Raw genomic sequence first — 55932 nt, 5'->3', positions numbered from 1 at the left:
AGCCCCCCCTCGTACGACGGACCGCCGGCGGGGCACCGTGGTCCCGTGACCCCCACCACACGCACTCGCACCCAGGTCGCCGTGGTCGGCGGCGGCCCCGCGGGGCTGCTGCTCACCCACCTCCTCGCCCGGGCCGGCATCGAGTCCGTCGTGCTCGAGGTGAGGACGCGGCGGGAGATCGAGGAGACCCACCGCGCCGGGATCCTCGAGCAGGAGTCCGTCGACGTCCTCGTCGAGTCCGGGGTCTCCGACCGCGTGCTGCGCGACGGCTACCGCCACGACGGCATCGAGCTGGCCTTCGGCGGGGTCAGCCACCGCGTCGACTTCCAGGGCCTCGTCGGCGCCTCGACGCAGCTCTACCCGCAGACCGACGTGTTCGTCGACCTCGCCGACGCCCGCGCCCGCGACGGCGGCGACGTCCGGTTCGGGGTCAGCGACGTGAGCGTCCACGACATCGAGAGCGACACGCCGCGGGTGCTGTTCACCGACGCCGACGGCACCGCGGTCGAGCTCGTCGCCGACGTCGTGGTCGGGGCGGACGGCTCCCGCAGCCACTGCCGTGCTCAGGTGCCGGAGGCGTCGCGGCAGCAGTACTTCCGCGAATATCCCTTCGCCTGGTTCGGGATCCTGACCGAGGCGCCGCCGTCCGCGCCCGAGCTGATCTACAACCACTCCCCGGCCGGGTTCGCGCTCATCAGCTCGCGCACCGAGACCCTGCAGCGCATGTACTTCCAGTGCGACCCCTCCGAGGACGTCGACGACTGGTCCGACGACCGCATCTGGTCGGAGCTCCAGGGCCGGCTCGGTGCCAACGGCTACACCCTGAAGGAGGGCCCCATCACCTCCCGCAGCGTGCTGCCGTTCCGCAGCTTCGTGCAGGAGCCGATGCACCACGGCCGCCTCGTGCTCGCCGGCGACGCCGCCCACACCGTGCCGCCCACCGGCGCCAAGGGCCTCAACCTCGCCCTCGCCGACGTCCGGGTGCTGGCCGAGGAGCTCGAGCGCGTCATCGCGAAGGGTGACCCCGCCCCGCTGGAGACCTACAGCGAGCGCGCGCTGGCCCGGGTCTGGAAGACCCAGCACTTCTCGTACTGGATGACGACCATGCTCCACACGCTCCCCGACGCCAGCCCCTTCGACGTACGGCGCCAGGAGGGCGAGCTGGCCCTGATCAGCTCCTCGACGGCCGGGTCGACGTACCTCGCCGAGGCCTACACCGGCTGGCCCGGCGCCCGCTGACCGACGGAGCCGCGACCAGCGGGGACGGAACAGGCGGTCGAGCAGCTGACTTGCGCCGGCGAGTCCGCGTCGGCTCCTCAGGTGGTCGAGCAGCAGACGAGCGCAGCGAGTCCGCGTCGTCGAGACCGCTGTGCCGCGGATCGATCCGTGATGGCGCGATGAATCCGCGGCACAAGCCGCGCTCAGCCGTGGCGGCTCGCCGGGTCTCGACGACGCGCGCTCGCCGGGGGCTCGCGTGCTGCTCGACCACCTCGCTGTCACAGCGACCGCCGACCGCCGCGCGGGGTCTCGTGGCCCCTCGCCAGGGCCCGGGGCACCTCGACCTCCGGAGCCTTGTGCTGCTCGACCAGCCGAGGCTCAGATGGCCCGCCGGCCCCCGCCCGGGGGCTGGCAGGACGGGCACCAGAACAACCTGCGCGCGGCGAGCTGCGCGGCGACGACTTCCGCGCCGCAGACCCGGCAGGGCAGGCCGTCGCGGCCGTACACGTAGTGGGCGTCCGTACGACGGGCGCGGCCGGCGTACCGCTCCCGGTGGTCCGGCTCGGTGGTGACGATCCGGCCCGACCGGACGCCGGCCCGCATGAGGTCGACGAGGTCGCTCCAGGCGGCCAGCAGCGTGAAGGGGTCGGCCTCGCGGCCGGGCAGGTGCGGGTCGAGGCCGTGGCGGAAGAGGATCTCGGCGCGGTAGACGTTGCCGATCCCGGCGACGACGGACTGGTCCATCAGCAGCGTCCCCAGCGGCGCCCGACTGCGCCCCAGCCGGTCGACGAAGGGCGTGGGGTCGGTGCCCCTCCGCAGCGGGTCCGGGCCGAGGCGGGCGAGGATCGCCTCCCGTTCCGGCGGCGTCAGCAGCTCGCACGCCGTCGGTCCGCGCAGGTCGAGCCAGCGGACGTCGTCGGCGTCGTCCGGGTCCCGGGAGAGCAGCCGCAGGCGCAGGGCGCCGCGCGGCTCGTCGGGCTCGCCCGTCCCCTCGCGGAACTTCCCGTACAGGCCGAGGTGCACGTGCAGCACGAGCGGCTCGGACCCGGCGTCGTCGGCGTAGTGGTGGAACAGGTGCTTGCCCCAGGCCTCGGTGGCGACCAGCCGGGCGCCGTCGATCAGCGCGGCCCCCTCGACGAACCGCCCCTGGGGGCTGGACGCGGCGACCGTGCGGTCGCGCAGGAGCCGGCGGTGGCGCCCGGCGAGGCGGTGGATGCTGTGGCCTTCGGGCACCCGCCGATCATCACGGGTCGGTCCAACGCGACCCGGCTCAGGGGACGACCCGGAACACCGGCCAGCCGACCTCGGTGCGCCACGCCGCCGGGTCGTCGGTGTCCGGTGGGCCCACGAGGTACGTCTCGCGCACCGGCCCGGCCACGGTCAGGGCGTTGTCGACGAGCCAGCGGCCGACCTCGCCGTAGGTGACGTCGGAGGCGTCGTGCGGCCCGACGTGGGTGGCCACGGCCAGCTCGACCGCGGGCAGGGTCAGCGGGTGGACCCGACCCCGCCGCGGCGGGTCCGGGCAGGGACGGTGGACGACGGCCCGGCCGCGGCCCTCCTCGAACAGCGCGTTGTCGTAGACCCCGCCCGCGGGTCCGCCGGGCCCGGCGTCCGCGCCGTCGGCGGTGAGTACCGCCGCGAGCTCGGCCATCGCGCCGGCGTACCAGGCCGGGACGTCGCCGGCGTCCACCTCGGCGGCGACCGCGGCCACGGTCTGCTCACCGACCGCGCGCAGCTCGACGGCGAGCGGGGCGGGCTCGGGGTCGAGCAGCCGACGCAGGGACGACACGGCGGCGCGGGTGCGGTCCAGCTCGGCCTCGAGGCGCCGCAGGTGACGCGCGACCAGGGCGGCCCGCTCCTCCGGGTCGGGGGACTCCACCACCCGTCGCACGTCGGGCAGCGGGACGTCCAGCTCCCGCAGCCGGTGGATAACCTGCGCGGTCGGGATCTGGTCGGGGTCGTAGGACCGGTAGCCGGTCGCGGCGTCCACGCGGGCGGGCACGAGCAGGCCGGCCTCGTGGTAGCGCCGCAGCGTCCGCACGCTGAGGTGGGTCAGACGGGAGAAGTCGCCGATCGCGAGCACGTCGGCGAGTGTGCACCCTCTCCCCGGGTGAGGGTCCACCGTGTTGACCCTCCCCGCGCGGGACGCCCCACCGTCGACGTCATGACCACACCGATCGACACCGACCAGCTGCCCGCCGTCGTCCGCGACTTCCTCCCGGCCCACGTCGCCCGGGACGAGCGCGCACTCCGCGCCTTCGCCCTGGACGCCATCGTCACCGACGAGGGCCGGACCCTGCGCGGCCACGACGAGATCCGGCCCTGGCTCCGCGACGCCGGGACCGAGTTCACCTACACGACCGACGTCGTCGGCGCCGAGCGCGTGGACGACCCCGACGGTGAGCGCTGGGTCGCCGTCCTCCACCTCGAGGGCGACTTCCCGGGCGGGGTCGCGGACCTGCGCTACCGGTTCGCGCTCGCCGACGGCCTCGTCACCGAGCTCGCGATCGCCCCCTGAGCGGGCCGGGCCTCAGGGCAGGACGACGATCCCGTCCTCGTCGCTGACCAGGGTGCGGCCGGGGGTGAAGACGGCGCCGCCGAACTCCACGACGACGTCCCGCTCACCGGTCGCGTCCTTCGAGGACTTCCGCGGGTTGGTGCCGAGCGCCTTCACGCCGAGGTCGAGCGCGTCGAGCTGGGCGGAGTCCCGGACGGCGCCGTGGATCACGAGCCCCTCCCAGCCGTTCTGCACGGCGAGGTCGCCGATCATGTCGCCGACCAGCGCGGTGTGCACCGAGCCGCCGCCGTCCACGACGAGCACCTTGCCGTGGCCCGGCTCGCCGAGGACCGCCTTGAGCAGCGCGTTGTCCTGGAAGCACCGCACGGTGACGATCTCGCCGGAGAAGCGGTCGCGACGGCCGAGGCGGCGCAGCTGGAGGTCGCAGGACTCCAGCGCCTCGCCGTGGGTGTCGACGAGGTCGGCGGTGGGGACGAGGTCGGTGGACGTCTCGGGGGCGCTCATGGCACCACTCCACCACGACTCGACAGGCCCGCCCTGCGCCTGCGTAGCCTGCGAGACGTGTACGCCGACCACCGCCCCTGCTCCGTCTGCGGCGCCGAGGTGCGTCTCGAGGCCCACCCGGGTGCGGTGACGGAGCCCGACGGGCCCGTGGGTCCGCAGGACGGCGTCGTCGGCACCGCCGACGACGGGCCCGACGTCCGGGTGTGCACGAACGCCGGCTGCCCGTCCCGCTCGGCCGAGGGTTGATCGAGCGCACAGGTCAGGTTGCTTGTGGCTCCGCTGTGCCGGGGTGAGAATCGCCACACCCCTCACCTCTCCGGAGCCCGTCATGACCGTGACCCACGACAGCACCCCTCGCAGCGCCGCCACCCCTGACGCGTCCAACGCGGACATGCAGGCCCTGGCACTCGACCTCACCGACACCGTCGTGGAGGTGCTCGGGTCGCCCGACGGCCAGCGGGTCACCCACCACAAGGGCGTCGTGATGGAGGGGACCTTCACCGCGACGCCCCGCGCGCGGGAGCTGAGCCGCGCGACGCACCTGCAGGGCGACCCGGTGCGCGTCACGGTCCGCTACTCCAACGGCTTCCCCAGCGCGGACCCGGGCAGCGACGGCCCGGACACCACCCAGGGCGACCCGCGCGGCATGGCCGTGAAGTTCTACCTGGACGACGGTCGTCGTACCGACCTGGTCTGCCAGGACTGGCCGGTCTTCCCGGCCGGCACCCCCGAGCACTTCCGCGACCTGCTGCGAGCCCAGCACGAGGGCCCGGAGGCGACCGAGCGCTTCCTCGCCGAGCACCCGGACGTCGCGGCCGCCGGCGCGATTGTCGACACCGTCGGCGCCCCGCCGCAGAGCTGGGCCACGATGGTCTTCCACTCCCTCAACGCGTTCCGGCTCGTCGACGCGGCCGGCGAGGGGCAGTGGGTCCGCTGGAAGCTCGTCCCCGACGCCGGCGAGCACAGCCTCCCGGAGGCCGAGTGGACCACCGCCGACCCCGACTACCTCATGGCCGGCGTCGTGGACGAGCTGCCGATCACCTACCGGGTGATGGCCCAGCTCGCCGCCGACGAGGACCAGACCACCGACGCCAGCAAGGCGTGGCCCGCCGACCGGGAGTGGGTCGACATGGGCGCGATCGAGATCACCGGCAAGGACGAGACCCGCGAGACCGGCGGCGACGTTCTGATGCACGACCCGATGCGCCTGATCGACGGCATCGAGCCCTCCGACGACCCGATCCTGCGTATCCGCTCCTTCGTGTACGCCGAGTCGGTGCGCCGACGCAGCGGTTCGGCGTGCCCGATGCACCTGCGCTGAGCCGTGTCGTACTCGACCGCGCTCCTGACGCCCGACACGTGGGCCGACTTCGCCGCGCTGGTCGACGCCCACCGCGGCGTGTGGGGCGGCTGCTGGTGCATCGGGTTCCACCCGGAGGGCTTCGGCGCCTCGCCGGAGGAGAACCGCGAGCGCAAGCGCGCCCGCACCGAGGCCGGCACCGTCCACCAGCTGCTCGTGTACGACCGGGTCGACGGGGTGGACGCCGCCGTCGGCTGGTGCCAGTGGGGACCTCCGGGCGAGGTGTCGCGGATCAAGAACGCGGCGGCGTACGAGAAGGGCGCGGGGGAGCCGCCCGACTGGCGGATCGGCTGCGTGTTCACCGCCGGCAAGCACCGGGGCCGTGGTGTCGCCCGCGCGGCGGTGCGTGGCGTGCTCGCCGAGATCCGTGCGGCCGGCGGGGGAGTGGTCGAGGCGTACCCGGAGCAGACCGAGGACCGGAAGCCCCAGCGTGGCGCCTACCTCCACACCGGCCCGGAGGAGCTGTACGCCGGCTTCGGCTTCACCCGCGACCGCCGCATCGCGAAGTGGCGCTGGGTGATGCGGCTGAGCGTCTGACTCTCACCCTGCCCGGCCCGGCCCGCGGGCGCCGATGAGATCGGACCCGTCGCGGGGTCGGTACTCCCATGGACGACGAGCAGCGGATCCGGGACCTGATCGAGCGGTGGGCCGTCGCGGTGCACGGTGGCGACCTCGAGGCGGTCGCGGCCGACCACGCCGACGACCTGGTGATGTACGACGTCCCGCCGCCGCGGGACGGGGTGCGCGGGATCGACGCCTACCGCGCGACGTGGCCGCCGTTCTTCGCCTGGCAGAGCGCGGGCGCGGTCTTCGAGATCACCCGCCTGGACGTCACCTGCGGCACCGACGTCGCGTTCGCCGTCGCGCTCCTGCGCTGCGGCGAGCCCGGCGAGCTCGCCGCGGATCCCGACCTCCGGCTGCGCCTCACCGTCGGCCTGGTGAAGCGGGGCGGCCGCTGGGTGGTCACCCACGAGCACCACTCGTTCCCGGACCTCACCCCCAACGCTGAGTAGCCGATCAGGTCGGGGGCGCCGTCCGCAGCCCCTCACGGTCGATCGCGCGCTTGAGGATCTTCCCCGACGGTCCCTTCGGCAGGGCAGGAAGCACCTGCACGAGGTGTGGGACCTTGTAGGCGCTGAGCCGCTCCTTGGCCCACCGGCGCAGCTCGTCGGCGTCCAGGGTGGCGCCGTCACGGAGCACGACCGCGGCGGCGACCTCCTCGCCGCGGGTCGGGTCGGGGACGCCGACGACGGCGGCCTCCACGATGTCGGGGTGGGCGTGGAGGACCTCCTCGACCTCGCGCGGGTACACGTTGTAGCCGCCGCGGATGATCATCTCCTTGAGGCGGTCGACGATCCGGAGCTCGCCGTCGGCGTCCAGCGTGCCGAGGTCGCCGGTGCGCAGCCAGCCGTCGCGGAGCACCTCGGCGGTCGCCTCGGGGCGGTTCCAGTAGCCCTTCATCACGATGGGGCCCTTGACCCACACCTCGCCGACCTCGCCGGTGGGCACCGCCCGGCCCCCGGCGTCCCGCACCTCGAGCTGCATGCCGTGGACGGCGCGCCCGACGGTGCCCGGTTTCGCGTCGGCGTCCGAGGGTGTGGACGTCGCCCAGCCCGAGGTCTCGGACAGGCCGTAGCCCTCCCGGATCCGGACGCCGAAACGTCGCTCGAAGGCGTCGATGACCTCGGCGGGCAGCGGGGCGCCGCCGGAGGACGCCGCCCGGAGGGTGGCCAGGTCCTTGCGGCCGGCGTCACCGGGGACGTGCAGCATCGCGATCCACATGGCCGGCACGCCCGCGACGAACGTCAGGCGGTGGTCGCGGATCATCGCGATCATCCCGGCCGCGTCGAAGGGGTGCAGCAGCGAGACCGGGGTGCCGAGCGAGACAGCGATGTGCATGACCATCAGCTGCCCGTAGACGTGGAACAGCGGCAGCGCGGTGCCGTTGCGGTCGACGGCCGGGTCGAAGCGCAGCTGGTGGCGCGCCGCGTCGACGAGCGCCGCGATGCCCCCGACCGCGAGCTCGGCGCCCTTCGGGACCCCGGTCGTCCCGGAGGTGTAGATGATGATCGCGGTCTCGTCGTCGGCGCGGTCCACGGGCTCGGCCAGCGGGGTCGCGCCGGTCCACTCCTCGCCCCACTGCGGGAGCGGCGTCAGGGTCCACACCGGCAGCCCCCGCTCGCCCGCCGCCGACCTCGCGGCGTCGGCGGCGGCGTGCCAGGCCACGACCAGGCGGGCGCCGGAGTCGGCCAGCACGTGGTCGACCTCGGGCGCGGTCGCCATGACGTTCATCGTGATCACGACGGCGCCGGCGGCGTGCAGGCCGTAGTAGGCCGCGACGAACTCCGCGCCCGTCGGCGCGACGAGCACGACCCGGTCGCCGGGGGAGACCCCGGCGCCGGCGACCCGCCCGGCGACCGTGGCGACCAGGTCCCGCAGCTCGCCGTACGACACGTCGTGCTGCCCGACGCGGACGGCGACCCGGGTGGGGTCGTCCGCGGCGTGGGCGAGGACGGCGTCGGCCAGGTTGCTCATGACGGTGCTCCGTTCGCGGGGGGCTGCGTGCCCCTCAGGTCTACCCCCTCCCGTCTACCCGCCCGTGGACCCCAGCTGCTTCTTGATCTCCGTCTTCAGCACCTTGCCGACCTTCGAGCGCGGCAGGTCGGCCCACACCTCGACCTGCTTCGGGGTCTTCACGCTCCCGATCCGGGCCCTCACGAACGCCTGCACCTCGGCGACGTCGACCGCGGAGCCCAGAGAGCCCTCGGCGCCGGCCCGCAGCTGCAGGACGGCGGTCAGGCGCTCGCCCCACTTCTCGTCGGGCAGCCCCACGACGGCGCAGTCCGCGACGGCCGGGTGCGCCATCAGCGCCTGCTCGACCTCGGTGGAGTACACGTTGAAGCCGCCGGTGATGACCATGTCCTTCGCCCGGTCGACGATGTGCAGGAAGCCCTCCTCGTCGAGGAAGCCGATGTCGCCCGTGTGGTGCCAGCCGTACGCCGACGCCTCGGCCGTCGCGGCCTCGTCGCGGTAGTAGCCGCGCATCACCAGCGAGCCCCGGACGACGATCTCGCCGCGCTCGCCGGGCGCGAGCAGGCGGCCGCCGTCGTCCATCAGCCCCACGGTGACCAGGGGCGTGGGGCGCCCGGCCGACGACAGCCGCGCGGTCGCGATGGCGCCGTCGGCGTCGTAGTGGTCGGCCGGCGGCATCACCGAGATCATCATCGGCGCCTCGGTCTGGCCGAACAGCTGCGCCATCGGCCACCCCCGCTCGAGGGCGTCGGTGAGGCGGCGGGTCGACATCGGGGCGGCGCCGTACCAGAAGCACTCGAGGCTCGACAGGTCCGTCGCGGCGGCGTCGGGGTGGTCGAGCACCATGTAGACCAGCGTCGGCGGCAGGAACGTGTGGGTCACCCGGTGCTCGGCGATCCGGGCGAGGAACCCGCCCACGTCGGGCGCGCGCATCACCACGATCGACCCGCCCGAGGCCAGCACCGGGAAGCACAGCACCCCGGCGGCGTGGGTGAGCGGCGCGAGCGCGAGGTACGTCGGCCGCGCCGGCAGGGTCGGCCACGGATAGCTCATCAGGGTGAGCGCCGTCATCGTCTCGAGGTTGGTCCGGGTGAGCATCACGCCCTTCGGGCGACCCGTCGTCCCGCCCGTGCCGACGAGCATCGCGAGGTCGTCGTCCGGCACGACGTCCACGACCTCGTTCGGGCCGGCGGCCGGACCCGTGGCGAGGAACGCCTCCCACGTCAGCGCCCACCCCACCTCGCCGTCGAGGCACACCAGGGTCGTGATCGCCGGCAGGTCGCCGCGGATCGCGTCGACGAGGTCGGCGTACGCCGCCGTGAAGACCAGCGCCGAGCAGTCGAAGAGGTCGAGCAGCTCGCGGTTCTCCGCGGCCTCGTTGCGCGGGTTGACCGGGCACCAGACGGCACCGGCGCGGCTGATCCCGAGGACGGTCGCGAAGGCGACGGGGTCGTTGGCCGACAGCACCGCCACCTTCGCTCCCGGTCCGACGCCGTGGGCGTGCAGGGCCCCGGCGACGCGGTGGGTGATCCCGACGACCTCGTCGTAGGTCCACGTCTCGCCGTCGCAGACCAGGCAGGGTGCGTCGCCGCCGAGCGAGGCCCCCTTGTCGAGGTGGTCGACCAGCCGGGCCGAGCCGCTGCTCAAGCCCGGATCACATCCCCATGCCGCCGTCGACCGGCAGGCCGATGCCGTTGACGAACTTCGCCGCGTCCGAGGCCAGGAACACCACGGCGTCCGCCATGTCCTCGACGGTGCCGAGCCGTCCCGACGGGGTGAGCTCGACAACGGCGCCGACGGCCTCCTCGGCGGAGCCGAACAGCCCGAGGCGCGCCATGTCGTTCGCGAGGCCGGCGCCCATCTCGGTGGGCACGAGCCCGGGGTAGACGCAGTTCACGCGGATGCCGAGCCCGAGCTTGCCGGACTCCATCGCCGCGACCCGGGTGAGGCGGTCGACGGCCGACTTCGTGGCCGAGTACGCCGAGATGGCCGGGAAGGCGATGGTCGCGGCGACCGACGAGACGTTGATGACGACGCCGCCGGCCCCGGCCGCGCCGCCCGGCCCCATGGTGCGGAAGGCGTGCTTGATGCCGAGCGTCGTGCCCAGCACGTTGACCTCGAGCATCCTCCGGACGTCGTCGGGGTCGACGTTCATGATCAGGTCGCTGATCTCGACGCCGGCGTTGTTGACGAGGACGTCGAGGCCCCCGGCCTGCTCGACGGCCGAGCCCACCGCGGCCTCCCAGGAGGACTCGTCGGTCACGTCGAGGTGCACGAAGTGCCCGCCGACCGACTCGGCGACCTTGCCGCCGAGCTCGTCCTGCACGTCGGCGACGACGACGGTCGCGCCCGCGGCGGCCAGCGCGCGGGCCATGCCCTCGCCGAGGCCCTGCGCGGCCCCTGTCACGAGCGCGCGTCGTCCGGTCAGGTCGAGTGAGGTCATGGGGGCTCCTTGGCGTCCGCGGGTGGGTCCGATCCCTGTGTGGTGCGCCTCACACAAGCCGAGCGCCGCGGCGGGTGTCAACGGTCCTCTGGACAGTTGTCAAGACGTTGATCCGGCGGACGGCGGGGCGCGGGTACCGTCCGACGCATGACGACCGCGGCCACCCGTCGTACGCCGGCGGAGAAGCACGAGGAGCGCCGCCGCGCGCTGGCCGCGTCGGCCCTGACGACGCTCGGCGAGCTCGGCTACGCCCGGGCGAGCCTGCGCGAGATCGCGAAGAGCTCGGAGTTCTCGCACGGCGTCGTCCACTACTACTTCCACGACAAGCTCGACCTGATCGTCTCCTGCGTGCGGCAGTACAAGGCGACCTGCGTGCACCGCTACGACGGGGTGGTCGACGACGCCGCGAGCGCCGACGGGCTGGCGGCGGCCTTCGCGGACGCCCTGGTGCGGACGATCCTCGACGAGGCCCCGATGCACCGGCTCTGGTACGACCTGCGCGCCCAGACGATGTTCACCGCCGAGCTGCGGGAGGCGGTCCTCGCGATCGACGCGACGCTGGAGGAGATGGTGTGGCGCGTCGTCGCGCGGTACGCCGACCTCGCCGGCGCGGCGCCGGCGCTCGGCCCCCGGGCGGCGTACGGGCTGCTGGACGGGGTCTTCCAGCAGGCCCTGCTGGGCCACCTGGTGGGCCGCGACGACGCCCTGGTCGACCTCGACGCCGAGGTCCGCCGCGTCCTGCCGACCCTGCTGGTCTGACGGCGCCTGAGCCTGGGCGCTGGGGCATGTCTCCCCATGTCGTGGCCTGCTACGCGACCCCTGGCGCGTCGCCTCGCTGCGTTCTCGTCAGTCGGCGGCCAAACCCGGGCCGCCTCCCTCCTCCGCCTTGCGACGCGAGGCGCCAGGCGCCGCTCGCGACGGGCCAGACATGGAGAGACACGCCCTAGGTCGGCCGCCGGACGGCGGAGAGCTCGCCGAGCGCGGCGCGCAGCAGGTCTTCCACCGCGCCGGGGGAGAGGTCGAGCAGGATCGCGATCTGCAGCGCGGTCAGGTGGCCGTGGAGGTGGAGCGCGACCGCGCAGCGTTGCTGGTCGCTGGTGCGGGCGAGCCGGTCGACGGGGTGCGGCGACGGCGGGAGGTCGGCGGCCCCCGCGCTCCCCGACGCCACCTCGACGACGGCGCGGCAGCCGTGGAACGTCGCCGTGGCCAGCGCCCCCCGGGTGCGAGCGCGGGACGGCGCCCCCTCGACGGACGCCGAGTGGAGCACGTCGGCGACGACGACGCGGGCGACCTCGATGTCCCCGGCCACGAGCCGTGCGAGGGCGAGGAGGTCGTCGCCGTGGGCGTCGAGCAGCCCGAGCGCGTGGAGCGGGTCGAACGCGGACGGCACGAGCCGGAGCGAGCGGGGAGCGGGTGCGAGCATCGGGACCCCTCGAGGACGAGTGGGCTCACGTCGGGGTCCGGGACGACGGGAGGGATCACCGTAGGTCAGTGCCGTGACCGGCGTCGACCCCCGTCCGGTGCTCGGTCCGCGGACCGGCGGCGGGGGTCGGGCGCAGGGTGGCCAGCAGCCCGCTGAGCACCGCCTCGGCGCCGTGGACCGGGCTCCACCCGAGCTCGGCCTCGGCGCGCCCGGTGTCGAGCAGCGGGACCTGCATCGCGAGGTCCACCCATCCCGGGTCGATCGGGTGCACCCGGCTCCACCACGAGGCGGCGGCGACCGCACGCACGATCCCGGCCGGCACGTGGACGGCCCGACCGCCCAGCGCCGCGGCGATGATCGGCGGTGTCACGGGGAGCGGGGCGGCGAGGTTGAACGAGCCCGCCGCGCGCCGTACCAGCGCACGGACGACGGCGTCGGCGACGTCGTCCGGGTGGACCACCGGCAGGACCAGGAGGCGGTCCAGCGGCAGCAGGGGCAGCCAGCCGACCGCTCGCCGCCCGGGCGCCCGGTCGCCGGAGGACGGGTGGTGGCCGGCGAACCCCGGCCGCATCCGGGTCACGGCGGGCGGGCCGCTGCCGCCCGCGGGGCCCCGGAGACCCGGGTGCTCGTCGTCGAGCAGCCGCTCGACGGCGACCTTGTGCCGGCTGTACGCCGACCCGTCGATGCCGCCGGTGGGGTAGGCCTCCCCGACGGGGCGGTCGTCGACCTTGGGGGAGTAGGCGGCGGCCGAGGACAGGTGGACGACGTGCGGCACCCGCTGGCTCGTCGCGGCGGCCATGACGCGCCCGGTGCCGCCGACACCGACCCGCTCGAGGCGCGACGTCCGGTCCGCGGGGCTGTGTCCCCACGCCAGGTGGACCACGGCATCGACGTCGTAGAACGCTGCCCGCAGCCGGGGGACACAGGTCTCGTCCCCGAGGTCGACGGTCGTCCACCGCAGCCGCCCCTGCCCGGCACTCCGGGCGGTGGTGCCGACGGGCAGACGCCGCGCCAGCCCCATGATCTCGGTGCGGGCGTCGGCGGCGAGGAGCCGACGGACGAGAGCCGTGCCCAGGGTCCCGGTGGCGCCGGTGATCGCGATCCTCATGGCGGATCCTTCCGAGCGGACGTGCCCGGCCGCCCCCCCAGGACACGGCCGGGCGCGCACTGCGCGCCGCAGGTCGCCGGGTCCGGGGCAACACCACGAAGAACGTCCAGGCTAGCCGACCACGAATGGCGGGGACAGGGGTCCGGCGGACTAGGGTGGCCGGGACGCGGTCGTACGGCCGGGTGGCCCGACCCACGACCAGGAGGGGTCCGGATGACGATGTCCCTGGACGCGATCAGGTCGGAGCTCAACGCGTCGCTGTCGAGCGCCGCCCCCGGCCTGTCCACCGCCGACGCCCTGTGCGCCACCTGCGTGGGCGTGCTGGACGTCGACGGCGCTGCGATGTCGGTGATCCTCGACGGAGCGTCGTCGGGGACCTTCGGCTCCAGCAACGAGACCAGCCGCCGGCTCGACGAGTACCAGTTCACCTTCGGCGAGGGGCCGTGCCTCGACGCGGTGACCCAGGGGTCGCCGGTGCTCGTCCCCGACCTCGAGGCCCTCTCCGAGCGCCGGTGGCCCGCCTTCCGCGACGCCGTGCTCTCCGACGGCATCCGGGGGGTCTTCGCCGTCCCGATCGTCGTCACCTCCGAGTGCGTCGGCGCGCTGGACCTCTACCGTGTGCGTCCGGGCCCCCTGGACGACCTGGTCCTCGCAGGCGCGCACCTCGCCGCCGAGCTCGCGACCGCGCCGCTGCTCGACCTGCTGGCCGAGGACGTCGCCGCGGAGGCCGGCCGGCAGGACGGCGCCGAGGACGACCCCCTCACACGTCGGGACGCCGACGGTGGCACCTCCGAGATGGACCGGGTCGAGGTCTACCAGGCCACCGGGATGCTGATCTCCGCCCTGGACGTCGACGCCGACGAGGCCCTGCTCCGGTTGCGGGCCCACGCGATCAGCAGCGGCCTGACCGCCACCGAGGTGGCCAGGGCGATCATCGAGCGCCGCCTGGTGCTCGACCGCGACGACAGACCCGGGTCGCCGGGGTCGTCCAGGCCGGGCGGGAGCACGCCGTGAACGAGTCCAGGGAGCGCGAGATCATCGCTGCGTTCGTGCAGCTGTCCAACGAGCTCGTCGACGACTACGACGTCGTCGAGATGCTCGCGCAGCTGACTGCGAGCTGTGCCCGCCTGCTCGGGATCTCCTCGGCCGGCCTGCTGCTCGCCGACGGCGCGGACACCCTCCACCTCGTCGCGTCCTCCTCCGAGCGGACCCACCACCTCGAGGTGTTCCAGCTGCAGCGCGACGAGGGGCCGTGCCTGGACTGCTACCGCGAGCAGCGTGCCGTCCTCACCCCCGACCTGGACGCGGAGACCGCGCGGTGGCCGGAGTTCTGCCGTGCCGCGGAGATCGTGGGCTTCCGGTCCGTCCACGCCCTGCCGATGCGGCTGAAGGACAACGTGCTCGGCACCCTCGGACTCTTCGGTGACGAGGCCGGCGCACTCGGCGAGGAGGATCTCGCCCTCGCCCAGGCGCTCGTCCACGTGGCCAGCGTCGCGATCGTCAACGAGCGCTCCGCCCACGACCGTGCCACGGTCAACGCCCAGCTGCAGCACGCCCTGAGCAGCCGGGTCGTGGTCGAGCAGGCCAAGGGCGTGCTGGCCCACGCCGGCGGGCTCGAGATGGACGTCGCCTTCACCGTCCTGCGCCGCTACTCCCGCGACCACGGCCGCAAGCTCAGCGACGTCGCAGGCGAGATCGTCGCCCGCGAGCTGCCGTTCGCGACGGTGCTCGACCACGCCCGCGAGGGGCGCATCCTGCCCTGAGCCCTAGGTCCCGTGACGCGCTCAGGTGGCAGGGTCGGGGTCCTGGTCGACCAGGGTCGCCCGGGCGGCGCGGACGTGGGAGCGCATGACCGACTCGGCCCAGGCCGGGTCCTGGGCGGCCAGGGCGTCCACGAGCTCGTGGTGGTGGGCGAGGCTGCGGCGCATGGCCGCGGGGGAGTAGTGGGAGAACGTCCGCCACACGATCGGTACGGCGACCACCGTGGCGACGAGCTGCACGAGGCGCCCGTTGCCGGACGCCGCGAGGACCTCGCCGTGGAAGCCGTTGTTGAGCCGGGTGATCTCGTCCAGGTCCGGTGACGCGCCGAGGGCGGCGGCGTCCATGCGGTCGGCCAGGTCGCGCAGGGCGTCGAGGTCGGCCAGCCCCGAGGTGGCGGCGAGGGCGCAGCCCCACGGCTCGAGGACCGAGCGCAGGCTGAAGATCTCGTCGAGGTCGGCCAGGCTCCAGCTCTCGACCTGCACGCCGCGGTGCCGCTCGTGGCGCACGAGCCCCTCGCTGGCGAGCCGCCGGAGGGCCTCACGGACCGGCGTCCGGCTGACCCCGAGGGAGGCGGCGAGGTCCTCCTCGCGCAGCCACTCGCCGGCGGCCCGCTCGCCGCGCAGGATCTCCTGCCGGATCGCGGCGTAGGTGTCGTCGGCGGACCGTCGTCCCGACACCTCCCCGCCGGGGGTCACCGTCGTCATGCCCGGAACCTAGCACCGGCCGAGGGTGGGGACCGCTCCTCGGAATTGCATGCAATCTGGGGGATGGGCCCTTGACCTCTCTCGAACGGCACCCCTACGTTGCTCCACCTGAGCCCGTGATCTGGCTCACTCACGTCTTACGCTGTATACGAAGAGGACGGTGTGCATGGCGCACGACGACGTCGCGGGCATGCCCCTCGACGACCTCCGCGTGATCGAGCTCGGCCAGCTGCTGGCGGGGCCGTTCTGCGGCCAGCTGCTCGGCGACTTCGGCGCCGAGGTGATCAAGGTCGAGGACCCGGGCAGTGGCGACCCGATGCGGCAGTGGGGCCGCGAGAAGCCGTACGGCCGCTCGCTGTGGTGGCCCGTCGTCGCCCGCAACAAGAAGTCGGTGACCGCGAACCTGCGCAGCGCCGTGGGCCAGGACCTCCTGCGTCGGCTCCTCACGGACGCCGACGTCCTCGTCGAGAACTTCCGTCCCGGCACGCTCGAGCGCTGGGGCCTGTCGCCCGAGCAGCTGTGGGAGCTGAACCCGCGGCTCGTGATCACCCGGGTCACCGGCTTCGGCCAGACGGGCCCGTACGCCGCCCGCGCCGGCTACGGCTCCATCGGCGAGGCCATGGGCGGAATCCGCTACGTGACCGGCGACCCCGACCGCCCGCCGGCCCGCGCCGGGGTCTCGCTGGGCGACTCGCTCGCGGCGACCTTCGCCTGCCTCGGCACCCTCGTCGCGCTGCACCAGCGCGAGCGCACCGGCCGCGGGCAGGTCGTGGACTCCGCGATCTACGAGGCGGTGCTCGCGATGATGGAGTCGCTCGTCCCCGAGTGGCAGGTCGCGGGCTACCAGCGCGAGCGCACCGGCACCACGCTGCCGAACGTCGCGCCGAGCAACGTCTACCCGACGGCGGACGGCGAGATGGTGCTCGTCGCCGCCAACCAGGACACCGTGTTCAAGCGGCTGGCCGCCGCCATGGGCCGGGACGACCTCGCGGTCGACGAGCGCTACGCCACCCACGGCGCCCGGGGTCGGTACATGGTCGAGCTCGACGACACGGTCGCCGCGTGGACGGCGACGCTGCCCGCCGAGGAGCTCCTCGAGCTGCTCCACGAGAACGGCGTCCCCGCGGGTCGCATCTTCAAGGCCCAGGACATGCTGGCCGACCCGCACTTCGCCGCCCGGGAGGCCATCGTCCGGCTCACGCACCCGGAGATCGGCGAGTTCGCCATGCACAACGTCGTCCCCAAGCTGTCGCAGACCCCCGGGCGCGTCCGCGCCGTCGGGCCCGAGCTGGGACAGCACAACGAAGAGATCTACCGCGACCTGCTGGGGCTCGACGACGACACCATGTCGTCGCTGCGCGACTCCGGCGTCATCTGAGGAGGACACCATGGCAATCAGACTGGGCGTCGACGTCGGCGGCACCTTCACCGACATCCTGCTGGTCGACGAGGAGACCGGCGAGACCCACCGCGCCAAGACGTCCTCGACCCCCGAGGACCAGTCCGTCGGGGTCCTGCGCGGCATCGAGCGGGTCTGCGAGGCCGCCGGCGTGACGATGGCGGAGATCTCCGAGGTCCTCCACGGCACCACCGTCGCGACCAACGCGATCCTCGAGGGCAAGGGCGCCCGGGTCGGTCTCGTGACCACCCAGGGCTTCCGCCAGGTCCTCCAGATCGCCCGGTCCTACGTCCCCGGCGGGCTCGCCGGCTGGATCATCTGGCCGAAGCCCGAGCCGCTGGCCGCCCTGGAGGACACCGTCGAGGTGCCCGAACGGGTCGCCTCCGACGGCAGCGTGGTCACCGCGCTCGACGAGGACGCCGTCCGCACCCAGCTGCGCCGCCTGCACCGGCGCGGTGTCGAGGCGCTGAGCGTCAGCCTCATCAACTCCTACGCCAACGACGCCCACGAGCGCCGGATCGGCGAGCTCGCCGCCGAGGAGCTGCCCGGCGTCGCGGTGTCGCTGTCGTCGGCGGTGCTGCCCGAGCTGCGGGAGTACGAGCGGACCATCACCACCGTCGCGAACGCGGCGGTCCAGCCGCAGGTCTCGCGGTACGTCGCCAACCTGGCCACCCAGCTGAGGGACGGCGGGGTGCCCGGCAAGCTGAGCATCCTGCGCAGCGACGGCGGCCTGGTCTCCGGCGAGGTCGCCGCCGACAACCCGGTCAACCTGCTGCTGTCCGGGCCGGCCGGCGGCGTCACCGGCGCCGCCTGGGTCGCCGCGCAGGTCGGCTACACCGACTTCCTCACCTTCGACATGGGCGGCACCTCCACCGACGTCGCCCTCGTGCAGGACTCCACGCCCCGCATCGGCCGGGAGACCCGCGTCGGCGACCTCACCGTCCGCGCCACCTCGGTCGACGTCCGCACCGTCGGCGCCGGCGGCGGGTCGATCGCGCACGTGCCGCCGCTGACCCAGGCGCTGCGCGTCGGGCCGCAGTCGGCGGGCGCCTCGCCCGGCCCCGCGGCGTACGGCGCGGGCGGGCAGGAGCCGACCGTGACCGACGCGAACGTCGTCCTCGGCTACCTGCCGACGCAGCTCGCCGGCGGCGAGATCGCCCTGGACCGCGACGCGGCCCGCGCCGCGGTCGGCACCATCGCGGACGCCACCAGCCTCGAGACCCCGGAGGCCGCGGCCGCGGGGATCGTCGACATCGTCAACGAGAACATGTTCGGCGCGCTGCGCCTGGTCTCGGTGCAGCAGGGCTTCGACCCGCGCGACTTCGCGCTGGTCGCCTTCGGCGGCGCGGGACCGTTGCACGCCAACGCGCTCGGCGTGCTGACCGGCGCCTGGCCGGTGATCATCCCGCCGTCGCCCGGCGTGCTCTGCGCGTACGGCGACGCCACCACCAACGTCCGCGACGAGGCCGTCCGCACCCTCGTACGACGCTTCGACGACCTCACCGACGACAGCCTCGGCGCGATCCTCGACGAGCTCGCCGCGGCGGCGTCCTCGACGCTGAGCCGGGAGGGCATCGCCGAGGCCGACCAGCGCACCGTCTTCACCGCCGACCTGCGCTACCACGGGCAGGGCTTCGAGATCCCGGTGACGATCGACCGCGACGCGTTCGACGGCGCCGGGGCCGGGCTCGAGTCGATCCGCAAGGCGTTCGAGGTCGAGCACGAGCGGCTGTTCTCGTTCGTGCTCGGCACCGAGTGCGAGCTGGTCACCGTCCGCGCCACCGCCCACGGGCCCCGCCCGTCGGTGGCCGGGCAGGACCTGGAGGGGGGTGGCGGGGACCCGTCCGCCGCCGAGGTCGGCACCACCCGGGTGTGGGTCGGCGGCGCCGAGGCCGACGCCCGCGTCTACGACAGGGAACGCCTGCGGGCCGACGACGTCGTGACCGGTCCCGCGGTCGTCACCGAGATGGACTCCACCACCCTCGTCCTCCCCGGTCACGCCGCGACGGTCCACACGAGCGGCAGCATGCTGATCCGCCCCCTCGAGCAGTCCCCGTCCGAGCACCAGGAAGGCTGAGCCATGGCACGCCTCATCGAGACCGCCACCGGGCCGCTGAGCCCCGTCGACGTCGACGTCGTCACCCTCGACCTGATCGAGAACGGGCTGCGCAACGCGCGCTACGAGATGGACGAGGTGCTGTTCCGCACCGCGCTGTCGCCGGGCATCCGCGAGCAGCACGACGAGTTCCCGCTCATCGGCGACCCCGAGGGCAAGATGGTCGTCGGCCAGTTCGGCCTGTCGATCCCCGACTTCCTGGCCAACTACGACGGCGACATCGAGGAGGGCGACGTCCTCCTGACCTCCGACCCGTACTCCTGCGGCGCCGCCATCAGCCACGCGAACGACTGGCTGGTCGTGATGCCGATCTTCTTCGAGGGCCGGATCGTGGGCTGGGCGTCGATGTTCGGCCACATGTCCGACGTCGGCGGCAAGACCCCGGCGTCCATGCCGACCGACGCGCGCACGATCTTCGAGGAGGGCGTCGTCATCCCGCCCTTCACCCTCTACAAGAAGGGGAAGCTGGACGACGACGCGCTGCGGATCATCCTCAACCAGGTCCGCAAGCCCGACTGGAACCGCGCCGACCTCAACGGCATCGTCGCGGCCTGTCGTACGGCGTCGCGCCGGGTCCAGGAGATGTGCGCCCGCTTCGGCGTCGACACCTACACCTCGGCGCTCGACGCGCTGCTCGACCGCAACTACCGGGCGATGAAGACGCTGCTGCAGATGGTCTTCGCCGAGGGCCAGACGATCTCGTTCACCGACTACATCTGCGACGACGGCGTCGGCTTCGGGCCGTACGAGCTCAAGCTGAGCCTCACCCGGACCGGCGACAAGGTCGTCCTCGACTTCACCGGGTCGAGCCCGCAGGCGCAGGGACCGATCAACTACTTCATCAACGAGAACCTGGTCCGGATGTTCTTCGGGATCTACATGATCACCGTCGCCGACCCGCAGATCCTCTGGAACGACGGCTTCTACCCGCTGGTGGACGTCGTCATCCCGGAGGAGTCGTTCTGGCGCCCGAAGTACCCGGCCGCCCTCAACGCCCGCAACCACGGCATCGGCCGGGTCTTCGACCTGTTCGGCGGCCTGCTCGGGCAGACCAACCCGGACCTGCTGAACGCCGCCGGGTTCTCCTCCTCGCCGCACTTCATGTACTCCGGCACGTACGGCGAGGGCGCCCGCAAGGGGGAGTGGTTCCAGCTGTACTCGATCGGCTTCGGCGGCATCCCCGGCCGCCCGATCGGCGACGGCCCCGACGGCCACTCGCTGTGGCCGTCGTTCGTCAACATCCCCTGCGAGTACCTCGAGTCGTACTACCCGCTGCGCATCGAGCAGTGGGAGACCGTCGCCGACACCGGCGGCGCCGGGCTCCACCGCGGCGGCAACGGCGTGGACGTCGCCTACCGGTTCCTCGAGGACGGCACCATCGCCATCCACGACGACCGCTGGCTGACCTACCCGTGGGGCGTCAACGGCGGCCACCCCGGCACCCGCGGGCGCAAGTGGATCGAGCGGCCCGACGGCACCACCGAGGTGCTCGCCAGCAAGATCCACGACTACCCGGTGAAGGCCGGCGAGCTGCTCCACTTCGTCACCTGGGGTGGCGGCGGCTGGGGCGACCCGCTCGCCCGCGAGCCGGAGACCGTCGGGCTCGAGGTGCTCCGCGGGCTCGTCAGCGTGGACGGCGCGCGCCGCTTCGGCGTCGTCTGCGACGACGAGGGTGTCGTCGACACCGCGGCGACCGAGAGCCTGCGGGCCGAGATGGCCGTCGGCCGCCCCGACCCGCTCCCGACCTTCGACATGGGCCCACCCCTCGAGACCATCCTCGAGCGGTGCGAGGAGGAGACCGGCCTCCCGCGCCCCAAGCCCCCGGTCCCGCTGTGAGGCAGGCGCACCATCCCGGAGATCGAGGCGGTGTCCTGAGCCTGTCGAAGGGTGCGAGGCCGGCCACGGCCGAGCCACGAGATCCGGTGACGGGGGAGTCGGTCCGGTGCTGGGGTCTCGTGGCTCCTCACTTCGACAGGCTCAGTACAAGCGCGGGCTCGCGGCACCTCGACCTCCGGCGCGTCGGAGATCGAGGTGCGAGGCCGGCCACGGCCGAGCCACGAGATCGCCGCAGCCGACAGACCGACGCACCGGAGGCCACCCCATGACCGACGCACCCGACGAGGGTTTCGGCGGCGGACTCACCCCCGGCAGTGCGCCCGTGGTCGTGATGGTCGACCTCATGCGCGCCTACTTCGACGACGACAGCCCCCTGAACCTCCCCTCGCGGTCGTGCCTCGACTCGGCCGCGCGGGTGCTCGGTGCGGCGCGGGAGGCCGGCGTACCGGTGGTGCACACCCGGGTCGAGTTCGCCCCCGACGGGCGTGACGGCGGGATGTTCGTGCGCAAGGTCCCCGCCCTGCGCCACCTGTACGGCGGGGGCCCGCTCGCCGCGCTGATGCCCGAGGTCGCCCCGGTCGACGGGGAGCTGGTGGTGGTGAAGCAGTACGCCAGCTCGTTCTTCGGCACGTCCCTGGCCTCGACCCTGACCGCGATGCGCGCCGACACCGTCGTGATCACCGGCGTCAGCACGAGCGGCTGCGTCCGCGCCACCGCGGTGGACGCGATCCAGCACGGCTTCGTCCCCCTGGTGGTCGAGGAGGCCGTCGGCGACCGGACGCCGGCCGTCCACGAGGCGACGCTGTTCGACCTGCGCAGCAAGTACGCCGAGGTCGTCGACGAGAGGTTCGCCGTGCGGTACCTGGGGGGTGACGCATGACGGACCCCTCGTCGGCGACGAGGGTCGGCATCGTCGAGATGGCCCCGCGCGACGGGCTGCAGAACGAGGACACGGTGCTCAGCACCACCGACAAGGTCGAGCTCGTCGCCCGCGCGGTCGCCGCCGGCGCCCGCCGCATCGAGGTCACCAGCTTCGTCAACCCCGCCCGGGTGCCGCAGATGGCGGACGCCGACGAGCTGATGGCGGCGCTGCCCCGTCCCGACGGTGTCTCGTACGCCGGCCTCGTGATGAACCGGCGCGGCCTCGACCGGGCCCTGGCCGGGGGCGTCGACGAGGTCGACGTGGTGGTCGTCGCCACCGACACCTTCTGCCGCCGCAACCAGGGCGTCGACACCGCCGCGATGTGCGACCTCGCCGCGGACCTGGTGACCGAGGCCCGCGGCGCCGGGGTGTTCACGACGGTGACCATCGGGGCGTCGTTCGGCTGCCCGTTCGAGGGTGAGGTGACCCTCGACCGCCTCCGCGAGGTGGTGGGCCGCGTCGTCGACGCCGGGCCCGACGAGCTGGCGCTGGCCGACACGATCGGCGTCGCCGTCCCCGCGGACGTCACCGCCCGCGTCGCGCTCGCCCGGGAGGTCGCGGGTGACGACCTGCCGCTGCGGCTGCACCTGCACGACACCCGCCACACCGGCGTCGCCAACGCGGTCGCGGGCGTCGCGGCCGGCGTCGCCACCCTCGACGCCAGCATCGGCGGGGCCGGCGGGTGCCCGTTCGCGCCCGCCGCGACGGGCAACGTCGCCACCGAGGACCTCGCCTACCTCTTCGACCGCACCGGCGTCGCGACCGGGCTCGACCTCGCCACGCTCACCGACGCCGCCGCCTGGCTCGAGCAGCGCCTCGGCACCCGCCTGCCCAGCGGCCTCCTGCGGGCCGGGCCGTTCCCGGCCTGATCCGCCGGGTTTGGCCCGCCCGCACGCGGGTAGACCCTGCTGTGCCGGGACATCCGCAGTCGGGGGACTGCGCCGCGCTCGGCCGTCCGGGCGTTGACAGATCGCTGTGGCGACCGCCAATGTAGGGACAACCTGTACGTACAAGTCGTACGCCTTGATCCCTCGACGACGGAGCCCCATGTCCCACCCCACAGCCGAGAAGACCCTCGTCCCGATCTACGACACGATGAACCGGATCCCCGGCGGTCTGATGCTCGTGCCGCTGGTGCTCGGATCGATCATCGGCACCTTCGCGATGCCGGCGCTCGACATCGGCAGCTTCACCACCGCGCTGTTCCGCGACAGCGCCCTCGCGCTCATCGCCCTGCTGATCTTCGCGACCGGCACCCACGTCACGCTCCGCACCAGCGGGCCCGTGCTCGCGCACTCCGCGGTCATCCTGGTGACGAAGTCGATCATCCCGGCGTCCCTCGTCGTGGGTCTCGGGCTGCTCGTGGGCATCGACGGGGTCGCCGGGGTGTCGATCCTCGCCCTGCTGGTGGCCGTCGACAACTCCAACGGCGGGCTGTGGCTCGCCTTCACGGGCCGGTACGGCGACAAGCGGGACCGCGGCGCCTACATGGCCTCCGCGCTGAACGACGGCCCGTTCTTCTCGATGCTGTTCCTGGGCGCGTCCGGCCTGGCCGCCATACCCGGCCTGCTGCTGCTCGGCGCCGTGATCCCGTTCCTGCTCGGCATGCTCGTGGGCAACCTCGACCCGAAGTGGCGCGAGGTCATGCGCCCGACGCCGACCATCGTCATCCCGTTCTTCGCCTTCGCGCTCGGCACGGGCATCGACCTCGGCGCCGTGGTGGCCGGCGGTGCCTCCGGCCTGCTGGTCGGCGCGATCGTCGCCCCCGTGACCGGGCTGTTCGTCTACCTCGGCTACAAGATCGTCCTGCGCCGCGGCGCCAAGAGCGGCCTCGGCTTCGCCGCCGGGACGACGGCCGGCAACGCCATCGCCACCCCGGCGATCGTCGCCGCGGCCGACCCCGCGTTCGAGCCGTACGTCGCCACGGCCACCGCCCAGGTGGCCGCCTCGGCCCTCATCACCGCGATCCTCGCGCCGGTCATCGCCGCGTGGGTGCTCAAGCGGGAGGGTGGTCTGACCGTCGTCGACGAGGACGGCGTGGAGCTCGTCGGGGAGGCGAAGGCGTGAGCGACGCCCACCCGCGCGTCCTCGTCGTCGCCGACGACCTCACCGGCGCCAACGACTGCGGCGTGCAGTTCGCGGCGGCCGGCTGGCCCAGCACCCTGCGGATGCGGGTCGACCGCGACGCCGCCCCCGTGCCCGGCACGGTCGCGGTGTCCACCGACAGCCGCGCCCTGGACGACGACGCGGCGGCCGCCGTCACCCGCGACGCCGTCGCGGCCGAGGAGCTCGCCGCCGGCGACCACGTCTACCTCAAGGTCGACTCCACCCTGCGGGGGTCGGTCGCCGGACAGCTCCGCGGCGCGCTGACCGCGCGGCGTCGTACCCGGCCTGACGCGTTCGTCGTCCTCTGCCCCGCCTACCCCGCGATGGGACGCCGGGTCGAGGGCGGCCTGCTGACCGTGCACGGCGAGCCCGTCACCGCCTCGCCCGCCGGGCGCGACCCGGTCACCCCGGTGCGCCACGACCTGGTCACCGACCTGGTCGGCGGCTCGGTCCCCGTCCCCGCGCCGAGCGGCGAGGACCCCACCGCGACCGCGGCGGTCTGGGGCGCCACCGGCGCCGACGTCCTCGTCGTCGACGCCGCGGACGACGCCGACCTCGCCCGGGTCGCCGCGGTCCTCGTCGCCCTCGGCCCGCGGGCCGTCCCCGCGGGCTCCGCCGGTCTCGCGGCCCCCCTGGCCCGGCTGTGGGGCGGCGACGGCGAGGCGACCCCGCCGCCCGCCGGCGTACGACGACCGCTCGTCCTCGTCTCCTCCCACCACGCCACCGCGCGGCAGCAGGTCGACGCGCTGGTCGCCGGCCGCCCGGACGTCACCCGGGTCGCCACCGCTGCGGAGGAGCTGCTCGGCGACGCACCGCTGCCCGCGGCGCCCGACGGCGACGGCCCCGTGGTGCTCGTCTCGCCCGACGAGCGCACCGAGCCGCACCGCAGCGCCGCGCTCGCCGCTGCGCTGGGACGCCGTACCGCCGCCTGGGCCGGCGACGCCCGCCACCGCGTCGACGCCATCGTGCTCGTCGGCGGCGACGGGGCGGAGGCCACGCTGCGGGCCGCGTCCGCCGACGGCCTGCGCATCCACGGCCGCCTCCTCGAGGGCGTGCCGTACGGCGAGGTCGCGGGCGGCGACCTGGACGGCCTCCCCGTCGTCACGAAGGCCGGCGGCTTCGGCGACGACACCACCCTGCTGACCCTGCTCGACACCCTGATGACCGACGACACGACGGAGAACGCCTCATGACGACCACGCCCGAGACCAAGCCCGTGCTCGCCCTGACCCTCGGCGACGTCGCCGGCATCAGCCCCGAGATCACCGCGCGGACGATGCTGCACCACCCCGACCTGCGCGAGAGGGCCGTCCCCGTCGTCATCGGGGACGCCGACGCGCTGCGCCGCGGCTGCGAGACCGTGGGGGAGGACCCGGCGAAGGTGCGGGTGCTCGACGACGTCCGCGACGCCACCAACGACCCCGACACCCTCGAGGTGCTGCAGGCCGGTCCGTCGCTGGGCCACGTCGGGCTCGGCGAGATCCACCCCGACGCCGGCGACGGGTCGCACCGCTTCGTCGTCACCGCCTGCGACCTCGCGAAGCAGGGCGTCGTCGACGCGATCGTCACCGCCCCACTCAACAAGGCCGCCATGCACGCGGGCGGACACCAGTTCCCGGGCCACACCGAGCTGCTGGCCCACGAGTTCGGGGTCACGAACTTCTCGCTCGTCCTCTCGGCCGGCGACCTCTACTTCTTCCACCTCACCACCCACGTCTCGCTGCGCCGGGCCATCGACGACGTCACCCCCGAGCGCACCGACGCCGTCCTCAAGCTGGTCGGCGCGTTCACGAAGGCGCTCGGCCGGCCCGACGAGCGGATCGGCCTCGCCGGCCTCAACCCCCACGCCGGGGAGAACCGGATCTTCGGCGACGAGGACGCCGACGTCCTCGCCCCCGCCGTCGAGCGCGCCCGCGCCGCCGGGCTCGACGTCCACGGCCCCCTGCCCGCCGACGCGCTGATCCCGCAGGCCGTCAACGGGAAGTGGAACCTCGTGGTCGTCTGCTACCACGACCAGGGCCACGCGCCGTTCAAGGCGGTGTACGGCGACGAGGGCGTCAACATCACCGTCGGGCTGCCCGTCGTACGGGTGTCGGTCGACCACGGCACCGCCTTCGACATCGCCGGGCAGGGCGTCGCGCGGGAGGCCAGCCTCGTGCTCGCCGCCGAGCGGGCCGCCGCGCTCGCCCCCGGCTGGGACCACGTGTGGCGCACCGCGCAGGAGGCGGAGCAGGCCCTAGCGTGACGCCCATGGCGAGGACGCCCCTGCACGCCCGACTCACCGCCCAGCTGCGCGGCCGGATCCACGACCGCGAGCTGACGCCCGGCGAGCTGCTGCCCAGCGAGAGCGCGCTGCAGGAGGAGTTCTCGGTCTCCCGGTCGGTCGTCCGTCAGGCGCTCGCCACCCTCGAGGCCGAGGGACTCGTACGCCGCGCCCAGGGCCGGGGCACCGTCGTCGCCCCCCAGCCGGAGCTGCACCGCGACGTGGAGATGTCGTCCGGGCTGATGGACCAGCTCCAGGGCGCGGGCAGCACCACCTCCACGACCGTGCTGCGCTGCGAGCCGGCCTCGGTGCCGCAGCACGCCGACGAGCTGGGCGACGACGTCCACGTGCTCGAGCGGCTGCGGCGCGTCGACGGACGCCCGGTGGCGTTCATCCGCACCTACCTGCCGGCGTCCGTGGTGACCGCCATCGACGTCGCCGACCTCGAGGACGGCTCGCTGCACAAGGTGGTCCGCGCGGCCACCGGGCGCGGCGTCGCCGGGGGCCGCCGGACCATCCGCGCGGTCGCCGCGAGCTCCCCGCTGGCGGAGGCCCTCGAGGTCGACGAGAGAGACCCCCTGCTGCTGCTCGAGGGCACCAGCGTCGACCAGCGCGGCGAGGTGGTCGAGGTGTTCTCCACCTGGCACCGCTCCGACCTCGTCGCCTTCGACGTCGGCCTGCGGCCCGGCGGCGGCTCTGGGAGCGAGGTCGAGGCCGGGGCGCTCGACCGGGTCACGGGATTGCTGGACCAGGCCCGGGCCGAGGTCGCGGCGCTGCGGGACTCCCCGAGACGTTGACGGGGCCTCGCCGGCCTCGATCGACCGGAGGCGACGCCGCCGGACCGGTTCACGGATCCGACCGCCGCGTCGTGAGCTCCGACAGCGCGTCGAGCTGCTCGCGGGGCCAGTTGGTGCCGAGGACCTGGTCCCAGGCGTACGCGTGCCGACCGCTGAAGATGTGCCCGGTGCCGGGCGGGGTGCCGAAGCCGAGCGCGAGGTCGGCGGAGACCTGGCCGAAGGTGACGAAGGGGATCCACACCATCGACGCGGAGACGTCCGGGCCGCGCTCCTCCTCGAGCCAGTCGGGTCGCTGGAGGATCAGGTCGGGGCTCCACCAGGTGACGGGGTCCGAGGCGTGCTGGAAGTAGAGGATGTGTGAGCCCGACCAAGGGGCGTCCTCGGGCGGCGCGGGACGGCGGGCGTCGAGCGTGAACCGGATGGTCTCGCCGTCCCGGTAGTCGGCCTCGATCTCCGGGCTGCCGGGGTCGCGGGAGGCGAGGAGCTCGCGGTAGAGCGGGTTGAAGCGCGGTGGCCCCACGAACAGCGCACCGTCGAGACGGGTGGCCATGTCGCCGCTGCCGCTGAACGCCGCCTCCCCGCCGAACGAGCCGAGGGACTCGCCGAACGCGTACAGCTCGGGGCGGTCCTCGGCGGGGATCGCGGCGAGTCGCGCGTACACCGCGTCGAACAGCGCCCGCCCGGCGTCGCGGGCACGCTCCTCGTCGACCCAGTACGACAGGGGCGAGGGCAGGTGGGAGTACTGCATGCCGACGATCGCGGAGTCGCCGTCGGCGAGGTACTCGAAGCTCGTCGCCACGCTCGGCTCCACCCACCCGGTGCCGGTCGTGGTCACCACGAGCAGCCGCTCGCGCTCGAAGCCTCCGGCGCGCTCCAGGTCGGCCGCGGCCAGCTCGGCCCGCTCCCGCTCGTCCTCGGCCGAGGCCACCCCGGCGAAGATCCGGACCGGCTCCTCGGCGGGCTCGCCGGTCAGCGCGGTGATGTCCTCGGCGGTCGGTCCCCGGCCCACGAAGACCCGGCCCTCCCGGCCGAGCTCGTCCCAGTCGACCAGCGACTCCGGGCTCCCGGAGCGCAGCGGGGTGGTCGGCCTCGTCACACCGTCGGGGGTGAGCAGGTCACCGACGCTGGCGGACCGGTCCACCGTCGCCACGATCCCGTCGAGCAGCACCCCGCTGAACACCAGCGCCGTGGCCACGACCACGGCCCCGGTGCTGATGACACGGGCGGCGCGGGCGCTCGTACGACGCTCCAACCAGCGCGCCGTATGACGGGTGATGCCGCGCAGCCCGCGACCCACCGCCAGGAGCAGCGCGAAGACGGCGACTGCGACGACAGGGCTGAGCGGCACCGCCCAGGGGCTCACCGGCTCGAGTCCCACCAGCGCGCTGGACTGGCGGTGCCAGACGTGTCCGGCGATCAGCGAGACGACGGTGCCGACACCCAGCCAGATCCACCAGACCCGCCACGCCCGCGGGCTCCACACGCCCACCGCCCGGTCACCCAGCTCCCGGACCACGGCGGTCACGAGCACCCCGAGGCCGTAGCCGATCGCGGCGACCACCCCGGCGACGAGTCCCTGGTACGCCACCCCGCGCGGGAGCAGCGACGGCGTGAACGACAGGAAGGCGAGCGCCGTCGCGGCCCACAGGCCGGGCAGCGACAGTCCGTGCCTGCCCATGTCCCTCAGTGTGTCGCCCGGGCGGACCCCTCGTACAGTGCCGCGGTCACGTCGGGTCGCACGCCGGACCGGACCCGAGCGCTCGCGTCGCCCGCGCCGCCCCGGGCGTGACCACGGTCAGTACCTGCTCGCGAGGGACGGCGCGATCGTGACGCCGAAGCCGTCGGTGGGCGTGTAGCGCCTGCTCATGAGGCCGCCCATCCGTCCCGTGAGCCGGTCGCCGTTGCGCAGGACGGCCACGAACTTCATGCCCTGGGCCGGGACCCCGCTGCCCGCGAACAGGGTCTGCTCACCGAGCTGGTCTCCCGAGTTGCCGCCGGACGGCGGTCCCGGGTACCGGAGGTCCCGGTCGATGCCGAAACGCAGGAAACCTTCTGTGACGGGCTTGGTGAACGTGATGCGGAGGCGTTGGTGGAACGGCGTGGACCCCACCCGCCGGAGCAGCTGGGTCCGGATGTCGGCGCGGTCCACGTTGTAGCGGTAGCCGAGCGTGAACGGGTAGCCGCCCTGGTCGTAGCGCCCTCGCGGCCCGAGGGGCCGGGGGTCGAAGACGATGCCGCCCGAGGGTGCGCCGGGTGTCGCGCCGGGGGCGGTCGGCCCCGCCGTGTCGCCCAGCAGGGTGACGGACCTGAGCGGGACCTCCCCCTCGTAGCGCAGGCGGAACGCGTCCGGGTCGGCGATCGAGAGGTCGCTGCCCGAGCGCTCGAGACCGGGGAACCCGACCACGCCCAGGCGGACGTCGTTCTCGAAGTCGTCGCTGAAGACGGTGTCGCCGGCCGAGAACGGGAGCCGGTTGTGCTCGTAGCCCGACGACTCCATCGCGCGCTCCAGCGGCCCGGGACGCACCGAGCCGGGGCCACCGGCCTTCTGCAGCGCCAGGGCGCCGATGGCGGCGGCCTGGGCGGCGGACGCGCTCGTGCCGCCGAAGTTCGGGAGGTCGTCGGCGTCACGGACGTCGTCGGTCCCGAAGAACGTCGTGTTGCCGCCGCCGACGGCGGAGATGTCGGGCTTGCGGCGCAGGTCGCCGAACCGGTACCGGTCGCCGTCGGGGGAGAAGTAGTAGCGCATCTTCCCGCCGGGTGACGTCGTCGCCTCGGGCAGGTACGGACCGAGGCCGTCGTACGCGGCGACCGTGATCACGTTGTCGGAGCCGGCCTGGCCGTAGATCCCGGGGTCGCGGGCGATGTAGTACTCGTCGGTGCGGATCCCGCCGTCGTTGACGTAGCCGATCTCCTGCACCTCCGTCGGCCCGGTGGAGGCTCGGGCCAGGACCAGCTGCACCGCGGTGTAGCGGGTCTCGGACCGGGAGAGAAGGGCGAGCTCGCCGGGCCGGCCGGTCAGCCGGTTGTCCTCGTCGATGGCGCCGAGGTAGTCGCCGTTCGGTGCGAAAAGCAGGGCGGCGAAGTCCGTCGAGGTGTCCGACGGCTCGCCGGGCGTCCCGCCGTCGGGGTCGACCGGGTCGGCCCACTGGAGGTTGAACAGGCCCCCGCCGGGCTCCAGCTGGAGGGTCTGGGCGACGTCGACCCCGCGGCGGAACTCCATGTCCTGCATCCCGCCGGCGTAGAGGGCCGGGTCGACGTCGGACAGGTCGAGGCCGACCTTGCGGGCGTTGGCCCGGGCCTGGGCGGGGGTCAGCAGGTCGACCGCGGTCCGGAAGGTGTTCTGGGCGCCGTTGTCGCCGGCGGCGGAGAAGTAGGCCACGCCCTGCCGCACCGCGACCCGTTCGGCCGCTCGCGTGATGGCGTCGTCGGAGAAGAACGGCGAGCTGGGGTAGCGGACGTCGTCCACGATCACGTCCGCACCGCAAGGGCCGTCGGGGTCGGCGAGCGCGCGGATGTTGTCGGCGAACCCGAGCTCGCCGTCGGTCCCGGTCGCGAAGCACAGCCGCGCCCCGGGCGCGCTGTCGTGGATGACCTGCAGCATCGCCCGGCCCTCGTCGCGGGCGGCGGGGTCGTCGTTGTCCTCGAGGACGACGACCGGGTCGGTGTTGCCCTCGGGGTTGCCCGCACCCGGGAGGTCGCCCGAGGCGACGTCGTCGGCGGCGCGGGTCGCGACGGGACCGCCATCGACGGACAGCGTGGCGGTGTCGTAGGAGTCCGAGAGCACGCCGACCGTGATGCCGTCGCCGTCGATGCCCTGCTCGATCAGTACGTCGGCCCGCTGCAGAGCGGCGCCCTGGTACGTCGCGTCGCCGCTGAAGGTCAGCGGGCGCGGGACCTGCGTGAGCGTGCCGAGGTCGTCGAGCCCGGCGAGGTCCTCGACGGCCGACAGCGGGGCGAAGCCCTCCAGGACGCCGGTCGCCGGGTCGTCCGCGGTCTCGACGAAGCCCAGGTCGGCCACGGCCTCGCGCAGCGCGGCGGTGTCGCCACCGGTCGCCGTCCCGAGCTGCACCAGCACGCGGCCCTCGTCGTCCCGGATCGCCAGCGCGTCCTGGTCGACGACCAGCCCGCCGGCGTACCCCGGCACGCCGGCAGCGTCCTTCTGCGCGACCAGCCGGCCGAGGCCGTTGCCGAGGGCGCGGTCGTCGTCCGCCGCGGACGGCGACGGGGCGGCCGGCAGCGCGACCGTCCCGACGCTCGCGGTCGTCGGGACGACCTGGGTCAGCGCGGTCGCGACGACGCCGGCCGCGGTCAGGGCGACGACACGTCGCAGGGGGCTCATGGCGGCAGTACATACCTGCACGCCGACGCTGCGCCAGGTTTATCGGCGCCGGAGGCGCCGTCGGCCCTCAGACCAGCGAGCGGTAGATCTCCAAGGTGCGCTCGGCGATCGCGGGCCAGCTGAACGACTCCTGCGCCCGCCGGCGCCCGGCGACGCCGTACTCCCGGGCGCGGTCGGGATCGGACACCGCGTCGACCAGGGCGGCGCCGAGGTCGGCGACGTACTTCTCGGGGTCGACCGGGGTGCCCGTGCCGTCCTGCACCTGCTCGATGGGGACGAGCCAGCCGGTCGGTGAATCGGTGGTCGAGCCTGTCGAGACCACGACCTCCGGGATGCCGCCCGTCGCCGTCGCGACCACCGCGGTCTCGCACGCCATGGCCTCGAGGTTGACGATCCCGAGGGGCTCGTAGACGGAGGGGCACGCGAAGACGGTGGCAGCGCTGAGCAGCGCGACGACGTCGGCTCGGGGGAGCATCTCGTCGATCCACACGACCCCGTCGCGCTCGGCGGCGAGACCGTCCACGAGGCCGCGGACCTCGGCCATGATCTCGGGGGTGTCCGGGGCGCCGGCGCACAGCACGAGCTGCACCTCCGGCGGCAGCTGCGCGGCGGCGCGGAGGAACAGCGGCAGCCCCTTCTGGCGGGTGATGCGCCCGACGAAGATGACGCTCGGGCGGTCGGGGTCGACGCCGTGCGAGCGGACCCGGTCGGGGTCGGTGACGGGGCTCCACAGGTCGGTGTCGATGCCGTTGTGCACGACGTGGACGCGTGCCGGGTCGACGTCGGGGTAGCTGCGCAGCACGTCGTCGCGCATCGCGGCGCTGACGGCGATGATCCCGGCGGCCGCCTCGTACGCCGTCTTCTCGACCCAGCTGGACACGGCGTACCCGCCGCCGAGCTGCTCGGCCTTCCACGGCCGCATCGGCTCGAGGCTGTGCGCGGAGACGACGTGGGGGACGCCGTGCAGCAGCGAGGCGAGGTGGCCGGCCATGTTGGCGTACCAGGTGTGGGAGTGCACCAGGTCCGCCCCCGCGCACCCGCCGACCATGGCGAGGTCGACGCCGAGCGTCGTGATGGCGCCGTTCGCGCCGGACAGCTCCGCGAGGTCGGCGTACGCCGTCGTCCCGGCCTCGTCGCGCGGCGCACCGAAGCAGTGCACCCGCGCGTCGACGTCCGGCACCGCCCGCAGCGCCCGCACCAGCTCGGCGACGTGGACCCCCGCCCCGCCGTAGATCTCCGGCGGGTACTCCTTGCTCAGCACGTCGACTCGCATGGCGACAACCTAGTGGCAGCGAAGCCCGACCCCCGGTGGTCGTGCCCGACCCCCGGTGTCAAGCCCGACCCCCGGTGGTCGAGCTTGTCGAGACCCCTACCTCCGGTGCTGAGGGCTCATCCCCCGAGGACGGTCACCCCGCGCTCGGCGGCCGCCGTTCCCAGACGAGCGTCGAACGTGCCGAGGCGCGCGCCGTGACTCAGAGCGGCGAGAAGGACGCAGCAGTCGGGCATCTTCAGCGCCGACGTCGCTCGCAGCTCCGCCAGCTCGCGTGCCGCGTCGGACGGCAGCGCGAGCTCGGCCACCTCGAGGTCGGACAGCGCTGCCTCCACCGCAGCCACCCGTCCGCTGCGGGCAGGCGCCACGAGGACCTCGGCGAGCGTCACCACACTGGCGGCGAAGTCGTCCTCGATCTCGGCCGCGAGGAGGTCCTCCGCTCGCGCATGATGCGCGTCCTGAGTCTCGAGGTAACCGATCAGGACACTCGCGTCGAGGACGATCACGACGGCCAGTCGTCCCGCAGGTCCCGGAGGGCGTCCGGACCGTAGACGCCCTCGAGCGCGCCGCTGTGACGGCGTACGGCGGCGATGCGCCGCCGTCGGCGCTCCTCCTGCTCCGCGTGGGCGGCGCGGTCGCCCTCCATCGCGAGCCGCACCAGGAGCTGCGCCCGGCTCAGGTCGGGCCAGCGCCTGGCTGCGTCGTCGAGGGCGCGGGCGAGGTCGTCCGTCTCTGTGACGAAGTGCCGCGGTCGCGTGGTGGGCATCCCGAAGTGTAGCTCCATCTGGTCTTGGTGCTACACCCGTGACAGAGGTGATCCCGCGAGCCGAGAGTGGCCCGCTGTGGTCGAGCTCGTCGAGACCGGGACGACCGTGTAGGTCTCGACAGGCTCGACCACCGGGGGTTCGGGCCAGGAGCTGGTGCGCCACCCTCGCCCCGTGACCCCCCTCACTACTAGCGTGACGCCATGACCACCTCCCCAGGACGCAGCCGTGGCCGCAAGAAGGTGCTGGCGATCGTGCTGGCCGGCGGGGAGGGCAAGCGGCTGATGCCGCTGACCGCCGACCGGGCGAAGCCGGCGGTGCCGTTCGGCGGGATCTACCGGCTCATCGACTTCGCGCTCAGCAACGTCGTGAACTCCGGCTACCTGCAGGTCGTCGTGCTGACGCAGTACAAGTCCCACAGCCTCGACCGCCACGTCTCCACCACGTGGCGCATGTCGACGCTGCTCGGCAACTACGTCACCCCGGTCCCGGCGCAGCAGCGGATGGGCAAGCGTTGGTACCTCGGCTCCGCCGACGCGATCTACCAGTCGCTGAACCTGCTGAACGACGAGAAGCCCGACATCGTCGTCGTGGTCGGCGCCGACCACGTCTACCGCATGGACTTCTCGCAGATGGTCGACGCGCACGTCGAGTCCGGCGCCGCCGCGACCGTCGCCGCGATCCGGCAGCCGATCGAGATGGCCGACCAGTTCGGCGTCATCGACGTCGACCCCGCCTCGCCGTCCCGGATCCGCGCCTTCCTCGAGAAGCCCACGAACCCGCAGGGCCTGCCCGACGCTCCCCACGAGGTGCTGGCCTCGATGGGCAACTACGTCTTCGACGCCGACGCGCTGCGGGAGGCCGTCGTCCGCGACGGCGCGCTCGAGGAGGGGGAGACCAAGCACGACATGGGCGGCGACATCATCCCGGCGTTCGTGGACCGGAACGCCGCCGGCGTCTACGACTTCAAGGACAACGACGTCCCCGGCGCCAACGACCGCGACCGCGGCTACTGGCGCGACGTGGGGACGATGGGCTCCTACTACGCCGCCCACATGGACCTGGTCGCCCACCTGCCGGTGTTCAACCTCTACAACCACGAGTGGCCGATCTACACCGACTACGGCCCGCTGCCCCCGGCGAAGCTGACCGAGGGCCCGGGGATGGCCCCGACCTCGGTCTTCAACTCGATCCTCTCTCCGGGTGTTCTCGTGTCCGGAGGCTCGGTGCGCGACTCCGTGCTGTCGCCCTCGGTGCGCGTCGACTCCGAGGCGAGGATCGACGGCGCCGTCCTGCTCAACGGCGTCCACGTGGGGGAGGGTGCGGTCATCAAGAACGCCATCCTCGACAAGAACGTCGTCGTCCCGCCCGGCGCGCAGATCGGCGTCGACCCCGAGGCCGACCGCGCCCGCGGCTTCACCGTCGAGGACGGGCTCACCGTGCTCGCGAAGGACCAGGTCATCGAGTGACGCCGGTGGTTGAGGTGTGCCGAGCGCCAGCCGCCCCACCGGTGGTTGAGGTGTGCCGAGCGCCAGCGAGGCGCCTCGAAACCCGGTGACCCTCCCGACGACCTGATCACGACTGCAGCCCAGGAGACTCCCATGACCGCATCCCGCGCCGGCACCGTCGCCCAGCCGCAGGACCTCGTCGACGTCCCCGCCCTGGTCACGGCGTACTACACCCGCCAGCCCGACCCCGAGGACGCCGACCAGCAGGTCGCCTTCGGCACCAGCGGCCACCGCGGGTCGTCGCTGAAGACGTCGTTCAACGAGGCGCACATCCTCGCCACCACCCAGGCGATCGTCGACTACCGCCGCAGCCAGTCCTACGACGGCCCGCTGTTCCTCGGCGCCGACACCCACGCGTTGTCGACGCCGGCGTGGGCGAGCGCGGTGGAGGTGCTGGTCGCCAACGACGTGACGGTGATGGTCGACGACCGTGACGGCTACACCCCGACCCCGTCGGTGTCGCTGGCGATCATCGACGCGAACGGCGGCCGCACCACCGGCTCCGGGCTCGCCGACGGCATCGTCGTCACCCCCTCGCACAACCCGCCCGGGGACGGCGGGTTCAAGTACAACCCGCCCCACGGCGGCCCCGCGGACTCCGACGCCACCAAGACCATCGCCGCCCGCGCGAACGAGCTGATCCGCGGCGGCCTCGCCGAGGTCAGGCGTACGCCGCTCGAGAAGGCGCGCGGGCAGGTGCACCGCTACGACTTCCTCGGCGCGTACGTCGACGCGCTGCCCTCGGTGGTGGACCTGGCGAAGGTCCGCGAGGCGGGGGTGCGGATCGGCGCGGACCCGCTGGGCGGCGCGAGCGTCCACTACTGGGGCGAGATCGCCGAGCGGTACGGCCTGGACCTGACGGTGGTGAACCCGCTGGTCGACCCGACGTGGCGGTTCATGACGCTGGACTGGGACGAGAAGATCCGCATGGACTGCTCCTCGCCGTCGGCGATGGCCTCGCTGATCGGGCGCAAGGATGACTTCGACATCGCCACCGGCAACGACGCGGACGCCGACCGCCACGGCATCGTCACCCCCGACGCGGGGCTGATGAACCCGAACCACTTCCTGGCGGTCGCGATCGGCTACCTGTTCGGCGGCGCCCGGCCCGACTGGCCGGCCGGGGCGCAGATCGGCAAGACGCTGGTGTCGTCGTCGATGATCGACCGGGTCGCCGCGCAGGTGGGGGCGCCGCTGGTGGAGACGCCGGTGGGGTTCAAGTGGTTCGTGCCGGGGCTGATCGACGGCTCGTTCGGGTTCGGCGGCGAGGAGTCGGCGGGCGCGTCGTTCCTGCGCCGCGACGGCTCGACGTGGACCACCGACAAGGACGGCCTGCTGCTGTGCCTGCTGGCCTCGGAGATCCAAGCCGCGACCGGCAAGTCGCCGAGTGAGCACTACGCCGCGTTGGTTGCCGAGCACGGCGAGCCGGCGTACGCCCGGGTCGACGCGCCCGCCGACCGCGCCCAGAAGGCGAAGCTGGCCGCCCTGAGCCCGGACGACGTCGCGGCGACGTCGCTGGCGGGGGAGGAGATCACCGGCAAGCTCACCGAGGCCCCCGGCAACGGCGCGGCGATCGGCGGACTGAAGGTGACCACCGAGTCGGCGTGGTTCGCCGCCCGCCCCAGCGGCACCGAGGACGTCTACAAGATCTACGCCGAGTCGTTCCGCGGGCCCCAGCACCTCGCCGAGGTGCAGGCCGAGGCGCGGGAGGTCGTGTCGGCGGCGCTGGGCTGAGCCTCCACGCCTGCGACAGGCGTCGCTAGTCCCGACCAGCCATGCGTCGGGTGGGAACGCCGACGAGGTCCGTCAACATCTCCTGGGTCTCACGGTCGGTGGAGTAGACGAGGGTGCCGCGCATCCCGCGGGTGAGCAGGACCTTGTAGGTGTTCCGCACGGCTCGGTCGAAGGCCGGAGGGTCAGCCTTCCGCACCTGGCTGTCTTTCGAGTGCTCGGCACGGGCGACCCACCTGTCCTGACGCCACACCAGGTCCGGGCCGATAATCACCCCGGAGTAGTCGTACTCGAAGCCCTGCGCGGTGTAGATGCAGCCCACCTGGTCGAACCCGCCGTCGTCGTACGCCCAGAACGACCGAGCGGGAGCATCCCCGACCCGCGACTCCTTCGGGTTGTTCCACGGGCGCTGCCAGTCACCGATTTGCACGTCGGGGAACAGGAAGTCGAGCTGCGGCTTGCTCCACGACCAGCAGTACCCGGCCGAGATGCGGCTGCTGTAGCCCTCATCGAGAGTGACCCTGAGCCTCGACTCCATCTGCTCGGGACTCCCCGCAACGTCAAGATGGAACGCCTCGTCACCCGCCCAGGGCAGAGGGCCACCTGGCGACAGGCCGAGCAGCCGAAGGACCCATTCCTCGAAGGCGCGGCTCCCGCCGCAGCGGAACTGGTCGTTGAGGTCGATGGCCACCACCTCGCAGCCCATGCGCTCGGCCGCACCGACGATCTCGCGGACGTTGCCTCGCTCGCCCGGCCGGACGACCTGGTGCTCGTCCAGCAGGAAGACGGGAACTCTGGCCGCATCGATCAGCTCCTCGACCTGAGGTCTGCCTGTCCGCTGGGTCGCGGGAGTCCACCGGTTGGTCGAGGTCTCCTTCACCCGGTGGGCCTCGTCGTTGATGAGGACGTCGAAGCCGTTCTTGTCGGCATCGATGAACTGGTTGTAGTACTTGAAGAGCGCCTTCACGCGCGGCGCCCGGTGCCCGGCGATCTTTCGCAGCGACTGGGTGAACGCGCTCGACCCCGTGGCGTGCAGTGCCGTTCGGCCCCGCCTGGCGAGCTCGCCCAGCAGGCTCAGGGCGATGACGCTCTTGCCACTTCCCGGCCCGCCGGTAACCACGACAACCTGCTTGTGGTTGGAGCGCCGTGACTGGTCGACGGCGAGCATCACCATCGCGTAGGCGACCTGTTGCTCGTCGAGCAGCACGAACTGCTCACGCTGCTGGATCTCCGGGGCCGCAAGCGCCAAGAGCTGCTTGCTCGGCTTCACGGCGGCATTGAGCAGGTCGTCGGCCGCGCCGACGCCCGAGGCAGGGCTGAGCCGCGACCGCAGGAAGTCGAGGAAGGCTCCGCGCCGCTCGCCCGTGAACATGCGCCGCAGGTCGGATGTCTCAGCCGACCAGAGGCCCGCAATGCCCTCGTCCGTGGCGTTGTGGAGGTAGGCGACACCAGCCAGGCGGCGGGTCGATCCTTCGAGGCCGGCGTTGAAGTCGGCGAGGTATTCGCAGTACCGACCGACCTGCTCTGCAGGGTGCAGCCGATGCCCTCGCCCGTCCTCGAGGACGACCTGGTCTGTCCCGTCGACGGGCAGCGCGCGACTCCACTGCTTCAGCTCGACGACGACGTACGACGTCTCGCTTGTCCTGGGGTGGACGCCGCACAGCAGTGCGTCGACGCGGCGGCTCGTCAGCGGGAGTCGATACTCCAACAGGACCTCGACCGCGGACAGACCCGCGTCGGCCAAGTCGTTCATCAGCACGCTCAGACTGCGGTCCCACGATCGCTGCTCCGCGGCGTTGGGGTGGTACCCGTAGGTGAACCTGAACTGCTCAGTCATGTGGTCGATCAGGCTGCCGGCATGTAGCTGCTGGCTCACTGAGGTGACCGACCCTCGATACAACGGCACGGCGACTCCAGGAAGGCATCACTGACTTCCCGACCGGGTTGGAGGCTCGTCTGCCTTCGACTCGCACTGTCATGCCGAACGGATTACTACTGAATCCAATCACGACGTGTGTGCGCTCAGCTGAACTTGGCGATCGGATGTCACAACGCACGCCCGTCGATGACCGGTACCGGGAGCAGGTTGCCTGGGCCGGACAACACTCGCAGCCGGAGCTGCCGCACGCCCCTCGCTCTAGCGGCAAGAGCGAGGGGCGCGCCCTACAGAGCGCCGTTTCCACTGCGGACGATGGCTCAGGCGAACTCATCTCTCCCGGTGGGTGGCGCGGCCGCTACTGCGCGACAACCGATGCCGCGGTGAAAAAGTCTGCGGGGACAGGGTGTGCGAGTCTCCATGTGAAGGCGATGGGCCGGTCGCCAGTGTGCGAGACGTAGGTCGCGGGCCCGAGAAAGAGGTAGGGCGAGGTGCCGAACTCGTCGGTCTGCTCATGCCGGGCGAAGATCAGCACGGTGCTCCCGCCTTCGATGTATCGGCGCCCTGTCGGCGAACCCACAGAGGTCGTCGACTGCGATTCCCAGTGGAAGAGCGTGGGACTGATCGGGTAGTCGCGGTACATCGTCGTCGGGCTGTAGTCGGCCTCCGACTTCTTCAGCGTCACGAAGAAGACATCAACCCCGTGCTCGGGGGAGTACCAGACTCCCTCACGAAAGCTGTTCGGCAACCGCGGAAAGTCAAGCGCAGCGAGGATCTCTTCCCGCTGGTACCGAGCGTGGACCCGAAGTGGCACCTGACGGAAGTGCCCGTCCAGATCGAGGGTGACCCGCTGGGAAGCCTCGAAAGAGAAGTCAACGACACTGGAGATCTCCCGACGAGTGGCTACCTCGGCCCGCAGCGATGCCAGTGCGTCGTCGATAGAGCCGTAGCCACCCCCGTCTGACCAGAGCGACCAGGTCAGCATGCGCGCCATTCGCTGTTGGCTAAGCGTCATTCCCGCGTACGGGGGTGCATCGTCAGCGAGCAGTCGCTGGTAAGTGATTGCTCGAGTGCGGTCATCGACGTGAGCGAACGCCCGCACCCGCTTCAGAAGCCTCTCCTCCCGGTCAGAGCCCGGTGCGGTGGAGAGGCCAGCATCGCGCTGAAGCTGCGTCCAGGAGCGGCTGCCCTTGCGGAGGACGTCGCTGAGCTCGAGCCCCGACTCGCGCAAGAAACTGTCCAGGTCTCGGTCGCCGTACGACCTGAGCTCCGCGACGATCTGGGACCAGCGACTCGAGATTTGTGAGCGGAGATTCTCCAAGATGACCTGTTGCGACTCGCGGTCCAGTTCGATCTGGCATCCGGAGGGCAAGAACGGAAAACCCTTCTCGGCTTGTCGGATGATGCCTGCTCGGGTGTCGCCGGTCAGCGCTCGCAGGCGCTGGTCCCAGCGGAACTCCTTGCGAGCCAGTCCCACAAAGTCGAGAACCGTCAGTACTGCCTTGTCAGGGGTGCGCCTGAGGCCGCGCCCCAGCTGCTGCAGGAAGACCGTCGCGCTCTCGGTCGGGCGCAGCATGAGGACAGTGTCGATGTCCGGGATGTCGAGTCCCTCGTTGAACAGATCGGCGGCGAACAGAATGTTCAGTCGGCGCTCGCGAAGGTCGAGGAGTGCTTGTGCTCGCTCGGCTGCGGGTGTCTCGCCGCTCACTGCTTGCGCAGGGATGCCGGCCTGACGGAACCGCTCCTCCATGTAGCGGGCGTGTTCCACGCCAACGCAGAACCCGAGCGCGCGCATCGAGCTGACGTCCGACACCTTGTCGCGCAGCTCGGTGATCACGACTCGCGTCCGCGCGTCGTTGCCGGTGTAGAGATTCGATAGCTCGTCCGAGTTGTAGCCGCCTTGGACCCAGCCGAGGCGGCGAAGGTCGGTGCCGTCGGCGATGACGAAGTAGTGGAACGGGCAGAGGAGGTCAGCCCCGAGGGCATCCCAGAGCCGGAGCTCGACCGCGGTCCGTCCGCCGAAGAAGGAGCGAATGTCGGTGCCGTCAGCGCGCTCGGGAGTTGCAGTGAGCCCTAGGAACTCGACCGGCGAGAGGTGGTTGAGAATGCCGCGATACGTGCGGGCCGCGGCATGGTGGAACTCGTCCACCACGACCACGTCGAACGCGTCCCGGGGGATATTGGCGACCCCATAGGCGCTGAGAGACTGAACGCTAGCGAAGACGTGCTGCCACCGCTCCGGGCGCTTACCGTCGACGTACAACTCGCCGAAGGCACCATCGTTCAGTACCTCGCGGTAGGTGCGCAGTGACTGCTGGAGAATCTCCTTGCGATGCGCGATGAAGAGGAGGCGTGGTCGACCAGGAAGTCGACGATAATCGAGGGCGGCGACCACGGTCTTACCAGTGCCGGTGGCGGCGACAACGAGGTTCTGGTGGCGGTCGTGCACGGTGCGCTCGGCGTCCAGGACATCGAGAATCTCCTGCTGGTACGGATAGGGCCGAACCTCGAGTCCGGAGATCTCCAAGCTCAACGGTGCCGAGCCCCGACCCCGCACCGCCGCGAGGGCATCGTCGAGCCGGTCGCGGTCATGCTCGGGGTCGTAGGTCTCGAACTCGCCGGCGTTCCAGTATGAGTCGAACGTCGCCTCGAACTTCTGCAGCAGACTGCCAGTCGCGGCTCGGGAAAGACGGACGTTCCACTCGACACCTTCGAGGAGGGCGCTGGTGGAGAGATTCGAGGAGCCGACGTAGGCGGTGTTGAAGCCGGAATTGCGGCGGAACAGCCACGCCTTGGCATGCAGGCGGGTCCGGGCGGCGTCGTACTGAACACGGACGTCCGCACCAAAGTCGCGCACTAGCCGGTCGAGCGCCTCGCGCTCGGTGCCGCCGATGTACGTCGTCGTCAGCACGCGGATGGGCACGCCGGCGGCGCGGGCATCAAGGAGTGGCTTCTCCAGAAGGCGGAGTCCGCGCCACATCACGAAAGCGCACAGGAGGTCGATGGAGTCGGCCGACCCAATCTCCGCCTTGAGCTCTGCAGCAAGGCTCGGCTCACCGTGCGCGTTGGTCAACAGGGCTGGGTCATTCAAGGGCGTACTCGGGCGCTGGCGGTAGCGACCGATGTGACCTGGCCGGTCGGGTCGGCGTACAGCATGCAGTTGCTCGAGAGGGGCCGGGATGTCGGTCGCGGCACCAACTGCCGCGAGCACGTCGTTAGCAAGTGCCAACCGACGTTCTGGATCCTTCACCGCTGAGAGTCGCCGTTCAACGGTCTCGGCGAGGTACCGGGCGAGAATGTGCGCGGCGTCGGCGTCGTCAACCTTCGCCCGGTCGATCTCGAGGTCCGACAGATCTCTTAGCCGGGCCGCCAGTTCGCTGGTCAGTACGTCGTCGTAAAGGCCCTCATCCACCGAGGAAGCTTGTCAGACCAATGATGCATTCGAGCGACAACGTCGGGGGCCATCGATTCAGGCTGGCCCAGCTGCCCAACGCCCAGCGGAAGCTTTGTCACAAGTCGGCCACAGCCCCTGTGGATGCAACTGATGACCCCCAATACTGACGGAGCCTCGGGTGCCGATCACGGCCACTCACCGCGTCGGCGCGTGTCCGCGGGAGGGGTATAGCGGGAGATCGGGTGCGATGCTTATGTCGTTGGTTTGGACTGCGGTCAGGTGTGTGACCGTTACCCGTTTGCGTAGATCCGACGTCAAGGCGGTCTGCTTGTGAGCGGTATGCAGGGTCAGCGCCCGCCCCAGTGGGGCGGACCGCCTGACAGCAGGTGGCCGTCAGTAGCGAGTCGCCGGCGGGTGAAGTGGTGGCAGACCTGGTGGTTCATTGTCCCCACGCTGGTTTTGTGCATGCCTGTTGGCCTGGTAGGTCTGTGGCGCCGCCCAGGGGCCTCAACGGCCGTTCGAGTGACCATGACGGTCCTGGCTGTGGTGCTTATCTTTGCCGCTGGTTTCTCGGGAGAGCCGACACCAGACGAGGCCCCGGCACAGGCTGAGGTCGCCACGCCTTCGTCTGAGTCGCCGACTGAGTCCGCCCCGTCGGCCGAACCCACGCCCAGTGAGCCGACGAAGGTCGACGTGCCGGCTCTCGTCGGAACCCCTCGGGACGAGGCTGAGGAATTGCTGGTGGCCGCTGGCCTGACGGTGAAGACTATTGTGCGAGTGCCCTCTGCTGAGGCGCGGGGAACGGTCATCCGTCAGGGCAAGCGCGCTGGAACGCCGCTCTTGCCCGGCAGCGCAATCAAGCTGCTCGTGGCAGCTCCGTATCCCAAGGTTCCTGTCGTGGGCGGCCGGTCGGAGGCAGAAGCGCGCCGCATCTTGCGCGAGGCCGGGTTCCGTGTCCGTGTGACCTCTGAGGAGAGAACCTCCGGAGCTGACGGGTCGATCCTGCGGCAGAGCCCCCGGGCCGGCCGCCGTGTCGCGCCGAACGCGTTCATCGACGTGGTGGTGCTCGACCTCGTGGCGCCGGCGCCCGAGCCAAGCGAGCCGCCTGAGGACTGCACCTCCGGATACGACCCGTGCTTGGCGCCGATGACGGACTACGACTGTGCTGGCGGCGAGGGAGACGGGCCCGGTTACATCGATGGTCCCGTCTACATCGAAGGGTCCGATCCGTACGAGCTGGACAACGACGGTGACGGCGTCGCCTGTGAGACCTGATTGCTGGTCCGAAGGAGTGCTGCACGCCCGCTCGCTGGGGCACAACCGGAGCTAGGCCGGCACCCCGGCCGAGCTCAGCCGCAGTTGTCGCAGACCCCGGTCCCGGGCAGGGCCATGTTGCAGGTGGGGCACACGTCGGGGGCGCGGTCCGCGCGGCTCGGCGTCAGGGCCGCCCGCGCCCGCGCGACCTGGGGCGTGAGGGCCGCCCGGCCACCGTTCGAGGGGAGGTCGACGGCCTCGAAGTGGCGGTGGCACTCCAGCCGCTGCTGGGCGGCGTGGTCGTCGGTGTCCTCGACGGCCAGCGTCTCGCCGGTCGTGGTCTCCACGGCGGTCGCGTAACCGCGCCCGACCTGTCCCTTGCCGTCCACGGCGAGCGCCATGAGGGCGGGCTCGGACCGCTCGGTGTTGTCCCGGGCGACCTCGAGCAGGACGTCTCCGATCCAGCGGCGCATCGGCTGCTTGGTCGTCACCCCGGAGCGACGCTGCACCTGCGTGGCGAGCTCGCTGTAGGTGATGACTGCCTGGTAGCGCTTCGCGACCTCGATCAGGGCGTCCCGCGCGGCGGCGGCCCAGACCTCGCGGGCCTCCGCCGGGTCGACGTCGTCGCTGTCCCGCGAGGACGAGTCGGTGACCTCGAAGCCGAGGTCCCGCAGGACCCGTGCGGCGCCCGTGCGGCCGCCGCTGAACTCCTCGGCGGTGGCGGGTGTGCCCGTCGCGAAGCCCTGGGCGGCGCCGAGCACGGCCTTGGAGTCGTAGTCCTGGCCCTCGTGCGTGAGGAGGTAGTCCGTCGCACGCCCGAAGCCGTACTTCGCGAGGAACTCGTCACCACCGAGCTCGTCGTACTCCCGCAGGGCTCGAGTCACATGGAACGGTCGGACCTCATCAAAAGACACCACTATCCCCACGCTACTGCCCCCGCCACCCCCGAGCCTGATCGGCGAAACCCGACGGCCTTCATAGGCCCGTGTGGTCAGTCAGTGGGCGGGCAGTGGTGGGTCGGTGCGGCAAGGTCCCAGGCGCGTCGGAGGACGTCGACCGACTCGCCCGCGGGGAGCCGGTCGGGGGTGAGGAACATCCGCACCTCGAGGTCGTCGGGGACCTCCCCGCCGCGAGCGGGGCCGCACGGGCGGCGCAGCACGTACAGGCCCAGGTGCTCGGCCGTGTGCAGCCCGCCGCCTCGCGGGATCAGCTCGCCCTCGAGTCCTTCGTCGACGGGCGAGTAGTTGCCGGCGGCGACGACCGCCGGCGTACGCGGCGGGTAGAGGCGCGAGGTCAGGCTCACAAGGCTGGGACTGGTCTCGCCCGTGCCGTCCCGGCCGTCGAGGTCGGGCGCGACGGTGCAGTCCCAGGACCCGGCGTCCCCGGGGACTGGCGGGCTCTGCCAGGGGCCCGACGCGCCGGGTGGTGCCAGGCGCTCCACCTGCGCGTCGGTGAGGACGTCGCACCATCGCTGCCCCGGATCCGGGCGGTACCAGCCGAGGTCGGCCGCCCGCGTGGTGTCGTCCGCGCACCCGCCGAGCACGACGGTGACGGCGAGCAGCAGGAGGCCGGCGAGGGTCCTCCGGGCGCCGCGGGTCACGAGGACGAGCCTGCCATCCGTCGTACGCCGGCCCGCGGCTACTCGCTGAGGCGGCGCAGGCGCTCGAGGGTGCGATAGCCGTCCGCGTCGCAGCGGCCCGCGGGGGCCAGGGCGCGTTCGAGGCGCTCCCGGGCGGCCGTGGTGTCGAGGCCGACCCCGATGGCGACCATCTCCGAGCTGTCGGGGGCGGTGGCCGGCAGGACGTGGACGTGGCGGCCGACCACGTGGGCGACGTACCCGCGCCGGGAGCGGCCGGTCTCGACGGCCACGGTGCCCTTGAGGCGGTAGGCGCCGGGCGGTGGGTCCTCCAGCAGGGCGACCAGGGCGTGGGGGTCGACGGGCCCGGTGGTGCGGACGGCCACCGACGCGGCGTGGTGGTGGTCGTCGTGCGCGTGGTCGTCGCGGTCGGCCCCGGCCGACCGGCGCCGGGCGCGACGCTCCTCCTGCGCCTCACGGAGGAGGGCCTCGATCGGGAGCTGGCCCTCCGGGTCCTCCGGCGTCGCGCCGAGGGTGCCCGCGGCGGCGTCGAAGACCAGCGTCGGGTCGAGGTGGCCCCGGGAGGTCCGGACGACGTGGACGGCGGGGTTCACCTCCCGGATCCGGTCCTCGAGGCGGGTGAGGCGTTCCTCCCGGGCGTCGGAGGGGAGCAGGTCGGCCTTGTTGAGGACGACAAGGGTGGCGGCGGCGAAGCGGGCGGGCGGGACCGCGGCGCCGAGCAGGGCGTCGTCGTTCACCGCGTCGACGACCTCGACCACCCCGCCGAGCCGGACCCGCTCGACACCGCTGTAGCGCAGCATCCGCGCCAGGGAGGCCGGCTCCGCGATGCCGCTGGCCTCGACGACGACCACGTCGAGGCGCAGGCGGGGGTCGACGAGCTGCTCCAGCGCCGCGTCGAGGTCGTCGCCGCCCTCGAGGCAGTAGACGCAGCCACCGGCGATCGACCCGACGTCCCCGACCTGGCCGCTGATGAGCCCGGCGTCGACGTTGATCTCGCCGAAGTCGTTGACGATGACGCCCACCCGGGCGCCGGGGTGCAGCAGCAGGTGGTTGAGCACCGTGGTCTTGCCCGCGCCCAGGTGGCCGGTCAGGGCGACCACCGGCACCCGTCGGGGCGGGTGGGGCGTCGGCACCGGCGCATCGTAGCCAGCGGGACGCACACGGCTGCCGGGTCGGAGTATCAGTTGCTCTCTGCAACAAATCGGCAAGCCTGGTGTGTCGTGGCGAGTGCGCGGTTACGGTCACGCGGCGTGCTCGCACGGGTCGAGCCGCAGGGGGAGAGGTCCGACCGTGCACGACCACCACGCACCGCCACCACCGCCGCCCGCCGGGTGGTACCCGGACCAGCAGGTCCGCGGGCTGCAGCGCTACTGGGACGGTGTCCGGTGGACCCCGCAGACCAGGCCTGCCGCTGGGGGTGGGCCAGGGGCGCACGCCGGCCCTCCGTCGTACGTCGCACCCGGACCCGGTCCGTACGACGCCCGGGGTCGGGTGGCGCCCGGCGGCCGGCCGATGCCTCCGCCCTTCACGCACCCCACACCGTTCCAGGTGACGGTCGGGGGTCACGCGTCGCCGCAGCCGAGCTGGGTCCTGCGCCACAAGGTGCTGAGCAGCGCCGTCGGAGCCGTCCTGCTGCTCGTCGTGATCGGGGCCGCCGGCGCGGTCGCCGGAGGTGAGCAGGGGAGCGGCACGGCCTCGACCACGGCGTCCTCCTCCGTGGAGGACAAGGTCGTGGCTCCGGGCGACGAGGAGGAGGCCGAGGCCGTCGACGAGGAGGAGCCCGAGCCCGTCGACACGGACGGCGACGGCGTGACGGACGAGGACGACTACGCCCCGAGGAACGCCGACATCGCCTCCGCCGACGACGTCGACACCGACGGGGACGGCGTCGCGGACTACCAGGACGACTTCCCTAACGACCCGGCGTTCACGACCGACGGCGACGGCGACGGGGTCGCCGACCGCGTCGACGCCTTCCCCCGCGACGCCCGGTATAGCGTGGACGACGACGGGGACGGCGTCGCGAACGCCGTCGACGCCTTCCCGGCGGACGGGACGCGGTCGAAGATCACGCTGGCCATGAGCAACGCCCTGGACTCGGCCGAGTCCTACCTCGACTTCCAGGGGTTCTCGCGCCAGGGGCTGATCGACCAGCTGTCCTCGGAGTACGCGGACGGCTACGAGGTGGCCAACGCCACCTGGGCCGTCGACGCGGTCGGAGCCGACTGGAACAGGCAGGCGGTCAGGTCGGCACGGTCCTACCTCGACTTCCAATCCTTCTCGCGGCAGGGGCTCATCGACCAGCTGTCGAGCCCGTACGGCTCCCAGTTCACCGTCGAGGAGGCGACGTACGCGGTGGACCAGGTCGGTCTCTGACGCCTTGGCCCAGCCGATGCCCCGACCGCCGGGCGGCGTCACCGGACCGGTCCCCGCGCCAGATCTCGGAGAGTGCGGAGCTACGGCTCGAGGTGTGCCCCGACCGCCGCTCTGAGGTGCTCGGGCCAGGGGGCGGACCGACCGTCAGCCGTCCACACGTAGGTGGTCTCGACGACGCAGCAGGGGCGACCCTCGGCCGTGATGGTGAACCGGAGGACCAGCGAGCTGCGGCCCAGCGACAGGGCGTCGACGTGCACCTCCACGGTCTCGCCCCAGCGGGCGCCCGAGAACCACTCGAGCGTGCTGGTCTTCACCATCAGCGCCTCGACCATCGCGGCGTGGTCGGTGGCGGCCAGGCCGACGACGTCGGCGTACCACGCCATCGACGCCTCGTCGGCCCAGGTGAGGTAGTGGGCGTTGAAGACCACGCCCTGCTGGTCGCACTCGACGTACCGCACCGGCGCCCGCCAGACCGGGGTGTCAGAGCCGGACGGCACGGCGCCCTCGCTGCACGTCGGCGCACGTCGGCGAGCGACCGTCCGCCGGCTCGATCGTGGGCCGCTCGTCGACCTCCACGGCAGCTACCACGATGCGGCCGGCGCGATCGGTTGACCTGGTCGGATCGTTCGAGGGTCCCGGCCCCGCTGGCGACCGGCGAGACACGTCAGTCGGCATCGACGGGGTCCAGGCAGTCGTACCCCAGTCGTGCTGCGGCGCTCTTCATCCCGTCGTCGTGCGTGACCACCGTGACGTCCCCACCCCGAGCGATGATGGATCCGAGGTGGAGCGCGTCGAGGGTCTTGACGTGCGGTTCGATGGCTTCAGCAGCGGCGAGCGTCGACTCCGTGAGTGGGACGAGGGACACGACGTCGAGCACCTCGTCGCGGAGCGAGACCGGAAGGCCCTCGCGTCGGAGCACCCGGGTCAGCTCCGTCCGCAGGAGTCGGGAGGACGTCAGCTCGTGACGGTCGTCCGCGCTGACCTCGTCGATCCACAGCGCGGCCGACCGGGAGTGGCCGAGCAGGGCGCGCAGGGCCACGGACGAGTCGAGGTGGAACACCGTCACCGGTCGCGTTCCTCGGCGAGGAGCTCGTCGATGCTCGCCGCCGTACGAAGCTCGTGGCGGGGGAGCTGCGCGAGCCTCGAACCCGAGGCGCTCCTGCGTGGACGGGCGCCGACCCCGTGGTCGAGGGGGACGACCCGGGCGATCTCGTGGTCGTGCCGGGTGACGGTGTACGTCTCGCCGGACTCGACGTCGGACAGCATCTGGGTGGGGTTCTGCCGCAGCTGACCGACGGTGATGGTCTTCATGCCCCGAGTCTAGCGAAATGTCTACGCACGTCTACGGGCTGCTGCCGGGCCCCGGGGTCAGGCCTGGCGACCGAACAGCCTGCGCCTCCCCTTCGGCTCTTCAGCCATCACCAGTACGGGCTCGCCGGTCCCGGGCACGGTGCCCTCGGTGAGGCCGTAGCGGGTGAAGCCGTAGCGGACCTGGTCGCCGGGTCGTGGCAGCTCGCCGTCCCCGCCGCCGTCCAGCATGGCGGTGACGCGCTTGACGGCGCTCGGGCCCGTCATCCCGGGCTCGTCGAACCAGATCTCGCGTCCGCCCACCGCCGCCAGGCCGTGGGTGCGGGCGGCCGGCCCGCCCTCGGGGGTGGTGGTCTCGTGCACCGACGCCAGGGTGATGGGCTCGGCGTCGGTGGCGCGCACGTAGTCGGCCGCGCTCAGCACCCGCCGCTGGTGCGGCAGCCACACCGCCGTGGGCCCGGGCGCCTCGGCGAGCTGCTTCGCGAACGAGTACGGGCTCGTCGGCAGGTCGTCGGGGTCCACCTCGCCCTCCAGGAACAGGGTCACAGTCGCCCAGTGCTCGTCCACGACGGCGGTGAGCGCCGGGTCGTCGGCCACGTGGTCGGCCAGGAGCGCGGGGTCCAGCCGCGGGCCGACCCGCATCCGCACCTGGGGGAGCCGGTCGCTGGGCTCGGGTGGGAACACCGCCTCCGCGCGCCCCTCCTCGGCGAGCCGCGCCGCGTAGTTCGGGACCACGGGCTCGAGCACCTCCCCGAGGTGGGCGGGCACGCGGTCGTACAGCACGTGCAAGGCGTACGGCGGTGCCGCCACCGCCGGAGGGCGGGCGGGGTTCACCGCCATCGACACCCCGGCCCCGAGGAGCCGCTCCAGGAGTGAGTCCCCGCCCCCGGGGAGGCTGGTGCGGTAGTCCATCTCGCTCGGGGTGGTGGGGAACACCGCCAGCAGCAGCGTCCGGCCCGGGGGGGAGTCGTGGCCCGTGATCGCGGGCGGCAGGCCGACCGGCGGGCCGAGCACCGCGCCCGAGAACGGCGTCCCGGCCGGGTAGAGCGACTCGAGCCGGCCGACGGTGTCACCCCACCGGAGGTCCGTGCCGCTGTCGCCGGGCAGCCGGGCGACGAGCTTCAGGACTCGCAGCGGCCAGTAGTTCGCCTCGTCGTGCAGCGGATCCGCCGCGAGCGGGTCCAGCCCCGGCCACCCCAGGGGTACGGCGATCGCCAGCTCCACCCGGGGAGCCTCCTCGCCCGCGGCCGACGGCGAGCCGCTCGTCGGTACGTCGGCCATCCCGGAGGTGACCACGGTGACGAAGGTCCGGTCCGGCGACGGAGGGAACACCACCAGGTCGAGGTGGACGTCCAGGCTGGCGCGCTCGCAGAGCACGACAGCCTCCGGTCCGAGGTGGGACCGCAGGTGCGCGAGCCACGCCGTACGCCGGAGCTCGTCGCGGGGCACCGGCCGTCGCCCCGGTGGGGTGGGGTCGGTCGGATCACTCTCGTCGTACGTCATCGTGTCGGCTCCGAGTCGTCCGGGGTCATCCGTGGGTTGTCACGGGGGTTGGCGCACTCGTTCCTCGCTTTCGTCAGTGCGAAACGTGCGACGGCCGCCTTCCCCACGACCCAGCGGCAACGGAGCACGAATCAATGCAGAATGGATGTATTAAGAGCTACTCTGGGTGCATGGGGTCATTGCTGCAGGTCAGGGACGTCCCGGACGAGGAACGCCGCCAGCTCAAGGCCCGTGCCGCGGCGCAGGGTCTGTCGCTGAACGCGTACATGCTCGGACTGATCCGGCGCGAGGTCTCTCGCCCGACCGTGGCCGAGGTCCTCGACAGGGCCGCCCGCCGCGATGAGCGGGCCACGGCCTCGGCGCTGGGTGCGGTCGCCGCCGCGAGGTCGGAGCGTGACGACGACCCTGGTCGTCGTACGGCGTGATCGTCGTCGACTGCGCGGCTCTCGTCGACGCGCTGACCAGGGTCGAGGGCAGCGACGGCCTGCGTGACGAGCTGTCGGTGGGCGACCTGCACGCGCCGTCCCTCCTCGACTACGAGGTGGTCTCGGCCGTGCGTGGGCTGACCCTGGGAGGCCATCTCAGCGAGGCCAGGGGTCGTGACGTGCTCGCGGACTACGACGCGCTCCCGGTCACGACCTGGCCCAGCGCGGCGGAGCTGCGGTCGCGGTCGTACTCCCTGCGGGCGAACGTGAGCGCGTACGACGCCGCGTACCTCGCCCTGGCCGAGGCGCTGGGGTGCCCGCTGCTCACGCGCGACGAGCGGCTCGCCCGCACGGTCGGGCACGACGTCGAGGTGCGGGTGCGCTGACCGGTCCCGCGACCGGCCCGGGCCGCGGACGACGAAACCGCCGGCCCCCAGAGCGGGGACCGGCGGTCGTCGTACGACGTGGCTCAGATGTCGTAGTAGAGCTCGAACTCGTGCGGGTGCGGGCGCAGCTGCACGGGCGCGATCTCGTTGGTGCGCTTGAAGTCGATCCAGGTCTCGATCAGGTCGGGGGTGAAGACGTTGCCCACGAGGAGGAACTCGTGGTCGGCCTCGAGGGCGTCGAGGACGGCGCCCAGGGAGGTCGGGACCTGGTCGATCTCGGCCATCTCGTCCGGCGGCAGCTCGTAGATGTCCTTGTCGACGGGCGCCGGGGGCTCGATCTTGTTCTTGATCCCGTCGATGCCGGCGAGCAGGAGCGCGCTGAAGGCGAGGTAGGGGTTCGCCGACGGGTCGGGGAAGCGGGCCTCGATGCGCTTGGCCTTGGGGTTGGACCCGGTGATCGGGATCCGGACCGAGGCGGACCGGTTGCGCGAGGAGTAGACCAGCGAGATCGGGGCCTCGTAGCCCGGCACCAGGCGGTGGTAGGAGTTCACCGTCGGGTTGGTGAACGCCAGCAGCGACGGGGCGTGCTTGAGGATGCCGCCGATGTACCAGCGCGCCATGTCGGACAGGCCGCCGTACCCGGCCTCGTCGTAGAACAGGGGCGAGCCCTCGTTCCAGATCGACTGGTGCACGTGCATGCCGGAGCCGTTGTCACCGAAGATCGGCTTGGGCATGAACGTGACGGACTTGCCGGCCGCCCACGCGGTGTTCTTGACGAGGTACTTGAACTTCATGACGTCGTCGGCGGCCTTGAGCAGGGTGTCGAACTTGTAGTTGATCTCCGACTGCCCGGCGGTGCCGACCTCGTGGTGGGCGCGCTCGACGTGGAGACCGGAGGACTCCAGGTTCTTCACCATCACGGCCCGCAGGTCGGAGTAGTGGTCGTACGGCTCGACCGGGAAGTAGCCGCCCTTCAGGCGGGTCTTGTAGCCGAGGTTGTCGTCACCCTCCTTGCCCGAGTTCCACCAGCCCTCGACCGAGTCGATGTGGTAGAAGCCCTCGTTCGCGTCGGTCGAGTAGCGCACCGAGTCGAAGATGTAGAACTCGGCCTCCGGGGCGAAGTACGCCGTGTCGCCGATGCCCGTGCTCGCCAGGTAGGCCAGCGCCTTGCGCGCGATGTTGCGCGGGTCGCGCGAGTAGGCCTCGCCCGTGATCGGGTCGTGGATGAAGAAGTTGACGTTCAGCGTCTTCGCCGTGCGGAACGGGTCGATGTACGCCGACGTCGGGTCCGGGAACAGCTGCATGTCGGACTCGTTGATGGCCTGGAAGCCACGGATCGAGGACCCGTCGAAGCCGAGGCCGTCGTCGAAGACCGACTGGTCGAACGAGGAGACCGGGACGGTGAAGTGCTGCATGATGCCGGGCAGATCGCAGAAGCGAACGTCGACCATCTCGACGCCCTCGTCCTTGATGTACTTCAGCAGGTCCTCGCTGGACTCGAACATTCATCCTCCTGGGCCGCGGGCGGCCGTGTGGGGTTGCTGCGGGATGGTCCCAACCTAGGGACGCGCGATTTCTTGACCGTATCCCGATTGTTTCGTGCGTGTAACAGGACTCACCGCGCCCTGGACGGCGTGCCGCTGGGGCCGCTGGCTAGCCTCGAGGGGTGAGCAAGCAGGCCGCGGAGCCGACCGGGACCGTCGACCCGACGTACGCGAGCTGGCCGCGCCGCATGGTCGCCCTGCTGGTCGACTGGATCGCCTCGACGCTGGCCGTCGTCGCGTTCGTCGGGGTCGACCGCTACTACCGCAGCGGTGAGCAGCTGCCGGGCCTGCTGACGCTGCTGGTGTTCGTGGCGGAGTCCTCGCTGCTGACCGCGCTCGCGGGCGGCTCGTTCGGCAAGCTCGTCACCGGCCTGCGCACGATCCCGTCCGGGGCGGGCGCGACGGTGGGGGCGATGGTCAACCCGCTGCGGCTGCTCGCGCGGCAGGCGCTGGTGGCGCTGGTGATCCCGCCGCTGGTGTTCAAGGACGACGGCCGCGGGCTCCACGACCTTGCCGCCGGCACCCGCACCGTCCGTCTGGTGAAGTCCTGATCTTCATCTGACTCCGATGAAGGTGATATCTTCATCAGATGGATGTGCAGCCTGAGGCTTCACCGGCCGTGGTGGTGATCGCCGACCTCGTGGCGTCGCGGACGACGCCCGACCGGGCCGCGCTGCACCGTCGTGTCGTCGCCGTCCTCGAGGAGGCGAACGCCCGGTTCGCGCCGGTCTCGCTGCTGCGGGTCACGGTCGGCGACGAGTTCCAGGGCGCCTTCGCGTCGCTGGGGCAGGCGCTGCGCTGCACGCTGTGGCTGCGGATGGCGCTGCTGACCGGCGACCCGTCGTGCGACGTCCGGTTCGGGCTCGGGCGCGGCGAGGTGAGCGTCGTGGACGCCGAGCGGGGCATCGAGGACGGCACCGCCTGGTGGGTCGCCCGCGACGCCCTCACCGGCGTCGAGGCGGACGCCGAGCGCTCCGGGCTGCGGCACCGGCGGACGTCGTACCGGGTGGCCCTGCCCGCCGGCCCCGACCCTGCGCTGGTGGAGGCGCTGCTCATCCTGCGCGACCAGGTCGTCGGGGCGATGTCGGTGCGTTCGTGCAGGCTGTTGCTCGGCGTCCTGGAGGGGCGGTCCCAGCTGGAGCTGGCGGAGTCCGAGCGGATCTCGGCCTCGGCGGTCTCCCAACGGGTCCGCAACGACGGCATCACCGCCCTGGTCGCCGCCGAGAACCTGCTGGAGGAGGTCTGAGATGACGTGGCTGTCGCTGCTGCTGCTCGGCGTGGCCGTCGTCGACCTCGTCCGGGGGCGCTGGCCCGGTCCGGTCGTGCCGGAGGCCGTGGGGGCGCTCGTCGTGCTGGTCCTCGGGGCGCTGGTGGGTGTCGGGCCCGCGGGCATCCCGGCGCTGTTCGGCGCCGCGCTCGTCGTGGTGGCGTGGAGCCTGCTCGTGCGGGTCGCGATCGCGCCCTCGGGCACCGCGCTGGCCTCCCTGCTGGCGCTGGCGGTGCTGGGCGGGGGAGTCGTGCTCGCGCTGCTGGTCTCCCCGCTGGCCCCGGCGGCCGGCGGGCCGTGGCAGCGCTGGGCGTCCGACCTGCCGTGGACGGTCGCCGCCGGCGACCCCGACCGGCTGCTGCTGGTGATCGCGCTCGGCGGCGTCCAGCTCGCCACCGGCAACCTCGTCGTCCGCCTGGTGCTCGCCGCCACCGACACCGCCGCGCCGGAGATCATCGACAGCCCCGACCACCCGCCGACCGAGCTCAAGGGCGGCCGGCTGCTGGGGCCAATGGAGCGCCTCGTCATCCTCGGACTCGGCCTGGCGGGCCAGGTGACCGCCGCCAGCATCGTGATCGCCGCCAAGGGCCTCCTGCGCTGGCCGGAGCTGCAGTCGCCCCGCGAGCAGGCCAAGGTCCACCAGCTCACCGAGTACTTCCTCGTCGGCAGCTTCGTCAGCTGGTCGCTGGCGCTGGGGTCCTTGGCGCTCGTGGCGGTCTGACCGCCTCGGTGGTTGAGGTGTGAGCCCGCGAGGCAGGAGCGGGTGAGCCTCGACACCCGGTGACGGGGAACCGGGCGGAGGTCAGCTGCGGCGGCGGAGCCGAGCGGCGACCTCGATCGGCGCGAAGACCGCGGCGCTCACGAGCAGGCCCACAGCCACCAACGGCCACAGTGCAGCGAAGAGGAGGGTCCGGTGGGGGCCCGTGGAGCCGTGACGGCGCGCGAGCAGGGTGACGGCGACGCCCGTCAGGACGAACCCCGCGGCGTACACGAGCAGGAGGGTCAGCACGTCAGCTCCCGGGAGGTCGGGGACGGCGACCGCGTGTGTGCTCCGACATGGCCGCGACGGTAGTGCGTGAGCGCTCACGGTGTCGTCTGTGACGCATCCCGTGAGTCACGGACGACACGCAGACCCCGGGGCGCCCGCCGTGGGTGTCCGGGTCAGTCCGTGAAGCCGCCGTCGGCGGTCCAGGCGACGGAGGAGTCCTTCCAGTCCACGCTGCTGCCGTCGGCGCTGACGACGGGCTCGGTGTAGAGCTCGAGGAAGAACTCGACGTCCCAGGTGTCGAGGTCGGTGGTGACGGCGGCCTGGGACTCGTCGGGGGCCTGCTGGACGAAGGCGTCGGTCTCGTAGCAGTCCAGCGTCGCCGCGACGGTGCCGCCGGCGGCGTCGGCCTCGACCTCGAGGCACCCGTCGCCGGCCTCGAACAGCAGGACCGGCTCGGTCCACGCGTCGGGGTCGTCGGGGTCGGAGTGCTGGGCCCAGACCTTGCGGAAGCCGTCCGGGTCGATCCACAGCGCCATCACGCCGCCGCCGTCCAGCTCGACCTCGGTGGTCAGCCTCTCCGGCTCGGTCTCCGAGTACGGGCGCCTCTGGTCCGCGGGCGGGGCGACCCGCTCGGCGTCGTACGCCGCAGCTGTCTCGGTCCCGGACGTGTCACTCGACGAGTCGGTGCCGCACGCCGCGAGGAGCGCGGCGAGCACCGCCAGCGGGGCGACGGCGGCAGGTCGCACGGCTCAGCGGCCGCGCATGTTCTGCCGCATGCCCTTCATGTTCGACGGGACCGGGCCCTTGGGCAGCGGGACGGTGCCGCGGCGGGCGTCGACGGCCTTGATGCGGGCGCGGACGTCGGTGAGCTCGGCCGGCTTGACCTGCTTGTCCATCTTACGGAGGTGCTTCACGAGCTTCGGCAGCGGCACCTCGCCCTCGCCGCGGCCGCAGACGACCTCGTGGACCGGGATGTCGGACAGCACCCGCTCGTGCTTCTTGCGCTCGGAGACCATCAGCGTCCGCAGGCGGGAGGCGCTGTCGCCCTCACCGATGAGGACGATGCCGGGCGGGCCGATGACGCGGTGGACGACGTCCTGCTGCTTGTTGAAGCCGACCGCGGGGTCGGTCTTCCAGCCGCGCTTGAGCATGGTGAGCGCAGCCGCGGCGGCACCCTTCTGCCCCTCCATCTGCGAGTACGCCGACGCCTGGGCGCGGCGTCCGAAGACGATGATCGTGGCCAGCAGGCCGAACAGCAGGGCGCCAGGGATCGCGAACAGCAGGCTCGGGCCGGGGATGAAGAAGAAGATCCCGAACCCGATGAGCGCACCGACGACGAAGCTGGCCGCGAGGATCAGGCCGATCTTCGGGTCGGCCCGCTTGGTCATCGTG

At 72.5% G+C, this 55932-nt stretch carries 54 protein-coding genes and 1 pseudogene (1 of these 55 cut by a window edge); 28 read left to right on the top strand and 27 right to left on the bottom strand.

The features are described 5' to 3' along the window. Positions 1-45: 45 nt before the first annotated feature. Positions 46-1239: a 4-hydroxybenzoate 3-monooxygenase gene (locus Q0858_RS18015; RefSeq protein WP_299057422.1), complete on the top strand. Its 1194-nt coding sequence runs from the start codon at positions 46-48 to the stop codon at positions 1237-1239. A gap of 357 nt (positions 1240-1596) precedes the next feature. On the opposite strand, the gene Q0858_RS18010 is transcribed toward Q0858_RS18015, so the two are convergent. Continuing rightward, the gene (locus tag Q0858_RS18010) at positions 1597-2451 is read right to left on the bottom strand and encodes a DNA-formamidopyrimidine glycosylase family protein (protein ID WP_299057420.1); all 855 of its coding nucleotides are present in this window, start codon (positions 2449-2451) and stop codon (positions 1597-1599) included. 37 nt (positions 2452-2488) lie between these two features. Further along, on the bottom strand, positions 2489-3301 hold the full coding sequence (locus Q0858_RS18005) for a MerR family transcriptional regulator (protein ID WP_299057418.1): 813 nt from the start codon (positions 3299-3301) through the stop codon (positions 2489-2491). Between the two features lie 81 nt (positions 3302-3382). On the opposite strand from Q0858_RS18005, the gene Q0858_RS18000 reads away from it, so the two are divergent. Beyond that, positions 3383-3736: a nuclear transport factor 2 family protein gene (locus tag Q0858_RS18000; protein ID WP_299057416.1), complete on the top strand. Its 354-nt coding sequence runs from the start codon at positions 3383-3385 to the stop codon at positions 3734-3736. Between the two features lie 12 nt (positions 3737-3748). Here Q0858_RS18000 and rraA read toward each other — a convergent pair whose 3' ends face one another. Further along, entirely contained in the window at positions 3749-4240 is a 492-nt protein-coding gene (rraA, locus tag Q0858_RS17995; RefSeq protein ID WP_299057413.1) for a ribonuclease E activity regulator RraA, read from the bottom strand. A 57-nt stretch (positions 4241-4297) separates the two neighbouring features. On the opposite strand from rraA, the gene Q0858_RS17990 reads away from it, so the two are divergent. The 4 genes from Q0858_RS17990 to Q0858_RS17975 all read left to right on the top strand — a co-directional run bounded on the left by Q0858_RS17990 (position 4298) and on the right by Q0858_RS17975 (position 6613). Continuing rightward, positions 4298-4486, top strand: coding sequence for a hypothetical protein (locus Q0858_RS17990; protein ID WP_299057410.1), 189 nt, complete (start codon positions 4298-4300; stop codon positions 4484-4486). An 82-nt stretch (positions 4487-4568) separates the two neighbouring features. Further along, positions 4569-5561, top strand: a complete 993-nt coding sequence (locus Q0858_RS17985; protein ID WP_299057405.1) for a catalase family peroxidase — start codon at positions 4569-4571, stop codon at positions 5559-5561. A gap of 3 nt (positions 5562-5564) precedes the next feature. Further along, positions 5565-6137, top strand: a complete 573-nt coding sequence (locus Q0858_RS17980) for a GNAT family N-acetyltransferase (protein ID WP_299057402.1) — start codon at positions 5565-5567, stop codon at positions 6135-6137. A gap of 68 nt (positions 6138-6205) precedes the next feature. After that, the gene (locus Q0858_RS17975) at positions 6206-6613 is read left to right on the top strand and encodes an SgcJ/EcaC family oxidoreductase (RefSeq protein WP_299057399.1); all 408 of its coding nucleotides are present in this window, start codon (positions 6206-6208) and stop codon (positions 6611-6613) included. A gap of 4 nt (positions 6614-6617) precedes the next feature. On the opposite strand, the gene Q0858_RS17970 is transcribed toward Q0858_RS17975, so the two are convergent. The 3 genes from Q0858_RS17970 to Q0858_RS17960 are packed head-to-tail and all read right to left on the bottom strand — an operon-like array spanning position 6618 to position 10575. After that, positions 6618-8135 (bottom strand): AMP-binding protein, encoded by a 1518-nt coding sequence (locus tag Q0858_RS17970; RefSeq protein ID WP_299057397.1) that lies wholly within the window; start codon positions 8133-8135, stop codon positions 6618-6620. A 54-nt stretch (positions 8136-8189) separates the two neighbouring features. Beyond that, the gene (locus Q0858_RS17965; RefSeq protein ID WP_299057394.1) at positions 8190-9779 is read right to left on the bottom strand and encodes an AMP-binding protein; all 1590 of its coding nucleotides are present in this window, start codon (positions 9777-9779) and stop codon (positions 8190-8192) included. 7 nt (positions 9780-9786) lie between these two features. Then, positions 9787-10575 carry an SDR family oxidoreductase gene (locus tag Q0858_RS17960; protein ID WP_299057391.1) on the bottom strand — a complete coding sequence of 263 codons (789 nt, stop codon included), beginning with the start codon at positions 10573-10575 and terminating at the stop codon, positions 9787-9789. Between the two features lie 147 nt (positions 10576-10722). Between Q0858_RS17960 and Q0858_RS17955 the strand changes: the two genes are divergently transcribed. Then, positions 10723-11334, top strand: a complete 612-nt coding sequence (locus tag Q0858_RS17955) for a TetR/AcrR family transcriptional regulator (RefSeq protein WP_299057388.1) — start codon at positions 10723-10725, stop codon at positions 11332-11334. Between the two features lie 184 nt (positions 11335-11518). On the opposite strand, the gene Q0858_RS17950 is transcribed toward Q0858_RS17955, so the two are convergent. Then, on the bottom strand, positions 11519-11998 hold the full coding sequence (locus Q0858_RS17950) for a hypothetical protein (protein ID WP_299057383.1): 480 nt from the start codon (positions 11996-11998) through the stop codon (positions 11519-11521). A 55-nt stretch (positions 11999-12053) separates the two neighbouring features. Further along, positions 12054-13106, bottom strand: a complete 1053-nt coding sequence (locus Q0858_RS17945; protein WP_299057380.1) for an NAD-dependent epimerase/dehydratase family protein — start codon at positions 13104-13106, stop codon at positions 12054-12056. Positions 13107-13319: 213 nt separating this feature from the next. Here Q0858_RS17945 and Q0858_RS17940 point away from each other — a divergent pair, with 213 nt between their 5' ends. Together Q0858_RS17940 and Q0858_RS17935 are read left to right on the top strand one after the other, a co-directional pair. Next, positions 13320-14120: a GAF and ANTAR domain-containing protein gene (locus tag Q0858_RS17940; RefSeq protein WP_299057377.1), complete on the top strand. Its 801-nt coding sequence runs from the start codon at positions 13320-13322 to the stop codon at positions 14118-14120. Further along, positions 14117-14869, top strand: coding sequence for a GAF and ANTAR domain-containing protein (locus tag Q0858_RS17935; RefSeq protein ID WP_299057375.1), 753 nt, complete (start codon positions 14117-14119; stop codon positions 14867-14869). The genes Q0858_RS17940 and Q0858_RS17935 overlap by 4 nt, the downstream gene beginning before the upstream one ends. Positions 14870-14890: 21 nt before the next feature. On the opposite strand, the gene Q0858_RS17930 is transcribed toward Q0858_RS17935, so the two are convergent. Beyond that, positions 14891-15571 carry a GntR family transcriptional regulator gene (locus tag Q0858_RS17930; RefSeq protein ID WP_299057372.1) on the bottom strand — a complete coding sequence of 227 codons (681 nt, stop codon included), beginning with the start codon at positions 15569-15571 and terminating at the stop codon, positions 14891-14893. A gap of 166 nt (positions 15572-15737) precedes the next feature. Between Q0858_RS17930 and Q0858_RS17925 the strand changes: the two genes are divergently transcribed. The 9 genes from Q0858_RS17925 (at position 15738) to Q0858_RS17885 (ending at position 27010) form a co-directional block, all read left to right on the top strand. Beyond that, positions 15738-16949, top strand: coding sequence for a CoA transferase (locus tag Q0858_RS17925; RefSeq protein ID WP_299057369.1), 1212 nt, complete (start codon positions 15738-15740; stop codon positions 16947-16949). A gap of 10 nt (positions 16950-16959) precedes the next feature. Then, on the top strand, positions 16960-19047 hold the full coding sequence (locus tag Q0858_RS17920) for a hydantoinase/oxoprolinase family protein (protein ID WP_299057366.1): 2088 nt from the start codon (positions 16960-16962) through the stop codon (positions 19045-19047). Positions 19048-19050: 3 nt separating this feature from the next. Further along, positions 19051-20922 carry a hydantoinase B/oxoprolinase family protein gene (locus Q0858_RS17915; protein WP_299057363.1) on the top strand — a complete coding sequence of 624 codons (1872 nt, stop codon included), beginning with the start codon at positions 19051-19053 and terminating at the stop codon, positions 20920-20922. Between the two features lie 265 nt (positions 20923-21187). Beyond that, positions 21188-21802, top strand: a complete 615-nt coding sequence (locus Q0858_RS17910) for an isochorismatase family protein (protein WP_299057360.1) — start codon at positions 21188-21190, stop codon at positions 21800-21802. Then, complete coding sequence (locus Q0858_RS17905; protein WP_299057359.1) at positions 21799-22713, top strand: hydroxymethylglutaryl-CoA lyase; 915 nt, start codon at positions 21799-21801, stop codon at positions 22711-22713. The genes Q0858_RS17910 and Q0858_RS17905 overlap by 4 nt, the downstream gene beginning before the upstream one ends. 178 nt (positions 22714-22891) lie before the next feature. After that, positions 22892-23911: a 2-keto-3-deoxygluconate permease gene (locus Q0858_RS17900; protein ID WP_299057357.1), complete on the top strand. Its 1020-nt coding sequence runs from the start codon at positions 22892-22894 to the stop codon at positions 23909-23911. Further along, positions 23908-25143: a four-carbon acid sugar kinase family protein gene (locus tag Q0858_RS17895; protein WP_299057355.1), complete on the top strand. Its 1236-nt coding sequence runs from the start codon at positions 23908-23910 to the stop codon at positions 25141-25143. Before Q0858_RS17900 ends, Q0858_RS17895 begins: the two co-directional genes overlap by 4 nt. Then, on the top strand, positions 25140-26195 hold the full coding sequence (pdxA, locus tag Q0858_RS17890) for a 4-hydroxythreonine-4-phosphate dehydrogenase PdxA (RefSeq protein WP_299057352.1): 1056 nt from the start codon (positions 25140-25142) through the stop codon (positions 26193-26195). The genes Q0858_RS17895 and pdxA overlap by 4 nt, the downstream gene beginning before the upstream one ends. Before the next feature lie 5 nt (positions 26196-26200). Continuing rightward, positions 26201-27010 carry a GntR family transcriptional regulator gene (locus Q0858_RS17885; protein WP_299057349.1) on the top strand — a complete coding sequence of 270 codons (810 nt, stop codon included), beginning with the start codon at positions 26201-26203 and terminating at the stop codon, positions 27008-27010. A 49-nt stretch (positions 27011-27059) separates the two neighbouring features. On the opposite strand, the gene Q0858_RS17880 is transcribed toward Q0858_RS17885, so the two are convergent. From Q0858_RS17880 to Q0858_RS17860, 5 genes are all read right to left on the bottom strand, one after another. Then, complete coding sequence (locus Q0858_RS17880; RefSeq protein WP_299057347.1) at positions 27060-28688, bottom strand: alpha/beta-hydrolase family protein; 1629 nt, start codon at positions 28686-28688, stop codon at positions 27060-27062. A 117-nt stretch (positions 28689-28805) separates the two neighbouring features. Continuing rightward, positions 28806-31349: a S8 family serine peptidase gene (locus tag Q0858_RS17875; protein ID WP_299057345.1), complete on the bottom strand. Its 2544-nt coding sequence runs from the start codon at positions 31347-31349 to the stop codon at positions 28806-28808. Positions 31350-31416: 67 nt separating this feature from the next. Beyond that, complete coding sequence (glgA, locus tag Q0858_RS17870; RefSeq protein WP_299057342.1) at positions 31417-32622, bottom strand: glycogen synthase; 1206 nt, start codon at positions 32620-32622, stop codon at positions 31417-31419. Between the two features lie 116 nt (positions 32623-32738). After that, the gene (locus tag Q0858_RS17865; protein ID WP_299057339.1) at positions 32739-33125 is read right to left on the bottom strand and encodes a PIN domain-containing protein; all 387 of its coding nucleotides are present in this window, start codon (positions 33123-33125) and stop codon (positions 32739-32741) included. Then, positions 33122-33385: a hypothetical protein gene (locus Q0858_RS17860; protein WP_299057337.1), complete on the bottom strand. Its 264-nt coding sequence runs from the start codon at positions 33383-33385 to the stop codon at positions 33122-33124. The genes Q0858_RS17865 and Q0858_RS17860 overlap by 4 nt, the downstream gene beginning before the upstream one ends. 201 nt (positions 33386-33586) lie before the next feature. Here Q0858_RS17860 and glgC point away from each other — a divergent pair, with 201 nt between their 5' ends. Continuing rightward, a complete protein-coding gene (gene glgC, locus Q0858_RS17855; protein WP_299057334.1) occupies positions 33587-34852 on the top strand; it encodes a glucose-1-phosphate adenylyltransferase in 1266 nt (421 codons plus the stop codon). A gap of 132 nt (positions 34853-34984) precedes the next feature. Beyond that, positions 34985-36625, top strand: coding sequence for a phosphoglucomutase (alpha-D-glucose-1,6-bisphosphate-dependent) (gene pgm / locus Q0858_RS17850; RefSeq protein ID WP_299057331.1), 1641 nt, complete (start codon positions 34985-34987; stop codon positions 36623-36625). 25 nt (positions 36626-36650) lie between these two features. On the opposite strand, the gene Q0858_RS17845 is transcribed toward pgm, so the two are convergent. Continuing rightward, positions 36651-38498, bottom strand: coding sequence for a DUF2075 domain-containing protein (locus Q0858_RS17845; RefSeq protein WP_299057329.1), 1848 nt, complete (start codon positions 38496-38498; stop codon positions 36651-36653). Between the two features lie 358 nt (positions 38499-38856). Beyond that, positions 38857-41910: a DUF3427 domain-containing protein gene (locus Q0858_RS17840; protein WP_299057327.1), complete on the bottom strand. Its 3054-nt coding sequence runs from the start codon at positions 41908-41910 to the stop codon at positions 38857-38859. Between the two features lie 510 nt (positions 41911-42420). Between Q0858_RS17840 and Q0858_RS17835 the strand changes: the two genes are divergently transcribed. Beyond that, positions 42421-43167, top strand: coding sequence for a PASTA domain-containing protein (locus tag Q0858_RS17835; RefSeq protein ID WP_299057325.1), 747 nt, complete (start codon positions 42421-42423; stop codon positions 43165-43167). 74 nt (positions 43168-43241) lie between these two features. On the opposite strand, the gene Q0858_RS17830 is transcribed toward Q0858_RS17835, so the two are convergent. The 3 genes from Q0858_RS17830 to Q0858_RS17820 all read right to left on the bottom strand — a co-directional run bounded on the left by Q0858_RS17830 (position 43242) and on the right by Q0858_RS17820 (position 45876). Continuing rightward, positions 43242-44030 carry a hypothetical protein gene (locus tag Q0858_RS17830; protein WP_299057322.1) on the bottom strand — a complete coding sequence of 263 codons (789 nt, stop codon included), beginning with the start codon at positions 44028-44030 and terminating at the stop codon, positions 43242-43244. Between the two features lie 107 nt (positions 44031-44137). Beyond that, positions 44138-44746 carry a hypothetical protein gene (locus Q0858_RS17825; protein WP_299057319.1) on the bottom strand — a complete coding sequence of 203 codons (609 nt, stop codon included), beginning with the start codon at positions 44744-44746 and terminating at the stop codon, positions 44138-44140. Between the two features lie 38 nt (positions 44747-44784). Next, positions 44785-45876 carry a CobW family GTP-binding protein gene (locus Q0858_RS17820; protein ID WP_299057317.1) on the bottom strand — a complete coding sequence of 364 codons (1092 nt, stop codon included), beginning with the start codon at positions 45874-45876 and terminating at the stop codon, positions 44785-44787. Between the two features lie 82 nt (positions 45877-45958). Between Q0858_RS17820 and Q0858_RS21560 the strand changes: the two are divergent. Together Q0858_RS21560 and Q0858_RS17815 are read left to right on the top strand one after the other, a co-directional pair. Next, positions 45959-46156 (top strand): annotated as a pseudogene (locus tag Q0858_RS21560) (DUF2510 domain-containing protein); the annotation flags it as partial. Between the two features lie 135 nt (positions 46157-46291). After that, positions 46292-47119, top strand: a complete 828-nt coding sequence (locus tag Q0858_RS17815; protein ID WP_299057315.1) for an Ltp family lipoprotein — start codon at positions 46292-46294, stop codon at positions 47117-47119. 80 nt (positions 47120-47199) lie between these two features. On the opposite strand, the gene Q0858_RS17810 is transcribed toward Q0858_RS17815, so the two are convergent. From Q0858_RS17810 to Q0858_RS17795, 4 genes are all read right to left on the bottom strand, one after another. After that, positions 47200-47616 carry a thioesterase family protein gene (locus Q0858_RS17810; protein ID WP_299057312.1) on the bottom strand — a complete coding sequence of 139 codons (417 nt, stop codon included), beginning with the start codon at positions 47614-47616 and terminating at the stop codon, positions 47200-47202. 167 nt (positions 47617-47783) lie between these two features. Beyond that, positions 47784-48185, bottom strand: a complete 402-nt coding sequence (locus Q0858_RS17805; RefSeq protein WP_299057310.1) for a PIN domain-containing protein — start codon at positions 48183-48185, stop codon at positions 47784-47786. Beyond that, complete coding sequence (locus Q0858_RS17800; RefSeq protein ID WP_299057308.1) at positions 48182-48430, bottom strand: type II toxin-antitoxin system Phd/YefM family antitoxin; 249 nt, start codon at positions 48428-48430, stop codon at positions 48182-48184. Before Q0858_RS17800 ends, Q0858_RS17805 begins: the two co-directional genes overlap by 4 nt. A gap of 57 nt (positions 48431-48487) precedes the next feature. Continuing rightward, positions 48488-49930 carry a suppressor of fused domain protein gene (locus tag Q0858_RS17795; protein ID WP_299057306.1) on the bottom strand — a complete coding sequence of 481 codons (1443 nt, stop codon included), beginning with the start codon at positions 49928-49930 and terminating at the stop codon, positions 48488-48490. Between the two features lie 170 nt (positions 49931-50100). Here Q0858_RS17795 and Q0858_RS17790 point away from each other — a divergent pair, with 170 nt between their 5' ends. Next, complete coding sequence (locus tag Q0858_RS17790; protein WP_299057304.1) at positions 50101-50355, top strand: hypothetical protein; 255 nt, start codon at positions 50101-50103, stop codon at positions 50353-50355. After that, positions 50352-50741: a PIN domain-containing protein gene (locus tag Q0858_RS17785; protein WP_299057301.1), complete on the top strand. Its 390-nt coding sequence runs from the start codon at positions 50352-50354 to the stop codon at positions 50739-50741. Before Q0858_RS17790 ends, Q0858_RS17785 begins: the two co-directional genes overlap by 4 nt. 83 nt (positions 50742-50824) lie before the next feature. On the opposite strand, the gene glnA is transcribed toward Q0858_RS17785, so the two are convergent. Continuing rightward, positions 50825-52246, bottom strand: coding sequence for a type I glutamate--ammonia ligase (gene glnA / locus Q0858_RS17780; protein ID WP_299057299.1), 1422 nt, complete (start codon positions 52244-52246; stop codon positions 50825-50827). Positions 52247-52407: 161 nt separating this feature from the next. Here glnA and Q0858_RS17775 point away from each other — a divergent pair, with 161 nt between their 5' ends. The 3 genes from Q0858_RS17775 to Q0858_RS17765 are packed head-to-tail and all read left to right on the top strand — an operon-like array spanning position 52408 to position 54273. Next, complete coding sequence (locus Q0858_RS17775) at positions 52408-52836, top strand: RDD family protein (protein ID WP_299057298.1); 429 nt, start codon at positions 52408-52410, stop codon at positions 52834-52836. A 38-nt stretch (positions 52837-52874) separates the two neighbouring features. After that, entirely contained in the window at positions 52875-53531 is a 657-nt protein-coding gene (locus Q0858_RS17770) for a SatD family protein (protein ID WP_299057296.1), read from the top strand. Between the two features lies 1 nt (position 53532). Then, positions 53533-54273 carry a hypothetical protein gene (locus Q0858_RS17765; protein WP_299057293.1) on the top strand — a complete coding sequence of 247 codons (741 nt, stop codon included), beginning with the start codon at positions 53533-53535 and terminating at the stop codon, positions 54271-54273. Between the two features lie 81 nt (positions 54274-54354). Here the strand turns inward: Q0858_RS17765 and Q0858_RS17760 are convergent, their stop codons facing one another. The 3 genes from Q0858_RS17760 to Q0858_RS17750 form a co-directional block, all read right to left on the bottom strand. After that, the gene (locus Q0858_RS17760; protein WP_299057291.1) at positions 54355-54561 is read right to left on the bottom strand and encodes a hypothetical protein; all 207 of its coding nucleotides are present in this window, start codon (positions 54559-54561) and stop codon (positions 54355-54357) included. Positions 54562-54713: 152 nt separating this feature from the next. Beyond that, positions 54714-55286, bottom strand: a complete 573-nt coding sequence (locus tag Q0858_RS17755) for a hypothetical protein (RefSeq protein ID WP_299057290.1) — start codon at positions 55284-55286, stop codon at positions 54714-54716. A gap of 3 nt (positions 55287-55289) precedes the next feature. Next, positions 55290-55932, bottom strand: the 3' portion of a protein-coding gene (locus tag Q0858_RS17750; RefSeq protein WP_299057288.1) for a DUF4191 domain-containing protein. The gene runs 113 nt beyond the window's last position; the window shows 643 of its 756 coding nt (coding positions 114-756); the start codon falls outside the window, past its right edge; the stop codon is at positions 55290-55292.

The sequence above is a fragment of the uncultured Nocardioides sp. genome, assembly GCF_947489365.1.
Taxonomy (GTDB): Bacteria; Actinomycetota; Actinomycetes; order Propionibacteriales; family Nocardioidaceae; genus Nocardioides.
The sequence above is the reverse complement of the archived record's forward strand: the minus strand, read 5'-3'. Positions and strand labels throughout refer to the sequence as shown.

Coding starts and splice junctions, on each gene's coding strand:
- Q0858_RS17945 (WP_299057380.1), bottom strand. CDS start 13,106: ATGAGGATCGCGATCACCGGCGCCACCGGGACCCTGGGCACGGCTCTC.
- Q0858_RS17910 (WP_299057360.1), top strand. CDS start 21,188: ATGACCGACGCACCCGACGAGGGTTTCGGCGGCGGACTCACCCCCGGC.
- Q0858_RS17835 (WP_299057325.1), top strand. CDS start 42,421: ATGACGGTCCTGGCTGTGGTGCTTATCTTTGCCGCTGGTTTCTCGGGA.
- Q0858_RS17920 (WP_299057366.1), top strand. CDS start 16,960: ATGGCAATCAGACTGGGCGTCGACGTCGGCGGCACCTTCACCGACATC.
- pgm (WP_299057331.1), top strand. CDS start 34,985: ATGACCGCATCCCGCGCCGGCACCGTCGCCCAGCCGCAGGACCTCGTC.
- Q0858_RS17795 (WP_299057306.1), bottom strand. CDS start 49,930: ATGACGTACGACGAGAGTGATCCGACCGACCCCACCCCACCGGGGCGA.
- glnA (WP_299057299.1), bottom strand. CDS start 52,246: ATGTTCGAGTCCAGCGAGGACCTGCTGAAGTACATCAAGGACGAGGGC.
- Q0858_RS17930 (WP_299057372.1), bottom strand. CDS start 15,571: ATGACGACGGTGACCCCCGGCGGGGAGGTGTCGGGACGACGGTCCGCC.
- glgC (WP_299057334.1), top strand. CDS start 33,587: ATGACCACCTCCCCAGGACGCAGCCGTGGCCGCAAGAAGGTGCTGGCG.
- Q0858_RS17955 (WP_299057388.1), top strand. CDS start 10,723: ATGACGACCGCGGCCACCCGTCGTACGCCGGCGGAGAAGCACGAGGAG.
- Q0858_RS17880 (WP_299057347.1), bottom strand. CDS start 28,688: ATGGGCAGGCACGGACTGTCGCTGCCCGGCCTGTGGGCCGCGACGGCG.
- Q0858_RS17770 (WP_299057296.1), top strand. CDS start 52,875: ATGGATGTGCAGCCTGAGGCTTCACCGGCCGTGGTGGTGATCGCCGAC.
- Q0858_RS17905 (WP_299057359.1), top strand. CDS start 21,799: ATGACGGACCCCTCGTCGGCGACGAGGGTCGGCATCGTCGAGATGGCC.
- Q0858_RS17970 (WP_299057397.1), bottom strand. CDS start 8,135: ATGAGCAACCTGGCCGACGCCGTCCTCGCCCACGCCGCGGACGACCCC.
- Q0858_RS17950 (WP_299057383.1), bottom strand. CDS start 11,998: ATGCTCGCACCCGCTCCCCGCTCGCTCCGGCTCGTGCCGTCCGCGTTC.
- Q0858_RS17860 (WP_299057337.1), bottom strand. CDS start 33,385: ATGCCCACCACGCGACCGCGGCACTTCGTCACAGAGACGGACGACCTC.
- glgA (WP_299057342.1), bottom strand. CDS start 32,622: ATGCGAGTCGACGTGCTGAGCAAGGAGTACCCGCCGGAGATCTACGGC.
- Q0858_RS17900 (WP_299057357.1), top strand. CDS start 22,892: ATGTCCCACCCCACAGCCGAGAAGACCCTCGTCCCGATCTACGACACG.
- pdxA (WP_299057352.1), top strand. CDS start 25,140: ATGACGACCACGCCCGAGACCAAGCCCGTGCTCGCCCTGACCCTCGGC.
- Q0858_RS17885 (WP_299057349.1), top strand. CDS start 26,201: ATGGCGAGGACGCCCCTGCACGCCCGACTCACCGCCCAGCTGCGCGGC.
- rraA (WP_299057413.1), bottom strand. CDS start 4,240: ATGAGCGCCCCCGAGACGTCCACCGACCTCGTCCCCACCGCCGACCTC.
- Q0858_RS17975 (WP_299057399.1), top strand. CDS start 6,206: ATGGACGACGAGCAGCGGATCCGGGACCTGATCGAGCGGTGGGCCGTC.
- Q0858_RS17790 (WP_299057304.1), top strand. CDS start 50,101: ATGGGGTCATTGCTGCAGGTCAGGGACGTCCCGGACGAGGAACGCCGC.
- Q0858_RS17915 (WP_299057363.1), top strand. CDS start 19,051: ATGGCACGCCTCATCGAGACCGCCACCGGGCCGCTGAGCCCCGTCGAC.
- Q0858_RS17875 (WP_299057345.1), bottom strand. CDS start 31,349: ATGAGCCCCCTGCGACGTGTCGTCGCCCTGACCGCGGCCGGCGTCGTC.
- Q0858_RS17925 (WP_299057369.1), top strand. CDS start 15,738: ATGGCGCACGACGACGTCGCGGGCATGCCCCTCGACGACCTCCGCGTG.
- Q0858_RS17985 (WP_299057405.1), top strand. CDS start 4,569: ATGACCGTGACCCACGACAGCACCCCTCGCAGCGCCGCCACCCCTGAC.
- Q0858_RS17765 (WP_299057293.1), top strand. CDS start 53,533: ATGACGTGGCTGTCGCTGCTGCTGCTCGGCGTGGCCGTCGTCGACCTC.
- Q0858_RS17940 (WP_299057377.1), top strand. CDS start 13,320: ATGACGATGTCCCTGGACGCGATCAGGTCGGAGCTCAACGCGTCGCTG.
- Q0858_RS17960 (WP_299057391.1), bottom strand. CDS start 10,575: ATGACCTCACTCGACCTGACCGGACGACGCGCGCTCGTGACAGGGGCC.
- Q0858_RS18000 (WP_299057416.1), top strand. CDS start 3,383: ATGACCACACCGATCGACACCGACCAGCTGCCCGCCGTCGTCCGCGAC.
- Q0858_RS17800 (WP_299057308.1), bottom strand. CDS start 48,430: ATGAAGACCATCACCGTCGGTCAGCTGCGGCAGAACCCCACCCAGATG.